The sequence below is a fragment of the Kiloniella antarctica genome (assembly GCF_042682825.1).
Classification (GTDB): domain Bacteria; phylum Pseudomonadota; class Alphaproteobacteria; order Kiloniellales; family Kiloniellaceae; genus Kiloniella; species Kiloniella antarctica.
Genome location: NZ_JBHUII010000004.1, coordinates 1,215,293 through 1,272,963, shown reverse-complemented (window position 1 = coordinate 1,272,963; position 57,671 = coordinate 1,215,293). Strand labels below are relative to the sequence as shown.

Annotated in this window: 53 protein-coding genes (2 of these 53 running past the window's edge); 27 read left to right on the top strand and 26 right to left on the bottom strand. The window is 46.3% G+C overall.

Annotation, left to right across the window (positions count from 1 at the left end; translation table 11 throughout):
* The 6 genes from ACFSKO_RS12940 to ACFSKO_RS12915 form a co-directional block, all read left to right on the top strand.
* Positions 1 to 263, top strand: partial view of a hypothetical protein gene (locus tag ACFSKO_RS12940; protein ID WP_380252195.1) — the 3' portion only. Its footprint begins 895 nt before the window's first position; the window shows 263 of its 1,158 coding nt (coding positions 896-1,158); its start codon lies beyond the left edge, outside the window; it ends in the stop codon at positions 261 to 263.
* Between the two features lie 11 nt (positions 264 to 274).
* Positions 275 to 826, top strand: a complete 552-nt coding sequence (locus ACFSKO_RS12935) for an RNA polymerase sigma factor (protein ID WP_380252193.1) — start codon at positions 275 to 277, stop codon at positions 824 to 826.
* A gap of 2 nt (positions 827 to 828) precedes the next feature.
* Positions 829 to 1,455: a hypothetical protein gene (locus ACFSKO_RS12930; RefSeq protein ID WP_380252191.1), complete on the top strand. Its 627-nt coding sequence runs from the start codon at positions 829 to 831 to the stop codon at positions 1,453 to 1,455.
* The gene (locus ACFSKO_RS12925) at positions 1,455 to 2,960 is read left to right on the top strand and encodes a S8 family serine peptidase (RefSeq protein WP_380252189.1); all 1,506 of its coding nucleotides are present in this window, start codon (positions 1,455 to 1,457) and stop codon (positions 2,958 to 2,960) included. The genes ACFSKO_RS12930 and ACFSKO_RS12925 overlap by 1 nt, the downstream gene beginning before the upstream one ends.
* A 150-nt stretch (positions 2,961 to 3,110) precedes the next feature.
* The gene (locus ACFSKO_RS12920) at positions 3,111 to 3,899 is read left to right on the top strand and encodes a hypothetical protein (protein WP_380252187.1); all 789 of its coding nucleotides are present in this window, start codon (positions 3,111 to 3,113) and stop codon (positions 3,897 to 3,899) included.
* 113 nt (positions 3,900 to 4,012) lie between these two features.
* Positions 4,013 to 5,272 (top strand): NAD(P)/FAD-dependent oxidoreductase, encoded by a 1,260-nt coding sequence (locus ACFSKO_RS12915; protein ID WP_380252185.1) that lies wholly within the window; start codon positions 4,013 to 4,015, stop codon positions 5,270 to 5,272.
* Positions 5,273 to 5,435: 163 nt separating this feature from the next.
* On the opposite strand, the gene iolB is transcribed toward ACFSKO_RS12915, so the two are convergent.
* Genes iolB through ACFSKO_RS12895 form a run of 4 tightly spaced genes read right to left on the bottom strand, consistent with a single transcriptional unit; the run spans position 5,436 to position 10,965 of the window.
* Positions 5,436 to 6,242 (bottom strand): 5-deoxy-glucuronate isomerase, encoded by an 807-nt coding sequence (gene iolB, locus ACFSKO_RS12910; protein ID WP_380252183.1) that lies wholly within the window; start codon positions 6,240 to 6,242, stop codon positions 5,436 to 5,438.
* A gap of 19 nt (positions 6,243 to 6,261) precedes the next feature.
* On the bottom strand, positions 6,262 to 7,158 hold the full coding sequence (gene iolE / locus ACFSKO_RS12905; protein ID WP_380252181.1) for a myo-inosose-2 dehydratase: 897 nt from the start codon (positions 7,156 to 7,158) through the stop codon (positions 6,262 to 6,264).
* A gap of 4 nt (positions 7,159 to 7,162) precedes the next feature.
* Complete coding sequence (iolD, locus tag ACFSKO_RS12900; protein WP_380252179.1) at positions 7,163 to 9,010, bottom strand: 3D-(3,5/4)-trihydroxycyclohexane-1,2-dione acylhydrolase (decyclizing); 1,848 nt, start codon at positions 9,008 to 9,010, stop codon at positions 7,163 to 7,165.
* A 20-nt stretch (positions 9,011 to 9,030) separates the two neighbouring features.
* Complete coding sequence (locus ACFSKO_RS12895; RefSeq protein WP_380252177.1) at positions 9,031 to 10,965, bottom strand: bifunctional 5-dehydro-2-deoxygluconokinase/5-dehydro-2-deoxyphosphogluconate aldolase; 1,935 nt, start codon at positions 10,963 to 10,965, stop codon at positions 9,031 to 9,033.
* A 217-nt stretch (positions 10,966 to 11,182) separates the two neighbouring features.
* On the opposite strand from ACFSKO_RS12895, the gene iolG reads away from it, so the two are divergent.
* Positions 11,183 to 12,172, top strand: a complete 990-nt coding sequence (iolG, locus tag ACFSKO_RS12890) for an inositol 2-dehydrogenase (RefSeq protein ID WP_380252175.1) — start codon at positions 11,183 to 11,185, stop codon at positions 12,170 to 12,172.
* A gap of 175 nt (positions 12,173 to 12,347) precedes the next feature.
* Here iolG and ACFSKO_RS12885 read toward each other — a convergent pair whose 3' ends face one another.
* The 5 genes from ACFSKO_RS12885 to ACFSKO_RS12865 all read right to left on the bottom strand — a co-directional run bounded on the left by ACFSKO_RS12885 (position 12,348) and on the right by ACFSKO_RS12865 (position 18,811).
* Positions 12,348 to 13,169, bottom strand: coding sequence for an inositol monophosphatase family protein (locus tag ACFSKO_RS12885; RefSeq protein WP_380252173.1), 822 nt, complete (start codon positions 13,167 to 13,169; stop codon positions 12,348 to 12,350).
* A gap of 21 nt (positions 13,170 to 13,190) precedes the next feature.
* On the bottom strand, positions 13,191 to 14,261 hold the full coding sequence (locus ACFSKO_RS12880) for an ABC transporter ATP-binding protein (RefSeq protein ID WP_380252171.1): 1,071 nt from the start codon (positions 14,259 to 14,261) through the stop codon (positions 13,191 to 13,193).
* Complete coding sequence (locus tag ACFSKO_RS12875; protein WP_380252169.1) at positions 14,258 to 16,492, bottom strand: ABC transporter permease; 2,235 nt, start codon at positions 16,490 to 16,492, stop codon at positions 14,258 to 14,260. The genes ACFSKO_RS12880 and ACFSKO_RS12875 overlap by 4 nt, the downstream gene beginning before the upstream one ends.
* 38 nt (positions 16,493 to 16,530) lie before the next feature.
* The gene (locus tag ACFSKO_RS12870) at positions 16,531 to 17,562 is read right to left on the bottom strand and encodes an ABC transporter substrate-binding protein (RefSeq protein WP_380252167.1); all 1,032 of its coding nucleotides are present in this window, start codon (positions 17,560 to 17,562) and stop codon (positions 16,531 to 16,533) included.
* A 229-nt stretch (positions 17,563 to 17,791) separates the two neighbouring features.
* Entirely contained in the window at positions 17,792 to 18,811 is a 1,020-nt protein-coding gene (locus tag ACFSKO_RS12865; RefSeq protein ID WP_380252165.1) for a LacI family DNA-binding transcriptional regulator, read from the bottom strand.
* A 231-nt stretch (positions 18,812 to 19,042) separates the two neighbouring features.
* Here ACFSKO_RS12865 and ACFSKO_RS12860 point away from each other — a divergent pair, with 231 nt between their 5' ends.
* Positions 19,043 to 19,864, top strand: a complete 822-nt coding sequence (locus tag ACFSKO_RS12860) for a MurR/RpiR family transcriptional regulator (RefSeq protein ID WP_380252163.1) — start codon at positions 19,043 to 19,045, stop codon at positions 19,862 to 19,864.
* 231 nt (positions 19,865 to 20,095) lie between these two features.
* Here ACFSKO_RS12860 and ACFSKO_RS12855 read toward each other — a convergent pair whose 3' ends face one another.
* From ACFSKO_RS12855 to pspA, 3 genes are all read right to left on the bottom strand, one after another.
* Positions 20,096 to 20,581: a hypothetical protein gene (locus ACFSKO_RS12855; protein WP_380252161.1), complete on the bottom strand. Its 486-nt coding sequence runs from the start codon at positions 20,579 to 20,581 to the stop codon at positions 20,096 to 20,098.
* A gap of 29 nt (positions 20,582 to 20,610) precedes the next feature.
* A complete protein-coding gene (locus ACFSKO_RS12850) occupies positions 20,611 to 20,838 on the bottom strand; it encodes an envelope stress response membrane protein PspB (protein WP_380252159.1) in 228 nt (75 codons plus the stop codon).
* Positions 20,839 to 20,919: 81 nt separating this feature from the next.
* Positions 20,920 to 21,588, bottom strand: coding sequence for a phage shock protein PspA (gene pspA / locus ACFSKO_RS12845; protein ID WP_380252157.1), 669 nt, complete (start codon positions 21,586 to 21,588; stop codon positions 20,920 to 20,922).
* A gap of 166 nt (positions 21,589 to 21,754) precedes the next feature.
* Here pspA and pspF point away from each other — a divergent pair, with 166 nt between their 5' ends.
* Positions 21,755 to 22,753 carry a phage shock protein operon transcriptional activator gene (pspF, locus tag ACFSKO_RS12840; protein WP_380252155.1) on the top strand — a complete coding sequence of 333 codons (999 nt, stop codon included), beginning with the start codon at positions 21,755 to 21,757 and terminating at the stop codon, positions 22,751 to 22,753.
* Between the two features lie 73 nt (positions 22,754 to 22,826).
* Here pspF and ACFSKO_RS12835 read toward each other — a convergent pair whose 3' ends face one another.
* The 5 genes from ACFSKO_RS12835 to ACFSKO_RS12815 all read right to left on the bottom strand — a co-directional run bounded on the left by ACFSKO_RS12835 (position 22,827) and on the right by ACFSKO_RS12815 (position 27,630).
* On the bottom strand, positions 22,827 to 23,804 hold the full coding sequence (locus ACFSKO_RS12835; protein ID WP_380252154.1) for a helix-turn-helix domain-containing protein: 978 nt from the start codon (positions 23,802 to 23,804) through the stop codon (positions 22,827 to 22,829).
* Positions 23,805 to 24,062: 258 nt separating this feature from the next.
* Positions 24,063 to 24,641 (bottom strand): winged helix DNA-binding protein, encoded by a 579-nt coding sequence (locus ACFSKO_RS12830; protein WP_380252152.1) that lies wholly within the window; start codon positions 24,639 to 24,641, stop codon positions 24,063 to 24,065.
* Between the two features lie 8 nt (positions 24,642 to 24,649).
* A complete protein-coding gene (locus ACFSKO_RS12825) occupies positions 24,650 to 25,945 on the bottom strand; it encodes a TRAP transporter large permease (protein WP_380252150.1) in 1,296 nt (431 codons plus the stop codon).
* Positions 25,946 to 25,956: 11 nt separating this feature from the next.
* Positions 25,957 to 26,529 (bottom strand): TRAP transporter small permease, encoded by a 573-nt coding sequence (locus ACFSKO_RS12820; protein WP_380252148.1) that lies wholly within the window; start codon positions 26,527 to 26,529, stop codon positions 25,957 to 25,959.
* Positions 26,530 to 26,652: 123 nt separating this feature from the next.
* Entirely contained in the window at positions 26,653 to 27,630 is a 978-nt protein-coding gene (locus ACFSKO_RS12815) for a TRAP transporter substrate-binding protein (protein ID WP_380252146.1), read from the bottom strand.
* Positions 27,631 to 27,902: 272 nt separating this feature from the next.
* Here ACFSKO_RS12815 and pxpB point away from each other — a divergent pair, with 272 nt between their 5' ends.
* Genes pxpB through ACFSKO_RS12800 form a run of 3 tightly spaced genes read left to right on the top strand, consistent with a single transcriptional unit; the run spans position 27,903 to position 30,500 of the window.
* A complete protein-coding gene (gene pxpB / locus ACFSKO_RS12810; RefSeq protein ID WP_380252144.1) occupies positions 27,903 to 28,649 on the top strand; it encodes a 5-oxoprolinase subunit PxpB in 747 nt (248 codons plus the stop codon).
* A complete protein-coding gene (locus ACFSKO_RS12805) occupies positions 28,649 to 29,725 on the top strand; it encodes a 5-oxoprolinase subunit C family protein (RefSeq protein WP_380252142.1) in 1,077 nt (358 codons plus the stop codon). Before pxpB ends, ACFSKO_RS12805 begins: the two co-directional genes overlap by 1 nt.
* A gap of 1 nt (position 29,726) precedes the next feature.
* Entirely contained in the window at positions 29,727 to 30,500 is a 774-nt protein-coding gene (locus ACFSKO_RS12800) for a LamB/YcsF family protein (RefSeq protein ID WP_380252140.1), read from the top strand.
* Between the two features lie 111 nt (positions 30,501 to 30,611).
* Here the strand turns inward: ACFSKO_RS12800 and ACFSKO_RS12795 are convergent, their stop codons facing one another.
* On the bottom strand, positions 30,612 to 31,670 hold the full coding sequence (locus tag ACFSKO_RS12795) for a D-TA family PLP-dependent enzyme (protein WP_380252138.1): 1,059 nt from the start codon (positions 31,668 to 31,670) through the stop codon (positions 30,612 to 30,614).
* A gap of 56 nt (positions 31,671 to 31,726) precedes the next feature.
* On the bottom strand, positions 31,727 to 32,605 hold the full coding sequence (locus ACFSKO_RS12790; RefSeq protein ID WP_380252136.1) for a MurR/RpiR family transcriptional regulator: 879 nt from the start codon (positions 32,603 to 32,605) through the stop codon (positions 31,727 to 31,729).
* A gap of 232 nt (positions 32,606 to 32,837) precedes the next feature.
* On the opposite strand from ACFSKO_RS12790, the gene ACFSKO_RS12785 reads away from it, so the two are divergent.
* The 4 genes from ACFSKO_RS12785 (at position 32,838) to ACFSKO_RS12770 (ending at position 37,323) form a co-directional block, all read left to right on the top strand.
* Positions 32,838 to 33,344 (top strand): TRAP transporter small permease, encoded by a 507-nt coding sequence (locus tag ACFSKO_RS12785; protein ID WP_380252134.1) that lies wholly within the window; start codon positions 32,838 to 32,840, stop codon positions 33,342 to 33,344.
* A complete protein-coding gene (locus ACFSKO_RS12780; protein ID WP_380252132.1) occupies positions 33,341 to 34,621 on the top strand; it encodes a TRAP transporter large permease in 1,281 nt (426 codons plus the stop codon). The genes ACFSKO_RS12785 and ACFSKO_RS12780 overlap by 4 nt, the downstream gene beginning before the upstream one ends.
* A gap of 118 nt (positions 34,622 to 34,739) precedes the next feature.
* Positions 34,740 to 35,795: a TRAP transporter substrate-binding protein gene (locus tag ACFSKO_RS12775; protein ID WP_380252130.1), complete on the top strand. Its 1,056-nt coding sequence runs from the start codon at positions 34,740 to 34,742 to the stop codon at positions 35,793 to 35,795.
* Positions 35,796 to 35,880: 85 nt separating this feature from the next.
* Entirely contained in the window at positions 35,881 to 37,323 is a 1,443-nt protein-coding gene (locus ACFSKO_RS12770) for a M81 family metallopeptidase (RefSeq protein ID WP_380252128.1), read from the top strand.
* Between the two features lie 7 nt (positions 37,324 to 37,330).
* Here ACFSKO_RS12770 and ACFSKO_RS12765 read toward each other — a convergent pair whose 3' ends face one another.
* The gene (locus tag ACFSKO_RS12765; protein WP_380252126.1) at positions 37,331 to 38,716 is read right to left on the bottom strand and encodes a M20 family metallopeptidase; all 1,386 of its coding nucleotides are present in this window, start codon (positions 38,714 to 38,716) and stop codon (positions 37,331 to 37,333) included.
* Positions 38,713 to 40,296, bottom strand: coding sequence for a gamma-glutamyltransferase family protein (locus ACFSKO_RS12760; RefSeq protein ID WP_380252124.1), 1,584 nt, complete (start codon positions 40,294 to 40,296; stop codon positions 38,713 to 38,715). Before ACFSKO_RS12760 ends, ACFSKO_RS12765 begins: the two co-directional genes overlap by 4 nt.
* A gap of 290 nt (positions 40,297 to 40,586) precedes the next feature.
* Here ACFSKO_RS12760 and ACFSKO_RS12755 point away from each other — a divergent pair, with 290 nt between their 5' ends.
* Both ACFSKO_RS12755 and ACFSKO_RS12750 read left to right on the top strand, forming a co-directional pair.
* Entirely contained in the window at positions 40,587 to 42,263 is a 1,677-nt protein-coding gene (locus tag ACFSKO_RS12755) for a monovalent cation:proton antiporter-2 (CPA2) family protein (RefSeq protein WP_380252122.1), read from the top strand.
* Between the two features lie 21 nt (positions 42,264 to 42,284).
* Complete coding sequence (locus ACFSKO_RS12750) at positions 42,285 to 42,509, top strand: hypothetical protein (RefSeq protein WP_380252120.1); 225 nt, start codon at positions 42,285 to 42,287, stop codon at positions 42,507 to 42,509.
* On the opposite strand, the gene ACFSKO_RS12745 is transcribed toward ACFSKO_RS12750, so the two are convergent.
* Complete coding sequence (locus ACFSKO_RS12745; protein ID WP_380252118.1) at positions 42,474 to 43,424, bottom strand: LysR family transcriptional regulator; 951 nt, start codon at positions 43,422 to 43,424, stop codon at positions 42,474 to 42,476. The genes ACFSKO_RS12750 and ACFSKO_RS12745 overlap by 36 nt on opposite strands.
* A gap of 146 nt (positions 43,425 to 43,570) precedes the next feature.
* Here ACFSKO_RS12745 and ACFSKO_RS12740 point away from each other — a divergent pair, with 146 nt between their 5' ends.
* From ACFSKO_RS12740 to ACFSKO_RS12715, 6 genes are all read left to right on the top strand, one after another.
* Positions 43,571 to 43,930 carry a cupin domain-containing protein gene (locus tag ACFSKO_RS12740; protein ID WP_380252116.1) on the top strand — a complete coding sequence of 120 codons (360 nt, stop codon included), beginning with the start codon at positions 43,571 to 43,573 and terminating at the stop codon, positions 43,928 to 43,930.
* A 44-nt stretch (positions 43,931 to 43,974) separates the two neighbouring features.
* Positions 43,975 to 45,726, top strand: coding sequence for a choline dehydrogenase (gene betA, locus ACFSKO_RS12735; RefSeq protein ID WP_380252114.1), 1,752 nt, complete (start codon positions 43,975 to 43,977; stop codon positions 45,724 to 45,726).
* 22 nt (positions 45,727 to 45,748) lie between these two features.
* Entirely contained in the window at positions 45,749 to 46,693 is a 945-nt protein-coding gene (locus ACFSKO_RS12730) for an ABC transporter substrate-binding protein (protein WP_380252112.1), read from the top strand.
* A gap of 220 nt (positions 46,694 to 46,913) precedes the next feature.
* Positions 46,914 to 47,867, top strand: coding sequence for an ATP-binding cassette domain-containing protein (locus tag ACFSKO_RS12725; protein WP_380252110.1), 954 nt, complete (start codon positions 46,914 to 46,916; stop codon positions 47,865 to 47,867).
* A gap of 187 nt (positions 47,868 to 48,054) precedes the next feature.
* Positions 48,055 to 49,974, top strand: a complete 1,920-nt coding sequence (locus tag ACFSKO_RS12720) for an ABC transporter permease (protein ID WP_380252108.1) — start codon at positions 48,055 to 48,057, stop codon at positions 49,972 to 49,974.
* Positions 49,975 to 49,978: 4 nt separating this feature from the next.
* Positions 49,979 to 51,013, top strand: a complete 1,035-nt coding sequence (locus tag ACFSKO_RS12715; RefSeq protein ID WP_380252106.1) for a histone deacetylase family protein — start codon at positions 49,979 to 49,981, stop codon at positions 51,011 to 51,013.
* Positions 51,014 to 51,042: 29 nt separating this feature from the next.
* On the opposite strand, the gene arfB is transcribed toward ACFSKO_RS12715, so the two are convergent.
* From arfB to ACFSKO_RS12700, 3 genes are all read right to left on the bottom strand, one after another.
* Positions 51,043 to 51,468 carry an alternative ribosome rescue aminoacyl-tRNA hydrolase ArfB gene (gene arfB, locus ACFSKO_RS12710; protein ID WP_380252103.1) on the bottom strand — a complete coding sequence of 142 codons (426 nt, stop codon included), beginning with the start codon at positions 51,466 to 51,468 and terminating at the stop codon, positions 51,043 to 51,045.
* A 140-nt stretch (positions 51,469 to 51,608) separates the two neighbouring features.
* Positions 51,609 to 52,232 carry a TetR/AcrR family transcriptional regulator gene (locus tag ACFSKO_RS12705; protein ID WP_380252101.1) on the bottom strand — a complete coding sequence of 208 codons (624 nt, stop codon included), beginning with the start codon at positions 52,230 to 52,232 and terminating at the stop codon, positions 51,609 to 51,611.
* A 58-nt stretch (positions 52,233 to 52,290) separates the two neighbouring features.
* Positions 52,291 to 52,950, bottom strand: a complete 660-nt coding sequence (locus ACFSKO_RS12700) for a glutathione S-transferase (RefSeq protein ID WP_380252099.1) — start codon at positions 52,948 to 52,950, stop codon at positions 52,291 to 52,293.
* 248 nt (positions 52,951 to 53,198) lie between these two features.
* Between ACFSKO_RS12700 and ACFSKO_RS12695 the strand changes: the two genes are divergently transcribed.
* Complete coding sequence (locus ACFSKO_RS12695; protein ID WP_380252097.1) at positions 53,199 to 53,672, top strand: PAS domain-containing protein; 474 nt, start codon at positions 53,199 to 53,201, stop codon at positions 53,670 to 53,672.
* 85 nt (positions 53,673 to 53,757) lie between these two features.
* On the opposite strand, the gene ACFSKO_RS12690 is transcribed toward ACFSKO_RS12695, so the two are convergent.
* On the bottom strand, positions 53,758 to 55,107 hold the full coding sequence (locus ACFSKO_RS12690; RefSeq protein WP_380252095.1) for a DEAD/DEAH box helicase: 1,350 nt from the start codon (positions 55,105 to 55,107) through the stop codon (positions 53,758 to 53,760).
* Between the two features lie 518 nt (positions 55,108 to 55,625).
* Here ACFSKO_RS12690 and ACFSKO_RS12685 point away from each other — a divergent pair.
* Together ACFSKO_RS12685 and ACFSKO_RS12680 are read left to right on the top strand one after the other, a co-directional pair.
* Positions 55,626 to 56,813 carry an ABC transporter substrate-binding protein gene (locus tag ACFSKO_RS12685; protein WP_380252093.1) on the top strand — a complete coding sequence of 396 codons (1,188 nt, stop codon included), beginning with the start codon at positions 55,626 to 55,628 and terminating at the stop codon, positions 56,811 to 56,813.
* A gap of 113 nt (positions 56,814 to 56,926) precedes the next feature.
* On the top strand, positions 56,927 to 57,671 hold the 5' portion of the coding sequence (locus ACFSKO_RS12680) for a branched-chain amino acid ABC transporter permease (protein WP_465262314.1). It continues 182 nt past the right edge of the window; only the first 745 of its 927 coding nucleotides appear in the window; the start codon lies at positions 56,927 to 56,929; its stop codon lies beyond the right edge, outside the window.

The window sequence follows — 57,671 nt, the reverse complement described above, 5'->3', positions numbered from 1 at the left end:
GTGCGCGAATTACGGCTAACACAATTTTCTCGTGGGAAAATATTCCCGGTGCTTTGGCATATCAAGTTGAGATATTCCAACCCGGAGGCACAAAAATTATATCTGGAAAAGTTGTTCCTGGTAACGAACTAAAACTTCAGCTTTCAGAGTTCTCCTTAAGTAATCTGGCCTCTGGAGAAAGTTATGACTGGAGATTACGTGCATTTGATAAAAAGGGACACGTCATAGGTTCTTCCCCCCGTCAATTGATATACAAGCCATAAAGGCAATTTTTATGACTGAAAACGATACAGCATTTTCGCAGTTAAAACTTATCAGCAAGGGCGATGAAACCGCTTTTGCTGATTTTTATCATCTTTTTGAAAAGCGCCTGTATCGTTTTATTAAATCAAAATTGAACGATTCATTCGAAGCAGCCGACATACTAAATGAGACCTTTTTGGAGGTTTGGCGTAAAGCCGAAACTTTTGAAGGGCGCTCCAAAGTATCAACCTGGCTATTTGGAATAGCGTATTACAAGACGGTGGATCGGATGCGTAAAAGAACAGATATACCAATGGATAGCGATAATTTTCCCGAAACAGTGGATGATAGTCCGGATGCAATGGCATGTCTTTTAACTGCTGAAAAGAGTGATCATATCAAATTTTGTCTTGATACTCTTAAAGCCGTTCAGCGCGCAGTAATGCAATTGGCATTTTTTGAGGATCTTCCTTATTCAGAGATCGCATTAATTGTTGATTGCCCGGAAAACACTGTAAAAACGCGTATGTTCCATGCCAAACAGGCAATGAAACGTTGCCTGTCTACGCGTATGGGAGGCTGAACATGAGTAGAAACATTGAAGAGCTCTTACCATTTTATGTGAATGGTAGCTTAGAGGGTGAGGATCTTGAGATTGTAAAAAAGGCACTTTCTGAAGACAAAACCTTACAAGATGAATGTATTTTTTTACAAGGTCTTAGAGAAGAAGTCTATAATCAGGGTGTTGAAAATTCACCCGGTGAATTCGGACTGAAGAGATTACAACGAGATATTTCTAGAGAGAAAGTAGCTAAAACAAAGTTCGTTCCAAAGAACAATACTGTTGTTACTTTTGGAACGCGTGGTTGGCGCTTAGCGGCTATCGCTGCATGTATTGTGCTTTTGTTTCAAACTGTTTATGTGCTGCCTCAATGGCAAAATGATGATGATCTGATTGCTGCAAGCGGAGGAAGTATCCATCAAGCGCGTGGCCCAGTTGTTTCAATTACATTTGTTCCTGAAGCACAAGAAGAGAACATTCGAGAATTGCTACTTGCTGTTGACGCCAGAATTGTTGATGGCCCTTCTGCTCTGGGTGTATATAAACTTGTCCTTACAAAAGATCCTGAAACCATTATATCTAAACTTCTTGCACATAAAAATTTGGTTGAGACAGTGCAGCGTGAAGGTGGGGAAAGTGGTGGGCAGTAATGTTGCGTTCTTCATTCATATTTTTACTGTTATCTGTGATGCTTGGTACATCAGGCATAACCTTTGCCCAAACATCAAGTGACCCAAGCCGGATACCTTTACCGGCAGGGCTCGATAGTAAAGGTGATGTGAGATCAAAAGGGCGGCCTGACATTGTTTTTTCTGGTCTTCGTGCAAGTTGTGTCCGTCCAGGTAGTATTATAACAATTAAGGGAAAAAACTTTGATCAGCTGGATAGAAAAAATCTGGCTCTTGATGATAATGGGAATTTGATTGAGCTTGATGTTTTAAGTAAGAACAATACTCAAATTTCAAGCTATCTCCCTAAGGATAAAATTAATCTTAATAGAACTTATGATATTGTTTTTTATAGTAAACGCAACTTTGAAGCAGCAGAAAAAACAGGATTAAGTGTTCGTATATGTCCTGCGAATGGTGAAATGTCGAAAGATATTGCAAGGGTCCAAGATGTTCTGATTTTGGTTGATGGTGCCCAGAAAAATGCAATTTTAGGTGAATTACAACGTCGTCGTTTGCCTGTTGTCCAGATATTCACTTTGAATGCGCTTCAGTCCGTCTTGGTTCAGACTCGGACAAGTAATGCAAAAATCGTTATTCAAGAGCTAAGAAATAGTTTTCCGCAAGCCGAGATTGATTTCAATAATGATCTGACATCCTCTTCTAACCCTAGACTGTACGCAAAAAAAGCAATTGGCTGGGATGACAAGAGCGGATGTCATTATTCACAATTGGAGTTTCCAATTGGTTTGTTAGACGGGGCGATTGATAAACAGCATTCAGCATTTCTTGATCAGAATATCATTTCACGTGAGTTTATTGATGATGAAATTGCTGATAAAACTCATGCGACCTCAATAGGATCTATTTTAATAGGTAACTCTGCTCAGCAGGGGTATTCGGGGTTAGTTCCTGGGACGACACTTTACAATGCAGTTGTTCTTCGGGTGTCTGAAACTCGGGAGCAATTGGCAAGTACAATTGCGGTGATACAGGGATTGGACTGGCTCTTGAGCAATAAGGTGCGGTTGATAAATGTATCTTTGAGTTCAGAAATAGCAAATAGAGTACTGATCAAAGGGTTTGTTATATCTCTTGAGCAAGGTGCAATCGTGTTCTCGAGTGCTGGTAATCAAGGCGCAGATGCGCCTCAAAGCTATCCTGCTGCAATAGAGGGGATCTTTAGTATTACAGCGATTGATTCGCTTGGTAAGATTTATCAAATGGCCAACCAGGGACGTTTCATAGATTTTGCGGCCCCTGGTGTGGATATCTGGGCGGCTGTACCCGGAAATAAAGGCGCTTATGTTTCCGGTACGTCTTTTGCGTCTCCTCATGCTTTGGCAATAGCCTCTCTCACCTTGAAAAATAATCCTCTGGTCTCAAGAGAGGTTTTGTTAAAAGCCCTCACTTTTTCATTGGTAGATCTTGGTGTGCCCGGACGCGATCCGGTATTTGGCGCTGGATTACTTAAAAGTGTGTGTTGATTTTATTTCGAGATATTTGAAAATATAGTAAAAATAATACTTAAATATTTTTTTTGAACCTTTTCTCTCATTGGCACGGCTTATTCCTGGACACAATATTTGGTGTCGAAATATCCACATAAATGTGGGTAGCGAAAGGGAACAACGATGTTGAAGAACTTCAAACCGACTTGTTTAGCGTTTGTCACAATTGGATCAATAGGAATGTTAAACATGCCTGCTCATGCCTGTAATGAAATTACGACAGTCGCAATTCAGGGAAGTGATGGTGCGGAACTGAATGTAAAAGTAAATGATGTTACTCTCATTAATCATAAAGGATCACATTTTAATATCATTCCAGCCGACTTACTGCTTGAAGGTGAAAACGACTTTAAGATAGAGCTGATGACTGATGATCAAAATGCTACTGGGCGAGCAGAAATTTTTGTTGCTTGTGCGGGTGATTTTCCAAATGAACCTGGTGAAAATTCGAACGTTTTAGCCGAATTGAAACAAAAAGGATCTGGTAAACAGGAAACTGTTTTCCAAGTAAAAGACTTGCCGAAGTACGGCTACCTATCAGCATCATCAAGCTCTGACGATGGGTTGTTGGAAGCAATCGATATGATGCGTCAGGCGGCAATTTCTGGTGATAAAGTTGGATATCTCGATTTCCTTGAACCAATGATGAAAGATATGGCTGTAATGGTTGACGCTCCGCCTGCTCAATTTATTGAAGGTATGGTTACTGAGTTATTAAGCGGTACTTATGAAATATCTGAAACAGAAGATATTGAAGTCACCAAAATTTTAGGTGGTCGTGCGTATCAGGTGGTAAATCAGAAAGGTGATGGGCCAATCAAATTTGAACAAAAAGAGGATACAAGCCACACAGTATTAACTCAGGCCGCATTCTGGATGAAAACATCTGATGGTTGGAAGGTCTTTCGACAATAAATGTGACTCACTAATTCTATGTTTTAAATAGTGCTTTCTCCTGAACGATATTGAATTGCCACCATAATTGAAATAGATCTGATTAAGCTTGTTTTTGAATGGTGAGATTTTGTATGACCGATGGGAAAAGCGTGGTTAAATATGATGTCGTTGTGGTAGGTGCTGGGATGGTTGGGATCTCTTGTGCTTTGTGGCTACAAAAAAGCGGGCTCTCGGTTTGCTTGATTGACCGCCAGCCTCCTGGTGCAAGTACAGCTAGCGGCAGTGCATGTACCTTTGCTGACTATGCTTGCATACCGATCAATTCGCCTTCCTTGCCCCTTAACATTCCAGCGATGGTTTTGAAAAAAGACAGCCCGCTGGCAATCAAGTGGAACTATATCCATCGGATGTTGCCTTGGCTGGGGCAGTTTTTATCGAACTGTCGACCTCATCGTGTGACTCATATTATTGATGGGTTGGCGGGTATTTTATCTCATGCCGAGAGCGGCCTGATGCCGTTAATTGAAGAGGCAGGGGCAACTGATCTCATTCAGCACCGTGGATGTCTTTATTTATATAACAGTGTTAAGGGTTTTGATGCCGCGGGAGCTGATATCCTTGCCAGAAGAGAGCGTGGCGTGTCGCTTCGTGAAATCTCTGCTTCTGAAGTACAAGATTTGGAGCCAGCCCTTGAACACATTTTTCATAAGGGCGTGTTTTTTAACAAGGCGTTTCAATTTCTCTTTCCAGGGAAATTGATCGAACGGTTTACAGAACACTTTGTTCGACAGGGTGGGGTTTTTCTATCGGAAAATGTAAGGGCGATAGAAAACACGGGTACGAAGGGTGTTTCTATTCAGTGCGATCAAACGCAAATTCTGACGGAAAAAGCCGTTGTTGCGGCAGGGGCGCATGCCTTGGCACTGCTTCCTGCACTTGCCTGGAAAATGCCCTTGGAGACAGAGCGCGGCTATCACATCATGCTAAAGGCAAATAATGTGGAGCTTAACCGCCCGGTCGGGTGGGCCGAAAAAGGTTTTTACATGACGCCTTTAGAGGACCAGATACGGATTGCAGGAACGGTTGAGCTTGGTGGGTTACAAACCAACTATACGGACCGTCTTTTGAATTATATGGAAGCCACGGCAAAGGAAGTGTTGCCTGGATTGGGTGCGAGAGAGAGCTCATGGCTTGGCTTTCGGCCATCAATGCCGGATGCCTTGCCTGTTATCGGACCTTCGCCACAGGATAAAAATATTATCCTTGCCTTTGGTCACCAGCATGTTGGACTGACTTTAGGAGGTATAACAGGGAAGATTGTTTCCTCAATTGTTGAGGGGAAAGATATTGCCTTTGATATTTCTCCTTATAGCCCACAACGTTTTCAATAGCCTGCACGTTGTCTATCATTTGGGTTCAAGGAGCGAAGCCACGGGCCCCCGAACATCTAAAATATCATGGATAATTTCGCGCCATTGGGGGGGGCGTATATCTCGCCCATCCAATGACACTGTGATAGGCATTCTCTTACATGCTGCCCTTATGAATGTAACGCTATTTCAGCATCCACTCATGGGCAGGGTCATTGTGGAACTTCCAAATGCGTTTTGGGCCAGCCATGACGTTGAGGTAATAGAGATCATATCCGTGCGGCGCACCGCAGGGGTGGTAGCCTTCGGGGACGAGGACAACATTGCCATCTTCGACGGTGATGGTCTCGTCCAGAGATCGGTCGTCGGTATAAACGCGCTGGAAGGCAAAACCCTGAGAGGGGTTGAGGCGGTGGTAATAGGTCTCTTCCAGTAGAGATTCATCCGGCAAGGCATCACGGTCGTGTTTGTGTGGCGGATAAGAAGACCAGTGTCCGCCGGGGGTGATAACCTCGACAACAAGCAGGCTGTGGGCGGGCTCTGTCTCGGGTAAAATGTTGGCGACGTGCCGGACATTGGTGCCTTCACCTCGAGTTTCTTTACCAGCTTGATCGGGGCCAATGACACGGGCCTTTAATCTGGTCTCTTCCATGTCACTGGGCGCTGAGCAAATCGCGAGTTCGACTTCGGTTGTCGCCTCTATTGACCAAAGGCTTCCCGCAGGAATGTAAACCGACCAGGGTTTGCCTTCGAACGGAGACATGCGTTCGCCAAGGATGCCGAAGTCTTGATCATCAACCTTAACGCGGCCTTTGCCGGAGACAAATACCAGACAAACTTCTCTGTCATTAGTTTGCTGTGAGAGTTTTTGGCTTTGGGTAAGTTTATGAACGTTAAAGCCAACATAGGTCCAACCCGCACTCTCCGGGGTGACTTCGATCACACGGCCGGTGGAGGTTGGCTCAGTCGGTTTGACGAGAAGTTTGCTCATGATTCTATCCTGTCGGTATTTAGGCGGCTTGTTCAATCAAACCCGCTTGGGTCAGGTAATTTGTGAGGTTCTTGTGGCCTAGTTTGGCAAAGGCCAGTGCGGATATCTGATCTGAATATTGCTCGGCCTCTACGATAACCCAGCCGCTGTAGCCTTTAAGCTCTTTCAAGGTGGCGACAAAATCGATCAAGCCGTCGCCGGGGACAGTATAGACACCCTTGATGATGGCATTGAGAAAGCTCAAGTCTTCGGCGGCAGATAACTCCATGATATCTTTGCGCACATCTTTTGTATGTACGTGGCTGATCCGGTTGAGATATTGCCGTGCTAAGGCCGCTGGATCTGCTCCCGCCCAGGTGGCGTGACCGGTATCAAGCAAGAGATGAACAGAAGGTCCGGTTGCAGCCATAAAGGCGTGAATGTCTTCTTCTGACTGGACGATGGTGCCCATATGATGATGGTAAACCAAACGAACGCCTTCAGCCAAAACCGCATCGCCGACTTCGGTAATCTTGCGCCCGAACTCTGCCCAATCGCCATGGTCCATAACCGGACGTTGGGACAACGGGATATTTATATCGCCGTGGATCGCATTGGATGTTTCGGCAAAAACCAGAACGTTAGAACCACAGGCCTTCAGTAAATTCAGGTGAGGGCGAAGATTCTCCAACTCATCTTGTATGGAGCGAACTAGGAGTTCAGACGAATACCAACCAGAGACAAGGTCCTGTCCATGTTTGGACAAGACTGATTTTAGCGCATTGGCTTCACGGGGGAACTTGTTGCCAAGCTCCATGCCGACAAACCCGGCTTCACGGGCTTCGCTCAGGCACTGTTCAAGTGTAATGTGTCCGCCAAGTTCAGTCATGTCGTCGTTTGACCAGCCAATAGGATTGGCACCGATACGAATGGCCATAGGGTTAGTCTCCGATACGTTGTTGCTTTAGGGCGTCGAGATATTTTTCTCGCGCCGCGTTTACGTCGTTTTGCTGTGATATTTCTGGAACCGCGACATCCCACCAGTGCCCACCAGCTTCGGTTGAGGCAAGGGGATCTGTATCGATTACGATGACGGTGGTTCGATCATTTCCTTTGGCTGAGATCATTGCCGCTTCAAGTTCCGTGATGTTGGAAACCTTGGTCGCAATTGCACCCAAACTTTCTGCATGAGCGCGAAAATCTATGTCGGGTAAGGACTGGTGATGGGTGTGTTGCAGAAGGTTATTAAAGGATGGGCTTCCTGTGCCGCGCTGGAGCCGATTGATACAGCCGTATCCTCTATTGTCGAGCAGTACAATTGTTATGCGATGCCCCAGAAGAACAGAGGTTGCGATTTCTGAGTTCATCATCAGGTAAGATCCATCACCGACCATGACAACGACTTCGCGGCTCGGATCTGCCATCTTTACGCCCAGACCGCCTGCGATTTCATAACCCATGCAGGAAAAACCGTACTCGACGTGATAGCCGCCTGTTCTGCCTGCCTGCCAGAGCTTGTGCAGTTCACCGGGGAGACCGCCAGCAGCACAGACGACAACGGTATCTTCATCAGTCGTGCGTTGAACACCGCCAATGACCTGCGCATCTGTTGGATGAGACTGATTGTTTGGGGCCGTCACGGCGTTGGCGTCTTCGAGCCATTTTTGATATTCGGTGACCCCTGTTTCAGACCAGCTGTGGTCCGCGTGCCAACCCTTAAGGTGTTGGCTGAGTTGTTTAAGGGTCACATCGGCGTCCCCAACCAAAGGGAGAGAGCGGTGTTTGGTGGCATCAAAGGGCTGGATGTTTACTCCAAGGAACTTACGGTCCGGGTTCTTAAATAACGCCCACGACCCTGTGGTGAAATCTTGTAATCTTGTCCCAACGGCAATGAGTAAGTCAGCCTGTTCTGCCAGCGCATTGGCGGCAGATGTGCCCGTTACACCGAGTGCACCCATGTTGAGCGGGTGATGGTGAGGTAATGCCGATTTTCCGGCTTGGGTTTCTGTCACGGGAATGTTGTGTTCTTGCGCAAACTTTAACAGGGTTTCAGTGGCTTGGGAGTAATGCACGCCACCGCCCGCGATGATCACAGGCTTGGTAGCTGCTTTTATGGCGGCAACGGCATTTTCTAGCTCATGAAGATCCGGCATGGGGCGGCGAATGCGCCAAACTTTTTCTTCAAAGAAACTTTCGGGGTAGTCATAGGCTTCGGCTTGGGTGTCTTGGCACAAGGCCAGAGTAACCGGGCCGCAATCTGCGGGATCTGTTAATACCGCCATTGCTCTATTTAGCGCAGGGATGATCTGTTCTGGTCGGCTGATGCGATCAAAATATTTGGATACTGGTTTGAAACAGTCGTTGGCGGATATTGTTCCATCGCCAAAATCTTCGATCTGTTGCAGTACCGGGTCAGGGGCTCTGTTTGCGAAGACATCGCCGGGAAGAAGCAGGAGCGGGATTCGATTAACATGGGCGAGGGCGGCAGCCGTTACCATATTGGTAGCACCTGGGCCGATAGAAGTCGTGCAGACCATCACCCGGCGGCGTTTGGAGGCTTTGGCAAAAGCAATGGCAGCATGTGCCATACCTTGCTCGTTATGAGCGCGATAGGTCGGGAGGTCCTCTTGAACGAGATAGAGCGCTTCGCCTAGGCCTGCGACGTTGCCGTGGCCAAAAATAGCCCAGACACCGCCAAAGATGGGCAGGATTTCTCCGTCGATTACTGTTTTTTGAGCAGCCAGGAACCGAGCGACGGCCTGAGCCATTGTTAATCTAGTCGTCTTCATTGTGTATTTTCCAATCCGGCCTAAGAAGCCAATCGGGTGGTATTTTGGACTTCGAGCCAGGCATCGGTCAATCGGCGGAAACGGTTTGCCATATCGGTAATGGCTTCCTCGTCGCTGATTTCCCCTTTTAGCCAGGCTTCGGCTGCTGTTGCAAAGATTGTACGCCCAACCGCGAAGCCTTTGACATGTGGAGATGTTATTGCAGAGGCAAAGGCTTCTTTTAGTTCTTCTTCAGGAGCCTCTAACCCAAGGAGGACAATACCCCGGCAATAGGGATCATTGCTTTCAATGATATTCCCGATGTTTTTCCAAGCGATTTTACTGGTTTGTGGCTCCAGTTTCCACCAATCGGGTTTAATGCCGAGATCATAGAAGCGCTGCATCGCTGTTGAAATTGTCTCATCATCAAGAGGGCCATTTTTGCCAGCAATGATTTCAATCAAGAGCTCTCTGCCCACGTTTCTTGCTGCTTCGTATAAACGAAGTAGGGACGTTTCCTGTTGTGCCTTCAACTCATCAGAATCACCCGGATGATAGAAACACAGGCATTTAATCACATGATCAACCGGCCATTCGTTCAGGTGCGATCCCAAGTCCTTGATCTTATCAAAATCTAGGGGTCTTGAGCCAGGCAGTTCAACGGGGCGACCAATCCATAAGGGGTGTTTCGACGCATCATAAAGCGCTTTTACGCCATAAGTGCTGTCGAGCAGCATGCCATAGTTTGGACGCCCGTTGGCAACTTGTGCTGCGGCTTTGACAGCGAGGCGCTTTACCTCTGGAATACGGTCATAGGAGACACCCGCACGATCGGCCATTTCCTCAAGTTGAGATCTGTGGTCGATGGCAAAGGCCATCAAGGTATCATCGGCTGGCCTACGGGTGGTTGCCCAGTGGACATGGTTGATATCGGTGTCCTTACGAAGAGATTTGTGCTCACTGCCTTTTTCAAGGAAATACTGGAGTTCATCCCAGGTGGGAATTTCCGGCGAACAAAGAAGTCTGGAAACAGCAAAAGCTCCACAGGCATTTGCCCATTTGGCGCAGGTTTCAAAAGGTTCATCCCGGAGCCATCCGCGCAAGAAGCCCGACATAAAGGAATCTCCGGCGCCAAGGACGTTATAGACTTCAATTGGAAAGCCCGGTCCTTTAATGCCGTCGTCGATGCTTTGGGGAATATCTTTGGGATAGATGACACAGCCCATAGGGCCGCGCTTTAGAACAATGACGGCAGCACTGAGAGACCTGATTGTATTCAAAGCTTCTAAAGTATCTTCCGATCCACCCGCAATGTGAACCTCTTCCTCGGTACCGACGATCAAATCGCAATCTTGAAGGATGGACTGGAGGTGTGCCGTCACAATTTCTGATTTGATGAAACGTTTTTCTCCAGCTTCGTGACCAGCAAGACCCCAAAGGTTGGGGCGGTAATCAATATCCAGAATAATTTTTTTCTTTTCAGCCTTTGCGATTGCCATCGCCTTACTACTGGCAGCCGCGACAGTTGGGGTCGAGAAGTGCGTTCCGCTGATTAAGACTGATTTGGATTTCTTAATAAATTCAGGATCAATGTCGTCTTCGCAAAGAGCCATATCGGCGCAGTTTTCGCGGTAAAAAATCAGAGGAAATGTTTCATCGTCACTTACGCCGAGAAGCACAAGTGCTGTGAGACGATCCTTGTCGGTTACCAAGCCTTCGACAGCTACGGACTCCCGCAGCATTTGCTCGCGGATGTAGCGCCCCATTTGCTCGTCGCCGACACGAGAGATAAAGCCGGATTTCAAACCTAGCCGAGAGGTGCCAATGGCGATATTGGCTGGACAGCCCCCGACAGACTTGGCAAAACTCGCCATGTCCTCCAAGCGTCCGCCGATTTGCTGGCCATAGAGGTCAACAGAGCAGCGGCCTATGGTAATTACATCTAGTTCATGTGCCAGATCATGTTTTTGTGTCATGTCTAATATCGTCTCTGTTGCTAAACTCTAACTATTATAGTGTCTTAATTTTTATCTGTTTCGAGGACCGTTTTTGTACCGGGTGATTTTTGATCGTTGGTATTCAGTTGTGTCTTAAGAATCGTAAAACGGTCATTTTGCGTATCTTGTTCTTGTGAATATGAAACACATATTCTATATTGAAGTCAATTCAGAATATGTATTCCTTTTGGAGGTTGTGTTGATAGGTTTTGGATTGATAGGTGCGGGCCGCATTGGTCAGCTTCATGCTGATAATATTGTGGCAAATCCCCGCGCAAAATTGGTAACCGTGTCGGATGCTTTTGCTGAACCAGCAGAAGCGCTTGCGGCAAAAACAGGTGCGGAAGTTTCCTCGGTAGAAGAAATGCTTCGTCGGGATGATGTTCAGGCGGTTTTTGTGGCGTCTTCGACGGACACACATGCTGATTTTATCGAAGCAGGCGCGCGTGCTGGCAAAGCAGTTTTCTGTGAAAAGCCCGTTGATATGGATGCGGAGCGTATTCGTTCTTGCCTGAAAGTCGTCGAAGAATTTGGTCAGCCCTTGATGATTGGCTTCAATCGCAGGTTCGATCCAAACTTTGCTGCCTTGCAAAGACGTTTGTCTGAGGGAGAAATTGGGGAGGTTGAGATCGTAACGATCCAGTCTCGCGATCCTTCTCCGCCCCCGGTTTCCTATATCGAACGCTCTGGTGGACTGTTCCGGGATATGATGATCCACGATCTCGATATGGCGCGCTTTCTGTTGGGCGAAGAACCCGTTTCGATTTATGCCACAGGTTCTGCGTTGGTTGATCCTGCCATTGGTGAGGCCGGGGATGTTGATACCGCCATTGCCGTATTGAAAACAGCCAGCGGTAAGGTTTGCCAGATCTCGAATTCTCGGCGTGCGACCTATGGCTACGATCAACGGATCGAAGTTCATGGCTCCAAGGGCATGTTGCGTGCTGGAAATATCCATGAAACCACGGTTGAGGTTGCGACTTCGGCGGGTTTTAGGGCTGATCCGGTTCAACATTTCTTCCTTGAACGCTATATGAATGCCTATCGAGATGAACTTAACGCCTTTATAGATGTTGTCGAAAAGGGCGTTGTACCTGCCCCGAACGGATATGATGGTCTTATGGCTCAGGCTCTTGCCGATGCTGCGACTGAATCTCTTAAAACTGGTGTTCCTGTTCATCTTTGAGTCTGACCCAGTTTTGTAATGTATTTGGGTGAGGAGTATTGGTGCTGTTCCTCATTTTAGGGCCATCCATTGTGTGATGGTACTCCGATGTGCACCGTGTCCTCCTTTGCACTTGAACGCGCCGCTCTGGCGCGTTCTTTTTTGTGCTTGGCCGAGGCTTTAATTATGGCTTCTTTTAAGTAAGATTGGCCATTTGCCGGAGATTTTGCGCGACCCCACTGGCCGTTGCCAGTATTGGGTTGCCCTTATTAAGTCCATCTTGATCGAGAAAGGGGGATGACCAGCCACCCGCTTCGGTAATTAATATGATGCCTGCAAGACAATCCCAGGAGTTTATGTGTGGCTCAAAATAACCAATAAGGCGCCCTGCAGCGACGTAGGACATCATCAAAGCGCAGGACCCGTTGCGAATGAACATGCCGCCTGCGGATAACAATTTATCCAAAAAGGGCAGGAGTTCGGATGGTGGGATGCGATGAGATGTTCCGATCCCCATAACACCTTCGGTGACGGACTTGATATCGTATGTCTGGATGGTTTTACCGTTTAGTTGGGCGCCCTGTCCTGCAAGTGCTGTGAAAAGCTCATCGGTATTTGGATCATAAACAAAACCAGCGGCAATTTTACCGCCCTTCATAAGCGCAATCGAAATACACCACGACCGCATACCTGTGAGAAAGCAGGCGGTGCCATCTATGGGGTCAATAACCCACAAATAATCGTTTGAACCACTTTCTTGTCCATGTTCTTCACCGAGATAGCCGTCACCCGGAAAAATGTCGCGTGTAAGGTTTCGAATAATCTCTTCAACATTTTTATCAGCAATGCTGACGACATCTTGGGGATCAGTTTTGGTTTCGATAATAAGCTCGTCCCGGCGATTAAAATAATCCAAAGCGGTTTCGCCAGCTTGTTTGATCATTGCCTTGCCGTGAAGAAAGCGACGATCGATCTCAATTTTTGTTTCCGGGCTTATTTCTTGAGGATCAAGAATCACGCTGTTAATCCTTTAATAAAATTATGATGCGATCAGGGACATGCCTTTTGTCGCGAAAGTAATGGAGATGTCACTGCCGGCGGCAATGGCATTGTCGATGCGGTAATCAACAACGAAAAGTTCACCCAATGAACTATCAACAGAGTAGTGGATCTGATTTCCCAGATAAGAAGCATGCGTAACGTTGCCCTTGATCCCGTTGATTTCTGGGTTGTTCTGTTCTAGCAGGATTGAGTCAGGGCGGATTGCAACCTTGGTTGGGCCATTGCTAAAGCCGCGATGAGGGAGTTTGCATTGGAGGGTGTCGATGCGCACATTTGCATTGGTGTCATCTTGATCCAGAATTTCACCCTCAACCAGATTTGCATCGCCGATAAAGTCAGCAATAAAAGATGACGCTGGTGTTTCGTAGAGTTCCCGAGGGGTGCCTTCCTGGGCAATAACAGACCTGTTCATCACAATGATACGATCCGATACCGCAAGGGCTTCTTCTTGGTCGTGGGTAACGTAAACCGCAGTTAGGCCCAGCTTTTGTTGTAGGTCCCGAATTTCTTCACGGACCTTGCGGCGAAGCTTGGCATCAAGGTTTGATAGGGGCTCGTCGAGTAACAGAACTTCTGGTTCAAGAACCAATGCTCTTGCAACAGCGACCCTTTGCTGTTGTCCGCCAGAGAGTTCACTTGGCAAACGGGTTTCGTAACCTTCAAGACCAACGAGAGAGAGGCCTTCTTTGGCACGCTCTGCGGCTTCTTTTTTTGACAAGCCACTTACAGAAAGGCCGTAAGCGACATTTTCACCAACTGTCATATGGGGGAAGAGGGCGTAGGACTGGAATACCATACTGACATCACGGTCGGTCGCGGGTAAATTTGTTACGTCTTTGCCACCGATTAATATACGGCCTGATGTTGGGTGTTCTAATCCGGCAATCATGCGCAAGGTTGTGGTTTTGCCACAGCCGCTGGGGCCGAGAAGGGTGACAAGGTTGCCAGGTTCGATGGTAAAAGAGACATCGTTAATTGCTGTTACGGCACCATATTTTTTTGTGACGTTTTCGAATACAACGGACCCGGGTTTAAGGTGCAGGCTCATGCTTGTTTCTCCCTTGGAGACGATGACGTAAGGGGCGTTGATTGGTGTGAGGTATTTTCGACACGGTTTCGACGGCGAAGTTTTCTCTCTCCAATGACCTTCTGCACCAAAATAATGGCCAGCAGCATGACCACAATCAGAACAGAAGAGTACGCAATGGCAATGCCATATTCACCGTTTTCAACCAGCCCAATGATATAGGACGTCGCCATATTATGGTCGGCACTGACCAGAAATATAACCGCGCTCACCGAGGTAATTGCGCGGACGAAACTATAAACCAAAGCTGCGACGATTGCGGGGCGGAGGAGCGGCAGTATAACCCTTCGAAGGGTGGTAAGACTGTTGGCGCCGAGTGTGAGAGATGCCTCATCCAGACTTTTATCCAGCTGGCTCATGGCGGCGATCCCGCCGCGCACACCAACGGGCATGTTTCGAAACATAAAACAAAGCACAAGTATTGCTGCGGTGCCTGTTAGCTCAAAGGGGGGGACGTTAAAGGCGAGGATATAACTGACACCAATGACAGTTCCGGGAATGGCAAAACTCAACATGGTGCCAAACTCAAACAGACTTTTACCTTTGAACCTCTGTCGTACCAAAAGGTAACTTGTAAGCAAGCCTAGCCCTGCGGTGAGCGGCGCTGCTATTGCTGAGATGGTGATGGTGGTCCAAAAAGAGTCCCAGGCCGTGCCGTCCCAACTCAAGCCACTTTCTCCCCAGCCAACAGAAAACCCTTCGGCGTAGTGCATCAACGTGAAGCTATTGTCTCGTCCCCAGTTCACGACAAAACCACCGAAAAGTACGGTTGCATAAATGACGATGGTAAAGGCTGCCCAAGGGATGGTTACACCGAGGCAAACCCATCGCAGAAGCGGGTTCATTCCTGCGTGTGCCCCTGATTCAGCTTTGCCGACAACAGTGGTATAAGATTTTTTGCCAAGCCATATTCTTTGGGCGAAGAAGGCACTCAAGGTAAAGGTCAGCAGGACAATGGCAAGGACAGCAGCACGGGATTGATCGTTTTGAGCGCCAACGATGGCAAAGAAAATTTCTGTCGAGAGCACGTCGTAGTTTCCGCCGAGTACCATGGGGTTCCCAAAATCAGCCATGCTTTCGATAAAACCAATAAGAAAGGCGTTGGCCAGACCCGGGCGCATTAAGGGTAGCGATACATTTTTAAAGGTCTGCCACCGACTGGCACCAAGGGTTTGAGAGGCTTCTTCCATCGACGGGCTTACCCCTTCAACGACACCGATCAAAACCAAGAAGGCGATGGGGGTGAAGGATAGCGTTTGCGCGAGCCAGACCCCCGGTAATCCATAGAGCCAACGACCAGGTTCAATATTCAGAATTTCCGATACAAACTGGGTAATTGATCCGGCGCGACCTAGAAGTAATATCAAGGCGAGGCCAATCACAAATGGCGGTGTAATAATCGGTAGTATGGTTAAAACTCGAAGTGATTTTTTCCAACGAAAGTCAGTTCTGGTGGCAACCAAAGCAAAAGCTAGGCCGAGAAGAGTGGTCGCTGTCCCGGTCATGATTGCAAGGAAAAGAGAGTTCAAACCTACGCCGCAAGAAACCGTTGAGGTGAGGCATCCCAGACCCCAGATTTTTTTGTTGAAAAAGTTATCGCTAAAAGCACTGAGCGCATAGAGGCCGTTTTCATCAACAAAGGCTGAGAACAGAATTTTTCCAACGGGGAGGAAAACAAACGTCGCGACTAGCGCAATGACAATACCAATGGCGGATGTAACAAAAACATCCCCGCGTAAATAGCCTGTTGCAGCCAAACCTGTTGTCAGCAGTATTAAATACGCTCCTGCAGTCAGGAGGGCGCCATACCCCATACCGTACTGGCGGGTTTCCAAAGCCCCGAAAGTGTTTTCCAGGACACCAAACTCCCAGCCGCCGATACCGAGGATGAAGCCTTGTCCTAGAAGATACAGGAGGCCAAAACCGCCAGAAATAATGAGAGTTTGTGCGTAAACCGGATCGCTTTTGATCCGCTTTACAATAAAAAGGGGGGCCAGAAGAGGGAAAATAAGCGGCAGTAACCACTCTTTCCCTAATGTAATTTGAACCAGAGCGGACGCATAATCACTATCAAACGGATAGCCATCCAGGACCCATTCGAATGCCCAAAACCCATCTTCGATGACGTACCATGGGAGGATCGCAAAGCCAATCCACCCCATAGCCAGCCATGGAAAGAAAGAAGTACGCACGATATTTCCTCCTTCTGTCCCCATTATCCCTACTTACCTTAACGCGGTAGGGATTTGATTTCGTCATCCCAACGCTTCAGCAGACGCTTGCGGGTGTCGCTGGAGCCATAGGTGGCGAAATCATAATTGATGAGTTTGATCTCAGTAAGTTTTGGTGCGCCTTCAGGAACGGTTGATCCTGAATTGGATGGAACCTGGTAAGCTTTAGCTTGTTCAGCCATGGATTGAATGTCAGGACGAAGGGCGAACTCCGCAAATTTTTGAGCATTTTCCAGATTGCGTGCTCCTTTGATAATGCTCATGGAGCCAACTTCATAACCTGTGCCTTCACACGGGGCGACGACTTTAATCGGGAAGCCTTTTTTGACCTGTTTTACCATGTCATGCATGAAGGTGATAGCTAGTGTGGTCTCGCCGCGCGCGGAGGCCTTGATCGGCGCAGAGCCAGATTTTGTATATTGGTTGATGTTGGCGTGTAGGCCGGCGAGGAATTCAAAGCCCTTTTCTTCGCCAAAAAGCTGAACCACAGTTGCCAGAGCGGTATAGGCTGTTCCAGAAGAGTTCGGATTGGCCATCTGTATTTCGCCCTTGTAGACGGGATCGGTTAGATCAGCCCAGCATTTAGGAGCTGGCAGGCCTTTCGATTTTAGGAGTTCTTCGTTATAGCCAATACCAAGGGCACCTGCATAGATACCAACAGTTTTGTAATCGCCTTCTTTTGCCTGGTTTTGGGCCCACTCAAGAAGGTTATCAATTTGTTTGGACTTATATTCAGTGGTAAGTTCTTCAGCGGCAGCTTGTAAGTGCGGATCGCCTGTGCCGCCCCACCAGATATCAACTTTTGGGTTGCGTGCTTCTGCTTTGATGTGTGCGAATATCTCGCCAGAGCTTTTACGTACCATTGAGACATCTACCCCGGACTCTTTCTCAAAGGTAGATTTCATGAGATTGCACCATTCTTCGTCCGCGGCGCAAAGTACGTTTAGTTTTTCTTTTGCCTGTGCTGGTAGTGCTGAAATAGCGCAAGCTGCGGCTAATGCAAAACCAAGTACGATATTTTTTTTTGTCATGCCCTTTTGGCCTCCCGTGTCGGTCTGTTTAACGAGGTTGTTTCCTCGTTTGAAATAATATTGTGCAAACGTGTGCACAAAAAGTGCAAAAAAACTCACCCAATACTATCGAGTTTTAAAGATGATAAGGGGATAAAATAATAAATGAAAGAAGTATTTCAATTAAAATATTAATAGAATGAATTTTCTATTTAGTTGATGGGAGGTGAAGGGGCAGAAAGTATAATGTTTATGAGTTTTTTACACGGGAAACCGTGCCGCGGGGGATAAGCTTTACGGGGATGGTTGTGCGTTTGGGTTTTGTTAGAATGCCAATGGATTGGATGCAGTCAGCTGTGGCTCTTGCGATGTCTTTGGGGCATTGGCGGATTGTTGTCAGGTTGTAAGAGGCGCGCGCAGAAAGGGGTAGGTCATCAAAGCCAATAATGGAAAAATCTTCAGGGATTTTCTTACCCATCTCGTATCGGGCCGCATCCATAAAGCCAAAGGCAACATTGTCTGTTGCGCAGTAAAAACCAGTGGGGTGATCGGTGTTTTTTAGAAGCTTTAAGGCGGCTTCATACCCCCCTTCATACCCGGCAACGTCGGTCTGGATCTGGCGTAAGCGAACGTCACCGGATTCAATTTGAAGGCTGAGCGCTTGTTCGAAATATTCACCGCGTTTTCTGCCGCTATAGGTACTGCTTTTACTGTTGATAAAGGCCAGGTTGGTATGGCCTGCTTCTCGAAAGATTTTTGCCGCTAGAGTGCTACCGGTTTTGTTGTCACAATTAACCAGATTTGCTTGATCCAGTTGCCCTGCACGGTTGAGGAGGACGACGGGAATGTTGAGGCTCACAAATTGGGCGCCAATGGCAGATGAGGGGCTGCCAGAGGTGATGATAATGCTTTTAACCTGATACTGTGCCAATTTTTTGATGGATATTTCGAGCTGTGCTTCATTGGACGCATCAAGCAGTATGGGGTGTAAGCCCATTTTCTGGAGTGTTGTGATCAATTCGTCGATTAATACCACAGCAAAGGGATCGTGTAGTCCAGAGGACACAACCCCGACCAGATCACTCTCTCGCGTGATCATGGAGCGTGCAATTTTGTTGACTTGATAGCCAACCTGATCTGCGATTTCGATGACCCTTTTTCGGGTTTCGTCAGAGATCCTGCTGTCTGCTTTGAAGCACCGGGACACGGTTGAGCGTGAGACGCCAGCTAATCGGGCGACATCTGCAGAGGTAATGTTTTTTGATTTCATTGCTTAACCTGTGGGCTTCATTTTAAAGCAATATTGCATTTAGAGTAATGTTTGTGCAATCGTTTGCATGATTCTACGATAGAATTTTTAACAGACACTTCGAGCTGCGAAGCCAAGCGGGGTGTTCGGGAGGCAATAATTACTAAAAAATATTTATTCTCTATGTAGAATTTTTATTCCATTTTTGCAGATTTCTGGTATCAAGAATCAGAAAACGAGGAAGAGGTACCGATGACGGCTCCGGATACATACGAAGATTTGCGCAATGAATTGGCATCCCGACACGAGGATTTAAGCAAGCGTCTCAAACAGATTGCGGAGTATGCGCTCGACAATCCAAATGATATGGCGCTGGAAACCGTTTCCGGTATTGCTGAACGGGCGGCAGTACAGCCATCGAGCCTGATCCGCTTTGCTAAGGCTTTCGGTTATAGTGGGTTCAGTGAAATGCAGCGCGTTTTCCGAACTCATCTTGTCGAAAGTGGTGCTAATTATAAAGAACGTATCCGATCCTTTGGGGGTGATGAAAAGGTAACGGCAGAGACACGTAACATCGTACTTGATGATTTTATTCAAGGAGGTATCGCGGCGCTGGATAATCTGCGAGAGGTCGTTGATCCGGATAAATTTGACGCGGCTGTCAGATACCTTAGTGATGCGGATGTTATTTATTTGGCTGCGCAGAGGCGCTCTTTTCCTGTTGCCAGTTATCTTGCCTATGCCTTTGCGCAGCTGGACAAGCGTTGTGTCCTTATCGATGGGAATGGGGGGATGTTCTGTGAGCAAGGGCGTTCGATCAGAGAAGGCGACGCGTTACTCGCGATTAGTTTTAAAAGTTATTCACCAGAAGTGATCCAGCTGGTGAAAGAAACCCGGGAAAAGGGCATTCCGGTGGTGTCCATCAGTGACGGGGTGCTCAGTCCTTTGGTCAAGAACTCTGATGTTTGTCTTGAGGTTGAGGACGTTGAAGTTCATGCCTTCCGCTCTCTTGCCGCAACAATGACCCTTGCCTTGACTTTGGTCGTGGCGCTGGGGCGCGTCTTGCAGAGGTAGTTCTATAGAGCCGTTAAGGTTTGCGGAGGTTGGAGAATAAATCTCCAGCCTCCGCAGCTCATATTAAGTGGCCGTTTTTGTTTTTTTACCACTCTCAATCATTTTTTTTTTTTTGCTTTTTCAATCAAGCTATTGGAATTGGTGGTTTTGATTTATACAAAGGCCCCCGACAGATTTTATCTGTAGGTTCTGTCTTGGCTAGTCAAAGTGAGAATTAAAGAGAAGCCGCGACTACTCACCGTTTTTCTTCATTTCTCTGAACTCTTTGTTCAGCTTGTACTCTTCTGAAGAAACGTGTTTTTCCATTCCGGCTGTGCGATTTTCGAGATCGTCGAACTGACGACGGAGATCGGAGAAATCAAAATCGACATCTTGTGCAGGCTGCTTGGCCCGTCCAGCGGATGCCGCTGATCCGGCATAGGCGTATTGATTTTGATTAGAGTTTTTTGGGCTGGGTGCAGTCCACTCGCGCACCTTTGATGCGGCTTCGTTGAATTTACGCTCTACTTTTTCAGGATTATTGGTCCAGTAGAGGGCCAATAAGAAGACGATAAGTGTCAGTAAAAAGTTTACAAATACGCCGATGATAAACCCAGCCAGAATAATCTTTCGCGGGATGTTAAATTTATTGGCGAGGGCCTGGGTTACACGGTGAATTGGGCCGTGGTGTTCCGGGGCTTTGTAATTGTGATATTTGTTACTGTGATGATTTTGCATTTTATTGTCCCATCCGCTTCGTCTTGTCTTTATTCTTGCTCAAGAACTCGCTCGAGTGTTGCAACGCGGTCAGCTAGTTTGTTGGCAACGTCACGCAGCTTTAGTATTTCGTCTTTGGGGACGGCAATCATGCCGTTCCCAAGGTCCTGTTTTTTTATAGATTTCCACTTGGTTACATAATGGAAGATGATCCATAGCGGCGCTACGATTGACAAGAAGACAACCAGGGGGACGAATAAAACCACAGCGAAGCTCATTTGTACGTTCTCTTTCTTATGTTCTAAACTTGGCTTAGCCTAAATTCGAGCCGCGAGAGCCGCTCATAGCCGTTTGTCGCATTACTTTTTTGACTTGGCCATTTTTACTTTCAAAGAGGCCAGCTCGTCTGCAACTTCTGAATCAGCCTCAAGTTCTGAGAATTCATCACTTAAAGTTTTTTTACGACCAAGGTCGTAAGAATCAGCCTCGGCATCCAGCTCTGTAATTTTACGTTCCAAGTTGTCATAACGGGCGAGGGCATCATCTACGCGGCCATCATAAGTTGTTTTGCGTAGTTTAACCCGCTTCTCTGCTGTATTTAAACGAATTTCCATAGATTTTTTCTTGGCCTTGGCTTCGTCTAGTTTAGTCTGAAGCTTGGCGAGGTCATCGCCGGACTTGGCGAGGCTTTCATCTATGAAGGATAATTCGTTTTTCAAGGCTTGGGCCTGTTCTTCAATTCTTCTCTTTGCAACCAGAGCGCCTTTGGCAAGGTCATCTCTGTCCTTGCTCAGGGCGAATTCAGCTTTTTCTGCCCATTCTGTTTGCGAGGTTTCTAGGCTAATGAGTTTTTTCTCGATGTCCTTTTTGTCTGCAATGGCCTTAACGGAAGATGATCTAACTTCGATCAGAGTGTCTTCCATTTCCTGTATCATCAGACGGGCCATTTTTTCCGGGTCTTCCGCACGATCCAACAAGGAGTTGACGTTGGAATTAACGATGTCGGTGAGACGGGAAAAGATACTCATAACAATTTCCTTTCGAGGACTAAGTAATTTCTCTCTACTTTGCACAGTGCGTGCCAGTTACATGAAGTTATATAATTCAATGGGTTAATGAATTTTACATATAATTTTATTGTAAAATTAGACAATAAATGTCGATTTTCGCTAACGAATAGCGATATAATGAATCATGGAAACACTTGTAAACATCATTGGTGAAGATCCAATTTTTTTGGATGTCGTTGAGAAAACCTCTCGTCTGGCTCTGATTGATAAGCCCTGTCTGGTTGTGGGCGAGCGTGGTACGGGGAAGGAACTTTTTACATCCCGCCTGCACTATCTGTCAAAGCGTTGGGACGGGCCGTTGGTCAAGATTAACTGCGCGGCTCTGACGGACAGTTTGCTGGAAAGTGAACTTTTTGGTCACGAGCGCGGCGCCTTTACCGGGGCGCAGAAGACACATATTGGTCGGTTTGAGCGTGCGGATGGTGGAACGCTTATCCTGGATGAAATTGCAACAGCCTCACAAGCTGTTCAGGAAAAAGTCCTAAGGATTATTGAGTACGGAGAATTTGAGAGGGTTGGTGGCAGCGAAACGCTCAGTGTTGATGTTCGGGTTATTGGGGCTGCTAATGTTGATCTGCCCGCGCTTGCCGAAAAGGGAGAGTTTCGTGCGGACCTTTTGGATCGGCTCGCTTTCGATGTTATTACTCTGCCCCCTTTGAGGGTGCGCCCGAAGGATATATTAACTCTGGCCCGACATTTTGCGATGGAGGTCACGCGAGAAGTTGGGCGGGATCATTTTCCCGGCTTTACCGGTGCGGCACAAAAACAATTATTGGAATATCGGTGGCCGGGTAATATCAGGGAGCTTCGCAATGCTGTTGAGCGAACGATTTGTCGGTTGCCTCCCTTGGATGAGGCAATTGATCACATATTTATTAACCCCTTTGATAGTCCGTGGCGCTTTGGGAATGAAGACGAGCGCTCAGGCGGCAGTGAAGTGCCTATTGTAAAGTCCTCTGATGACTTTGCGAAATCAGTAAGTGACTATGAGGTGCAATTGTTGACCGAGGCTTTAAGCAGATTTCAGTTTAATCAAACCGATGCCGCACTGGCGATGGGATTAAGCTATCATCAACTCAGGCGGTTGCTGAAAAAGCACGATGTATCAACACGGTCAGGTTAATGCGTGTAGATGACGGTTGTTGAAAAATAAATAAGAGCGAAATGAAGAGCCCGTTTACGGGTGAAATTTCAAGTTAGATTTCTAGGCCAAGGAACTTGATCTTCCGATGAAGTGTTGCCCGGCTGATCCCCATGGATGTTGCTGCTGCGGAAACGTTACCGTGTGTGTGTGCTAGGGCTTGAAGGATAACCCTTCTCTCCGCCAGTTCGTATTCCTTGGCGTGATTTATTTTTTTACCATAAAGATCAGATAACAGGAGTGGGGTCTTTAAGGCATCATTCTGTAACCCGTAAATCCGTCGTGCTCCACGAGTTGCACCAACAACGATGCCATCTTGGTCAATGGCCAGAAGAGAAGGACTATGATCGCTGGTAACGCCGCTTTGCCTGCTTGGAGAGGATGTTAATATAATATCTGCATCGGAAAAAGACTGTCGAAAGTGTTCTGATTCTATGTGGCGAGCGGCATCGACAACTGACATAGAGATGACCCTGGCGAACTCTGCGGTAAGATCTGCGCGACAAGATGAGACGTCTATTGCTGCCAAGAGCTTGCCTTCGTGGTCAAAAATCGGAGCTGCGCTACAGGAAAGGTTGGTGTTTTTGCTGTGGAAGTGTTGTTCTTTGTGGATAGTTAGGGCGCGTTTTTCAACGATACAGGTGCCAATTCCATTGGTGCCTTCGCTATTTTCACTCCAGAGTGATCCGGTCCACAATCCCCATTCGCGAAATGTTTTATCATCGGTTACGGCGCCTCGTCTGTCGACCGCGACGCCATTGGCATCGGCGAGAATAACGCAACAACCCACATTCCCAACAGCAAGATACAGTCTATCCAAACTGCTTTCGGCGGTGCTGACCAGAGAGCCAAGCTGTTCACGAGCTTCTTTTAATTCGCGAGAAGACATACGTTCTGGCGGACGCTTGTGATCGGGATGAAGTTGGTGAAGGAGTTTTGATCGCTGCCAAGAGGCGGCAATGGCGTGCTTGGCAGCACCATTTGCTTGCAAAGTACTTTCAACATGCACTGCGTGGTTAGTTGCGGATCCCATTTTTTCATCCCAGACGTAATAGACTGAAATACACAACCCAAATTCGGACTTGAATTTTTGGGGAGCGCAAGGGTCTATTTTTTTGTGGTGCAGCTCTTTTGGCTGCGGGGTGTGCCTGTTTTCACACCTCTTTTGCCTTGAGCGTAAAACAACTCAGAGCTTTGCGCAAACGTTCAAGGCTGCTCTATGGGGATTGTGGTTACTTGGCCGTAAGTGGCAATTGTTCAAATAGGGAGTTTGGGGCTTTATAATAAAGAGTTACAGGGAGGCAGCAGCCCTTGATGCTTGGTCGTAAAGGCCGGAGATACTACGTAGTACCTGAGCAGTGTGCGAGATTTCATCAGATTTTGAATCCGTGGAGACTGCAGGATCGATTAGACAGAGTTCTCGAATTTTACGGTACTCCGAGCAGGCTTCTTCACCTTGTTCTGTGGGGGAGTAGAAGATTTCTTTGCCTCGTTTTGTGCCTTTTACCAGCTTGGCTTTGATCAGCTTCTTTAAGGAGTAGTTGACTGTGTGAGGATCTTCGACATTGAGGACGAAACATATGTCGTTCAGGCGTTTTTCTCTGTTGCGGTGGTTCACATTGTGGAGCACGAGAACATCCAAAGGATTGAAATCCTGGTGGCCCGCCGCATTCATGCAGCGGACCATCCAGCGTGAAAAGCCGTTAAAGGCGATGATCAATCCGTATTCCAATTCACTCATCTGCCAACCGTGTTCACTCGCCAAGTGCTCCGAAGAAACAATCGGGCGGGGTGGTTTTGGCGTGTCGGTTGAATCAGACATAACGGACCTTTTTCGTGAGTGATTAAAACATTGCCTAAGGTGTGACATCATCCTGTCTACATGTTGTTGGGAAGATAAGTCACGATCTCTGGTACGGCAATGATAATAGCGAGTGCCAGAACCAGAAGACCAAAGAAAGGCAGGGCTGCTTTCGCGACTGTCAGTATGTTTCTTCCCGTTAGGGCCTGCAGGACAAAGAGGTTGAAGCCGACAGGCGGTGTGATTTGTGACATCTCAACCACGATGACGATATAGATACCAAACCAAAGTGGATCTATGCCTGCTTGTTCGACCAGTGGCATGATTACAGATGTGGTGAGGACAACGACACTAATACCGTCTAAGAAACAGCCCAGCACGACAAAGAAAACGGTAAGGGCTGCAAGAAGCCCGTAAGTGCTTAAGCCCAGGCCGCCAATCCATATCGCCAGTAATTTGGGGATGCCTGTAAAGCCCATGGCGACAGTCAAAAAGGCAGCTCCTGCCAAAATAAAGGCGATCATGCAGGACGTTTTGGTTGCTCCCATAAGCCCTTCCATAAAGGAGGCCTTGTTAAGGTCGCCTGTATACCACGATAGGAGAAGCGCGAGTGTGACGCCAACAGCGGCGGCATCTGTAGGGGATGCAATGCCAGAATAAATTGAGCCGATAACGCCGGAAATCAAAATGATGACCGGGAGCAAACTTTTGGCGCGTTTTAGTTTTTCAACAAAAGAAATTTGTTCGATGATATCCGGAAGTTGGTCTTTGTTCAGTAAGGCCCAAATGGCGACAAAGCCGACAAAAAGAGCGACCAGTAATAGTCCGGGTATTACGCCTGCGATAAAGAGACGGGCGATAGATTGCTCGGTAGCAACGCCATAAACAATTAGGATGATTGATGGTGGGATGAGAAGTCCGAGAGTTGCGGAACCCGCGAGAGTGCCGATCATCATGCTTTCGGGATATTTACGTTTGGATAGCTCGGGTATGGACATCTTACCAATGGTTGCTGCGGTTGCTGCGGAAGAACCGGATACCGCTGCAAAAATGGCGCAACCAAAAATATTCACATGTAAAAGTTTACCTGGGATCTTTCCCATCCAGGGGGATAGGCCGCTAAACATATCTTCGGATAGGCGGGAGCGGAATAGAATCTCGCCCATCCAGATAAATAACGGTAACGCAGCAAGAGCCCAGGAGTTACTCGCACCCCAAGCGGTGGTGGCGAGGACATCGCCAACGGGCGCATCGGTAAAGGCAACCATGCCAAAAAGGCCAACGCCAAAAAGGGAGAAGGCAACCCAGACACCAGATCCAAGTAGGGCGAAAAGGGTCAGTAACAAAAGAAGTGTGAGATAAATTTCAGACATTTTATGACCCCTTATTCCGCGTGAAGATCAGCATGATCTTGTTCTAGTAAGTTCTCACCTTTGCCTTCATAGCTCGGCTTGTGACCGCAGAGCACGCAGATCAACTCGTCGAGAAGGGCAAGGGATAAAATGGATAACCCGATGAGCATAGGCATCATGGGTATCCATATCGGTATGGCAACTATGCCGGGGGATAAATCGTTATAGATAAATGATTCATGAACCAGAAATCCGGTATAGACTGTGAAGTATAATGCCATTACTGCGGCTATGCCTAAGCACCAGATTTCGACAAAATTACGGATTTTGGGAGAGAAATGCTGCAAAAGTAAAGACACACGTATGTGGCTACCATCTCTTAGGGTGTAGGCAAGGGCCAAAAACGATGCGCCAGCAAGGAAAAATCCTGTAAAATCCGCGTAAGATGGAATTGTCAGTCCGATAGCTTCGCCAGTTATCATGCTGCTTAATCGGTCAGCTAAGTTGAGTGCGACCTGAGCCATGACGGTGAGACAGATTGCGACAATGAAAAACGCCGCTGCCCATCCACTGATGGTGTATATTTTATTGAGGAGCTGTCGCATGGTCGGGCTCACCTTTAGCTGACGATCATGTTATAAGAATATCTGTACGAATGAAGGCAGAGTATCCTTAATAAAGTATGGGCGGTCCTCTGTTTAAACAGAGAGACCGCCCATCAGGAAAAATTAGTTGCTGTAGGAGGACAGAATTTCTGCGCCTTCATTGCCAGCTGTATCTTTCCACTCAGTGAGCATACCGTTGCCGACCTCTTTCAAGCCTGTCATCAGCTTCTCTGCAGGTGGATTAACAATAATCACACCGTTGTCTTTCATGATTTTAATTTTGTTTTTTGTTTCGTCTTGGCTCATTGCCCAACCACGTTTTTCAGCTTTTTCAGCTGCAGCAAGAACAAGCTGTTGAGTGGTTTCGTCCAGTTTGCGCCAATACTTCTTGTTGATCACAACGATGTTTTTAGGAACCCAAGCCTGGATATGAGTATAGTGAGAAACGAAATCCCATGCTTTGCTGTTTGCGCCAGTAGAAGGAGACGTGATCATGGCTTCAACGCGTCCTGTAGCATAGGCTTGTGGAATGTCAGGGACTTCTACTTGTGTTGGTGCCGCACCCGTGAGAGAAGCGAACTTTTCCAGTGTTGCGTTATACGCCCGGAATTTCAATCCTTTGAGGTCATCAACGGAAGTGATCTCCTTCTTTGTATAAAGACCTTGTGGTGGCCAAGGAACAGAGAAAAGAGGCATCAGGCCTTGTTTGTCGAGCAACTTGCTGATTACGGGTTTTTGCGCGGACCACAATTTGCCAGCTTCATCGTAATTGGTTGCGAGGAAAGGAAGTGAGTCAGCGCCAAAAGCAGCATGTTCGTTGGACAAGCGGGAGAGGAAGAACTCACCAATAGGCACTTGTCCACTACGGACGGCATTTTTGATTTCTGGGTGTTTGAAAAGCGAGCCAGCTGAATGGACTTTGATTTTCAAGTCACCGTTTGTGGCGGCTTCAACATCTTTGGCAAATTCAATGATGTTGGCGGTGTGGAATGTTTTGTCGGGATAAGGTGTAGGCATATCCCAAGTATCTGCAGATGCGGTCGCAACGGTTCCCATAGCAAGAACTGCGACACCAGCGGTGAAGTTACGTAACATTTTCATTTTGAAAACCTCCCAGGGTTTCTGTAATTCGGCCTCTATTTATAATGGCCATCACGTTTTTATTGGCTCGTTCTTTCCTGAATTACACGAAGGGAAATACGAGTTTTTCTCTTTATTTCTGCGTGAAGAATGAGCCGAGTAACGTGTGTCATCATTTACGCATAATTCAACAATGACGTTTTGTTGACAAATAGTCAATAAAACAATAACGATTTGTTGTTGAAGTGTACCCGATGCTGTAGTTCAATATAAGAAAAACGAAGAGAGCTAACGTGGATATTCGAGTCCTTACATTGGGTGATAGCGCCTTTACGATTGAATTTCCGGCTCTAAAAGGGGCCTTGGGGGCGCGGCGCGTGCGTGCTTTGCGTGCCCGAGTACAAGACGAAACTGATGTGGGGGCATTGGTTGGTATTTTGGATGTAATATCCGCCAGCCGTTCTCTTACGGTATGTTTAGATCCCTATATCGCTGATTATGAGCTGGTGCGTGCACGTGTTGCTGCACTGGCACAAGAGTCTGCGAGTGAAGTGGAGAGAGCAGGGCCAATTTGGACACTCCCAGCTTGCTACAGCGGCGAATATGCCCCCGATTTGGATGATGTTGCGCAAAGAAGTGGTTTGAAATCCCAAGAGGTTGTTGATCTTCATAGCTCACTTATTTATGACGTTTTTCTCATCGGCTTTCTTCCGGGGTTTGCTTTTTTGGGAGAAATTGACGAAAGATTACGGTTCCCGAGGAGGATCAGTCCCCGTGTGAGAGTACCTGCTGGATCAGTTGGCATCGCTAATGAACAAACAGCCGTTTATCCTTGGGAAAGTCCGGGTGGCTGGCATCTACTTGCAAGGTGCCCGGTTCCTTTTTTTAATTCGGCATGGTCGCAGCCAAGTTTGTTATCTCCGGGTGGACGTGTTCGGTTTGATCCTATTTCTATCTCAGAGTATGAAAAATTACAGGGTGAGCTGAACAGCGGTCAGTTGAACCCACAATCTTTTCTTATGGAAAAGGGAGGGATTTGATGGGGGCGATCCTTAAAATAATTTCTCCAGGAATTGTGTCCTCCATTCAAGATCAAGGCCGACGAGGTTATGCAGGGTTTGGGGTACCGAGAAGCGGTGCTGCTGATTCTGTTGCCATGCAGATTGGAAATGCTTTAGTTGGTAATGATCCTTTTGTTCCTGCAATTGAATTCCGGTTTCTTGGCCCAAAAGTAGTTGCGGAAAAGGGGCGTCTTCGTCTCGGACTTGCCGGGAATATCACTGCTGAACTAACGTTGGCTGAAAATGGAGAAAAGCAGAGTCTTTCTTCTTGGCAAACGGTCAATCTCAACGAAGGAGATGTACTCTCAGTTTCTTCACTGGAATCTGGGGCAACAGGATATCTTACTGTTGAGGGAGGGATTGAACTCACGCCGATCCTTGAGAGTTATTCTACATATGCCAGAGCAAAACTCGGCGGTGTTAACGGGCTGCCGTTACAAGCTGGAGATAAGATTACAGCAAAGTTGGATGCATCGCGCGACGGTATGGAGAAAATCGTCAATCTTCCGCCAAACTTAGACGTGAAAAAAGTCCGCGTTATGCTGGGACCGCAAGAGGATTATTTCACGGAATCTGAAATTGGCAAGTTTTCAAACGAAGTCTATAAAGTGAGTCCTGATGTTGATCGTATGGGAATACGAATGGAGGGCGTTGAGCTTTTGCCGCGCCCCGAAAAAGGTAGCGATCTGATCTCTGATGGGCTTGTCCCAGGCTCTATCCAGATACCGGGAAGCGGACAACCGATCATACTCTTTGTCGACTGCCAGACTATTGGCGGATATCCCAAAATTGCGACGGTTATTACCGCAGACCTTCCTGTTTTAGGGCAACTTGTACCTGGTGATAACATTCGTTTTGAGTTGGTTAGTTTGTCTCAAGCTCAAGCCGCATTGCGCGAGCAGAGTTTAGTTATTCAAACGGCTATCGAATCAATCTCTGAATACTTTGGCGAAGGCGTGATGGATCTAAAGGCGCTCTACCAAGCCAACTTGATCGGGGGTGTTGTTGATGCAAACAAGTCCGGGCATTTCCCCGGCCACCTAGAGGGGAAATAAAATGAAATTAGTTAATTTGAATGCCGATATGGGCGAAGGTTTTGGAAAATACGGTATTGGTAATGATACGGCCATGTTGGAGGTTATTGGTTCTGCAAATATAGCTTGTGGATATCATGCAGGTGATCCTTTGGTGATGTCGACAACAACCCGAAAGGCCAAAGAAAAAGGCGTAAGTGTTGGGGCGCATCCGGCTTTCCCTGATCTACAAGGCTTTGGACGCCGGAAAATGATACTCCCGCTGCCGGAACTTGAAGCGATGATGGTGTATCAGATCGGCGCTTTGATGGCCGTTGCTAAAAGTCAAGGGACGAGTGTTACTCATGTGAAGCCTCATGGCGCCCTTAACAATATGGCAGCTGAAAACATAGAAATGTCGCGGGCAATCGCGCGGGCAATTAGCTCTATTGATCCGACCCTTATTCTTTTGGCAACAGCAGGGTCGTGTCTGTGTACTGCGGGTCTTGAGCTTGGCTTGCCAACAGCGGGTGAAATCTTTGCGGATCGGACGTATGATGAGAAGGGTAATTTAACACCGCGCTCTCAACCCAATGCGGTTATTCACGACCCAGAACAATCTGCTGATCAGATCCTATCTTTTCTTGATGAAGGTAAGATTATTACGCCATCTGGTAAGCGTATAGACACACCGATACATTCCATTTGTGTGCATGGTGATACGGCAGAGGCTGTTGCTATTGCGAATAGAGTTAAACAACGTCTTGAAAGTGCCGGATATACGTTGGTTACTTTGCCGGAGGTCATGAGTTCTTAGGGGATGTAGAACTGTAATAAGGTTACATGCTCCGTGGTCGTTCAAGTAGTTGATCAATAAGAGTTTCGATTGTAAAAATTCTGCGCGTAAAGCATCTTATTTTTAGAATAACTATGTAACTCTGCCTCGTGCAAGAACGGGCGTCTTTTCAATGCGATTCCCTTCAATTAAATAGACATGATCCACCATATTTGTGACGACACAGGCGTGGTTGGGAATTATGTGTATAAGTTCACCGACTTTTGGCTGCCAGGTGCTTTCTGAGAGATTTATGATCCCGTGCTCTTCACTCAGAGATACGAGTTGTGCATCCGGTGCTTCTACGATCAAGCCGAAACCCTTCATCCCAAGGAGGTCTGAGGTGAGCATCTTTGATCCTGCATCTATTATGGCGCGATCCGGTGTTGGAGTGCTGACAACAGTTGCGCGGACGCTAAGAGCACAATCGTTTCTGGTGCAGTGACCTGTATTTATAAGAGACCTGTCGTTATAAATATATGTACCAGAGCGATGCTCGTCAGCGATTGGAACCTCTTGGGATTTCCACATATTTGGCGTGCCGCCACTGCTTATCTTTGGGCAGGGAAGGTCGTTAGTGGCGAGGGCATCTTTTGCTTTCTTGAGCCAATTTTCCACCTGCTGAGATTTTCCCATCGGAGGGTAGGTCATCAGGCCACCTAAGGTTAATCCCTTTGACGAGTAAATAATTTTTGCGAGTTCAACAACTGCATCCGTCGTTTGAACGCCGCAGCGTCCCGCGCCAGTATCACATTCAATGAGAATTTCCAGAGATTTTTTTTCTTGAGAAAAAGTCTGACTCAAACCCTTAACGACAACCGCATTGTCTGCGACGACAGATAAGTTACACCGTCTCGCCAGCTTCGCGAGCCTAGCCAACTTGCTTGCTCCCAAAATATTGTAGGTAATGAGGATATCCAAAATTCCAGCATCCGCCATGACTTCTGCTTCGCCAATTTTTTGACAGGTTATGCCAACGGCGCCAGCGGCTATTTGAAGTTTCGCCATAGAGGGGAGTTTGTGAGTTTTTATATGAGGTCGTAGAGCGATGCTGTATTGGTCACAGTGTTCCTGAAAACGGGTGATATTTTTTTTTGCCACTTCAAGGTCAATAAGAACAGCGGGCGTTTCGATGATTTTCTCAGAACTCATTCTAAAGAATCTTTCAGTGCAAAGTGTGTAATAGAAGCGATGTACTAAAGAGAGGCTTAGTCACCAATTGGCTGGGGATCTGTGTTGCCGTGCAGCGCGGTTAAGCTGGCGCGAATACGCCGGAGAGTCTCTTTGGTTTTGTCCGGCATTTTTCGGGCAACGGAAGCTGCAAGAATGTCGATAATAGCGAGGAAAACCAAACGAGATGCCGTGGGTTTGTAAATGTCAGGATCTTCTGGAAGATCGATGCCGATTGTTAGAGCGCAAATCTCTGATAACTCAGAGTTCGGGCGGGTCAGGCAGATGGTTGTGGCGCCATATTGGTTGGCAATTTTTGCGGTATCAATTAGGGCCCTTGGCGTTCCTGTAGATGAAATAAAAAACATAAGATCTTCAGGGCCAAGTGTAGCGGCATGCATCCGTAACAGATAAGCGTCGTTCAATGATAGAGAGGTGATGCCAAGTCGAAAAAAACGATTGGCTGCGTCAAAAGCAACGGTTGTTGAGCCGCCGCCAACTCCGCAAAAAATTAATGTCTTTGCTTGGGTGATGGCATCAACGGCACTTGTAATCTCATCTGGGTTAAGTTGATTGTGCGCAAAATTTGTTGTGGAAACCAAGGCGTTCAATACTCGATCAATGGCACTGTACGCTCCTGTACTTGGATTTTCTGAACGCGATAGGTACTGAAGACTGACTGCAACATTTTGAGCCAGTTGGATCTTAAAGTCCTTAAAACCATCACATCCCAATTTTCGACAAAACCGAATGACGGTGGGTTCGCTAACTTCGCAAGCCTTGGCAAGATTGCTGACACTGGTTTGGCTGATCGTTTCAAGGTTTTCGAGGACATAGGTTGAAACCTGCTGTTCTCGTGCTTTGAAGCTACCATCCATTTTCCGTAGTTTTGTGATGAGATCAAAAGTGCCAATCAAATCTAATGTTCCTTGCGTGATTTTTTAATTCATTTTGTTATCTGTGATGTTGAATTTTAACAATACACTACGTAGTTTAATTACACAAATTGATGAAACTCTAAAAAAACAGCTCCAATTTATATAAATAATTTAGATATTGTTTAATTTATGAAGCTAAATTACGTAATTTGCCTTTACAAGGCACGATTCTTGTCATTATACGTAATTAAGCTACATTTTGGAGAGTTGGATGAAAAATTTTGCGACAAAGGCCAGTGAAAAATTAAACTGGATAGTAGAACGGTTTGTCGCATTACTCATGCTCTTACTCGTACTGGATGTTTGGTTAGGTGTGATGGATCGTTATATTTTCCATTGGCAGCTCCCTTGGCCAGAAGTATTGGCGAGATATTTAATGATATGGGCGGCGTTATTGGCTATCTCTGCGGGTATCGCCCGAAGAGAGCATATCGGTTTATCAATACTTCTTGACAGGGTGCCAAAGTTTTTACGGAGGACTTGCCTCTTCTCCGTTGATATTTTTACCTTTTGTCTTTTTGCTTTTTTGTGTTGGTACGGCATCGATTTTGCCAATGGTGGCAGCAGCCGTCAGGCGATGATCTTTGATATGACACTCGCCATGCCTTTTGCTGCAATTCCGGTTTCAGCTGCGATCGCAGCGCTTCAAGTCCTGTTCGTCGCTTTCAGAGATCAAGGGCAGGTAATGACACACACAAATGATGAGGTGATGCAATGATTGTTGGAATAGCATTTGTTGTCCTGGTCCTCATTGGGATGCCAATTGGTTTTGCGCTTGGTTTGGCCGGAGTGTTGGGACTGATTGATATGGGAGGCGGATCGTTTCTTGCGCTGGCGCCCAGCCGTATGTTCAACGGGTTAAACATTTTCCCATTTTTGGCGATGCCATTTTTTATCCTTGCTGGTGAGATCATGAATCATACGGGGATTACGCACCGTTTGGTTTCGCTCGCACAGACGCTGGTTGGTCATTTTAGAGGGGGCTTGGCCCACACGAACATGCTGGCATCTGTTTTCTTTGCGGGTCTTACCGGGGCTGCGACTGCCGATGCCGCGGCCTTTGGAAAAACCCTGGTTCCAGCAATGGTAAAGCGTGGCTACAGTCGTGATTATGCCTGCGCGGTTACCGCTGCAGGATCAATTATTGGGCCGACCATTCCGCCTTCTGGGTTGATGGTTGTTTATGGCTCACTGATGGGGGTATCAATCGGCGGGCTTTTTGCCGCGGGTATTCTGCCAGGACTGTTGATTTGCTTTGTCTGCATGGTGGTTATTGCAATCGGCGTTAAGGCAAACAACCTGCCCGAAGCAGATAAACGAGCCAGCTTTCGCGAATTTTTGACTATCTTTAAGTCGTCGATTTTAGCACTTTTTATGCCTGTCATTATTCTTGGCGGTATTCTCGGGGGGATCGTCACGCCGACGGAGGCCGCATCGATTGCCGTGGCCTATGCACTGTTTATTGGTGTTTTTGTATACCGCTCAATCTCGGTCCCTGATTTTATTGGGATGCTCATTCGAACTGCCCGGATTACAGGGGTGATCTTTGTTATTATCGCCTTTGCTGCAATTCTTGGCTGGTGGTTGAGCTTTAATCGCATTCCTCAAGAATTGGCACAGGCCATCGTTTCTATCTCAGATAACAAATACATCATCATTGCTCTGATTATAGGCATGTTACTGGCCGTTGGCATGGTGATGGATATTACGGCAATTTTGATCCTGCTTGCCCCTGTTTTAGTTCCTCTAACTGAGCAGGTTGGTTTAAACCCAATCCACGCCGGGATCATATTTGTTCTCGCGTTGAATATCTCCTTGATGACGCCGCCCGTAGGGGCTTGTCTCTTTGTACTGTCATCGGTCACGGGGGAAAAGCTTGAGAAAATTGCAGCAAAACTGTGGCCTTTCTTGATCGCAGAGGTAGCAATTTTATTCATTTTTGCTTTTTGGGAGGACCTTGCCTTGGCTCTTCCGCGCATGCTGGGGTTCGCTTAGATCTCAGATATTAGGGAGGGCGATTGCTCCCCGTCCTATTGGATGTATGTGATCAATAGGTCGAAACAGTCGCTAAGTTTGGGAAACAAAATCAAAAGAAATATTGGGAGACATAATAATGAAATTCATGAAAAAAGTAGCTTCGTCGGTCGCCGTTGCTGCCGTACTTTGTGCAAGTGTAAGTGGTGCTATGGCGGGACCAAAGGTCCTTAAGTTTGGCCATGATAATAAAATGGATCCGTTTGAAAACCCTGCTCATGCCTGTACAGCCGTATTTGCCAACATTGTTGAGGCAGATACCAACGGTTCAATCGAGGTTGAAGTCTATCCATCAAACCAGCTTGGTTCGGCAAAAGAACATGTTCAGCTTGTCCGCGATAATGTCATTCAGGCAACTCTGACATCAACGGGGGCGATCTCATCCTACTATCCACGTATTGATGTCTTGAATCTGGCTTTTGCTTTTGATCATAACGCGGCGACTTATGATGTATTTGATGGTCCTTTTGGTGCTGCGCTTTCCAAGGATATCGAAGAAACAGTGAGCGGTGTTAAAGTGCTTGGTTTCCCGGACACAGGCGGTTTTTTTGCGGTAACTAATTCCAAACACGCGATTAAAAACCTTGAAGATTTTAAGGGTATTCGTGTCCGTACCATGACGTTGCCCTCACACCAGAAAATCATTCAATCTCTTGGTGGAGAAGCTTACCCTCTCGCATGGGGCGAAGTTTATTCCGGTCTGCAGACAGGTGTCATTGATGGACAGATGAACCCGGTCCCGACCATTTCTTTTGCCAAATTTGCTGAAGTGCAAAAATATATGACGCTAACCAATCATCTTTTTGCGCCCTATACTTTCATGGTTTCTAAAGCATTTTGGGATGATTTGACGGCTGATGAACAACGGGTTTTGAACTATGCAGCGAACTCATGTGTTGTTGCGAGCCGTGGTCTGAGCCGCGTTATCGAAGCGTCTGACCGTGGGCTTGCGGGGCTAAAGGATAAAATCGAAGTTACAGCTCTTTCCGCTGAATCCCGTGATCAGTTCAAGGCAGCAGCTCAACCTGTTGTTCTTAAACACATCGAAGAAACACTCGGTGCTGAAGGGGTTGCGTTGTTGGGGATATTCCAAAAAGAATTGGGTAATGCCAATACACGGAGCTATTTAAAGTAAGCTTTGTACAGAAAGGGAGAGAGGGTTTTTCCTCTCCCTTTCACTTCAATACGTTTGGTTTCTAATATAATTGTGAGGCTTCCTTGTGCGGGTATTTTGCGCATCTATTGCGACAGAAACGAATACATTTTCTCCTTTAAGGGCAGATATAAGCGATTTTATGGAAAGCTTTTATGCTGCTCCCGGGGATCATCCTGAGACACCAACACTTTGCAGTGCCGTTTTCCCTGTGTGCCGTCGCCGATCACAAGCAGAAGGCTGGGAACTGGTAGAGGGAACAGCCACCTGGGCTGAACCCGGTGGTATTGTTAATGCGCAGACTTGGAACCGATTGCGAGAAGAGGTTCTTGAACAGCTAAAAGCCGCGATGCCTGTGGATGCTGTTATTTTAGGCTTGCACGGAGCCATGGTTTCGCAGAATTGTCAGGACTGCGAGGGACAGCTGCTTTCGAAAGTCCGCGATATCGTCGGGCCCAATACTATTATTGGGGCGACATTGGACCCACATAGTCACCTTTCTCAAAAAAGAACGGATGCTGCAGATATACTGGTGGCGTTTAAAGAATTTCCTCATACGGACTTTGTCGAGCGGGCCGAGGATTGTGTTGATCTGGTTTTGCGCGCGGTAAGAAGCGAGATCAAGCCCGTGATTCACGTTGCTGATTGCAATATGATTGAAGTATTGCCGACAAGCCGGGAGCCAATGCGCAGCTTTGTCGATAAATTACAGGAGCTAGAAGGGAAAGATGGCGTGCTTTCCTTGTCAGTTATTCATGGGTTTATGGCGGGTGATGTCCCTGACATGGGGACAAAGATCTTTGTTGTCGCAGAAGAGAACGCCGAGGAGCCTTACCAGTTGGTTAAGGACCTGAGCAAGGAGCTGTATTCATTCAGGGGCAAGACCCGACCTGAGTTTCTGCCACCTGATGACGCCGTTAAAAAAGCTATGTCTCTTGCTGATGGACCCGTTGTTATCGCTGATGTTTGGGATAATCCTGGGGGTGGGGTGCCGGGTGATTCCACAATTCTTCTCCGTACACTCGTTGAAAACAATGTACAGAACGCAGCCGTGGGAACCATCTGGGATCCAATGGCGGTGCGAACCTGTATATCTGCGGGTGAGGGCGCGACACTTAAACTTCGTTTTGGCAGTAAGATGTCTGATACGGCGGGTGCGCCGATTGACGCAGAAGTCAAAGTGCTAAAAATTGTCCGCGATGCTACTCAGGACTTTGGTAAATCAATTGTCCCGTTGGGGGATTCAGTTGCTATTGAATACCTTGGGATTACCGTTATTCTCAATTCAAACCGCAGCCAAAGTTTTGACCCCAGTTTGTTTAGCAATCTTGGCGTAGATCCCCGATCTCAAAAAATCCTGGCGATAAAATCGACTAATCATTTCTACGATGGCTTTAAACCTATTGCTGCAGATATTCTCTACGCAAGTGTCGATGGTCCCTATCCAAATGACCCGCGCACAACGAAATATCGATATGCGCGGTGCGACATTTGGCCAATGGTGAGTTGAGTTTAAGTTAAGTTTTGGTATGGCTCTTTTCTGAAATATCCCAAAACAACCCCGCCATATTTTTGAGGCCATCGCGAGATATGGATTTTAAAATGTGCTCGTCTGGAGCGTGTTGAGAACACCCCGCATAAGAGTGCGGCACCCAAACGGTTGGTAACTTTAGAATATCACTAAAGGTATCGTTTGGGAGAGATCCTGCAAGGTTGGGTAGAAGGTGCGGTATTTTCCCAGAGGTCTTGGTTATGGAATTAGCCACAAACTGTACCCAGGGATGATCGGGATCTAATCTGGTTGCATTAAAAAGAGCGTCATCCCCAGGAGTAATGTCAACGTTGGCAAAGCGGTTCTCATCAAGGTGCTTTCGCAGAGCGGGTAAGATCTGGTCGACGTCGGTACCAACGACAAATCGCAATTGACAGTGGGCCGTGGCGTGACCCGAAATCGCGTTTACGGGGGCTTCCGGGATACCACTTTTCATGGCGAGTATGGCAAACGAGTTCCAGCCGAAAGCACGTTCAGCAGGATCAAGATCAAGTTCACCCCAATCTTCATCAATGGTGGGACCTCCTCCAACAGGCAGACCTTTTAAGGCTTTGCGGATTTCTGGTGTCAGACTTGTTGGACGCCAAGCCTCGATTTTAATCTGGCCTCGTGCATCTGTGATCGTGGCAAGAGCATGGGCAAGTATGATTGCAGGGTCAGCAAGAAGCCCACCCCAATTACCCGAATGGTTGGCACTCTCTCTTAGGTTTACTTCTAAATCAAAGTTGATTGCTCCACGAGATCCCATAAAAAGAGTCGGTGTGTCTGGTTTCAGGCGAGGACCATCAGAGGCAATCAGGACGTCAGCTTTTAGGCGATCTTTATGTGATTTAAAAAAATCTGCAAGTCCTGCTGAGCCTGTTTCTTCCGAGGTTTCTATAACGATTTTTACATTGAATCCAAGGTTGCCACGGGCCTGAATAAGGCACGAAAGTGCAGCCAGATTAATCAGGTGTTGGCATTTGTTGTCCGCGGTGCCGCGACCATAAATTCTCTCACCTTCGACGACGACACTAAAAGGGTGGAGACCTGTGCGCCATTGATCTGTCTGTGAGCGAATAACATCGCCATGGCCGTACGTTAAAATAGTTTCAAATTGTGGGCTTTCAATACGTTCACCGATAAGTAACGGCCCTCCGCTTGGGTCGGGATTTACAAATATTTCGGTCTGAAAATCCATAGCCGTCAATAAGGGAGTTATCTCTTCTATAAGATAACGATAAAGCTCATCACGTTGATCTGGATTTTGACTTTCTGTTTCCACAGCGACCAACCGTGACAGATCTTTTAAAAAGGTACCATCGTCAAAATAAGTCTCTGCTTTTTGGATTGTGACTTCGCGAGTTGTCATGAGTTGACGCCTTTTTCGCTAACCGCATCACCCCAAGGAGACATGATTTCGGTACATCCCATGTTTAGATTTTTTTCTCTCAACACACCTGCCGGACAGGCAAAAGCGTAAGGGAAGACCGTACGTTTTGTGGTCGCAACCGTATTGTCGCGGGACAAGGCCTTAATGATCTCAGGAGAAAGATTTTCATCGGCAATAATAGCATCACCACCAGAGGCATCCATTCGGGGGTGGTGAAAGGCTTCTTCCAAGGGCATGTCATAATCGGTCATGAACGAAGATAGATGCATTACAGCAGGCATAATTTTACGTCCGCCCGATGCGCCGATGGCGAAGCGACGGTTACCCTTTTCTCCGATGACAGGACAGACATTCATGAGGCATTTTTTGTCTGGAGCTAAAGAATTGGGATGGCCTGGTTCAGGGTCAAACCACATGATTCCGTTGTTCATCAATAACCCAGTCGAGGGTGAAATAACACGTGATCCGAAAAGTGATAACAAGGTTTGGGTCATGGACACCATGTTGCCGTGACGATCAACAATGGAAAAGTGGGTCGTGCAAGAAGGAGAATGGGGTGCATCCTGGTCTCCCATGGTTGTCAGACGTTGTGTATAAGCAGCTTTGAGAGCGGCTGCGTAGGATTGGAAAGCTTCTGCATTTGGATTTTTTCCGCTTGGAGTGAACATGTTTTCCATCTGTCCAAGCGTATCTTTCAGTGTGGGGCCTGCGGTTAAGGTCGGTGTCGCAAGCAGGCGACTATCGCGGTAGGAAATTTCTAGGGGCGATTCAAAGTTAACAGAGTAGCTCGCGAGGTCTTCCATAGAAAGAAACCCGCCTTTGTCTTGTACATCCCTGACCATTGCCGCAGCGATATCACCCCGATAAAAATCTTGTGGCCCGGCTTCAGCCAACTGACTCAGAGTGTCTGCGAATTTGGAGAGGCTAATGCGTTTTTCGGATAAGGCTGTCCATCCCGCGATCGTAGGCCATTGACCGTCTTCTAAAAACAGCGCCGCTGCATCGGGATCGGCAGAAAGAGCCCGGGTTGCTGAAGCAATAACGAGTGCAGCGTACCAATCGACATGGAGACCCGCTTTTGCCTCTTTGATTGCCGGCTGTAATAAGTCATGCCATGACATCTTCCCAAAGGCTTGATGAGCTGTCGAGGCTCCCGCGACTGTACCGGGAACGGCGATAGAAAGAGGGCCTTGAACATTTTTGTCATCAACAACCGATTTCCAGGGGAAAAGGTCGGCAGCTTTCCCATCTTTTGCCAAGGGAAATGCTTTGGGGTCTAAAGCTTTTGGGGATTTCATACCATAGGTCAGTGCGTAACCTTTTTGCTCGTCTTCCCGCCATATCATCATAGCGCCACCACCGGCAGGGCCGCTCATCCAGGGTTCAAGAACACCCATGGCAAAAGAGACGGCAACTGCAGCGTCTACGGCATCGCCGCCGTCTTCGAGAACGGCGGCTCCAATTTCAGCAGCCTTCACATGCTGGGCAGCAACAACACCCCCGGTGGTAATAGAGACAGGCTTACGGATGGTTTGCGATCGGGAGAAATTATGGTTCACGGGAATAGTCTTTCGCTAGGAAGGATGAGCATGGATATTTTATACGCGGCCAGTTTGTCCTGCTTCTTTATCGAGGTCAAAGGGAGAGGCCGCGAAACTCATATAATTTTAATAAAACTGACAGATCCAAACAATAAAAAGCAACTTGATATGAATTTTTGAAATTTCTCGGTTAACCATATTTATTTATTAACAAGATGATTTTATCCTTAAAGGAATTCGAAGGGTGGAGTCCTGAGGTAATTGCACACGATGGACGACATAAATTAAATATTAGATAGGGGATAAGTATGCTTGAGATCGTATCGCTTCTGGCGGCATCCGTAGTGGCGGTTTTGTTGTTCAGTCGATTAGGTCTTGGCTCTGTCCTTGGATATCTTTTTGCTGGTGCGGTTATTGGGCCTGCAGGACTTGCGTTGGTAAATGATGCTAATTACATGCGTCATATTGGTGAGTTTGGCGTAATTTTTCTTCTTTTTCTTATTGGTATAGAGATTAAGCCCCAGCGTTTATGGGTGATGCGAAAACTGGTATTGGGGCTTGGCGGGTTACAGGTTGCAATATCAGGATTAGTCATCGCCGCGCTAGCCTATTTCGCGTTCGGTCTTGCAAAAGAAACTGCGTTGGTGATCGGGTTTGGTCTTGCGCTTTCTTCGACGGCTTTTGGAGTCCAAATTTTAGCAGACAAACAACAAACCACCAGTCATTGGGGACGAATTAGTTTTTCAATTTTACTTTTTCAAGATTTGGCCGTGGTGCCGCTCTTAATCCTATTACCGTTGTTAGCGCTGGGAGAAATGCGATTTTCTGTATCCATGGGATTTGCACTAATCCAGTCGATTGGGATTTTTATTTCTGTCCTGGTGGTTGGACGCTTTGCGATCAACCCGTTATTGCACACCATTGCTCATAGCAAGAACAGTGATGTCTTTGTCGCTATGGCGCTTCTTCTGGTTCTTGGCTTCGCGTGGATCATGGAACTGGTGGGGCTCTCCATGGCTATGGGCGCTTTTATTGCGGGCGTATTATTGTCTGAGTCTGAATACAAACAACAGATTGAGGCCGATATTATGCCTTTCCGTGGTTTGTTGTTAGGACTGTTTTTCATGAGTGTTGGCATGTCGTTTGTGCCTGCATCTTTGGTTGCTAATCTTGATCAGGTTGTTCTCGGCGCCATCGTTTTAATTGGTGTCAAAGCTTTGGTAATTATCGCTTTAGCAAAGTTTTGGAAAACCCCGCTTTCCATCGCAGTTCGGTGCGGATTTTTGTTGTCCCAAGCGGGTGAGTTCGGCTTTGTCCTGTTCACTCTTGGAGATAGCCTTGGTCTTTTGCCGGAAGGGATGATGGAAACTCTTATAGCTGTCATTGTCCTGAGTATGGCGCTGACACCCTTTATGGTGAAGGCGAGCGAAATCATTGCTCATAAACTTAAATCTGCAGCTTCCTATGCCATGGAAACTTCTGAGCCTGTGCCTGAACGCCCCGTAATTATAGCGGGTTTCGGTCGAGTTGGGGAGGTCGTCGCAGGTATGTTACGCAATGTTGATGTGAGCTGTATTGCTGTGGACATGGATGCAAAGAAAGTCGCTGAAGGCAGAAGACATGGGTATAATGTTTTGTTTGGTGATGCGAGCCGACCAGAGATCTTACGGGCTGTTGGCGCTGTACGGGCACGACTGATGGTTATTACGCTTGATGATTATAAGGCGGCAGAGAGTGTCGTGCGGACCATGAAACGTTTATATCCGGACGTTCCTTTGCATGTACGTGTGCGCGATTGGGAAGATGCGGATCATTTCACGAGATTGGGGGTCTCCCATGCCATACCCGAAACAGTTGAAGCGAGTTTGCGCTTAGGGGCTTCTACGCTTGAAGCCGCTGGGGTTGGTGAAGATGAACGACGTGACCTGTTTGAGTTCCTGCGCGAAGGCGATTATGAAAAACTCAGGGATTATCACAAACTTTAGCCAAGGTTATTTGAAGTGATAGTGACGCAGTACAAGTCACTTATAGCAGTTGATGGTAGGGACAGAATCAGATTTGGGTACGCCGTACTGGCCGATTTCTATTGCACCGTGTTGTTTCTTTTTGTCAGCACGGTTGGTGTTGGTGTTGGTGTTGGTGTTGGTGTTGGTTCGGCGAAGTATATTTTGTTAAATGGCATCGTCCTTAATGGTTCAAGATCGATCAATAATGGTAATGCCATTTTTTAAAAGGTATTGATCAACTTTATTCTGATAAATCGAAATTGTGCTGAATAACCAATTCTCGAAAATGTCTTCTTCGGTAGAATGTTTGACGTCTTTCTGGTGGTAGATTGAATAGGTTTCGACACTTTTTAATCCATAACGATAAGGCATGACTAAGTCCGCGGCTTGGATGGCGGATAGGGCTAAAAAGCTATCGCCAATGGTGATCCCCCCTCCTGCAATTGCGGCCGAAAGACATAATGTTGTTTCATTAAAGACAGTTCCAAAATCTGTTATTCCTGGGTTCTCGTATTCTGTATATTTAAACCAGTCATCCCAAGGGTTGTAATTTTTATCCAGTAGGAAGTGAGTGTTCTCACTAAAACCCTGTGAGGTAATATGAGTACGCGCATATTCAGGAGAGCAGAGCGGTAGGTCGATCCAGTGGCATAATTTTTTTTCTTGTAATGAATCGTTTTGGTAAGTTCCTTGCGGTCCATAGAAAATACGAAAATCAAAATCCTCTTGCATACGGAAGTGGCCATTTTTTTCAGCAGTGATTTCTACCGATATTCCAGGATATTGAAGTAAAAATTGTCCAATCTGGGTTGCAAGCCATGACGAGGCAAAGTCACGCTCCACCAGAATTTTGATTCCCTGCGATACCCTCGCTTGATTTGAAACTCGCTCCATTGTTGCTGAGATTAAGTCAAAGGCCTGTTGCAGTCCGACATAAAGCTCAATCCCGATCGGGGTAAGTTGTATGTTGTTACTCGACCGGTCAATGAGCGTACAGGACAACTCATTCTCGAGTAGCTTGATCTGCTTGCTCACTGCCGGGCGCGTAACAATTAATTCTTCAGCCGCAAGGGTGAAGCTGCGATTTCGTGCAACAGCTTCAAAGGCCCGGAGTGCCGTTAAGGATCTTCGTTTCCGCAATTTATTTAATCCTTATGGTAACTTTAATTCACCATAAGGGAATATATTTAATTCGGCAATCAACAGATTTATCTGTAGTGATTTTATGACATTTGATGTGTAGGTACATGTGTATCTGCTCTGGATAATTTTAAAAGAAGGCCGTAATGACGACACCAATCAAATTTTCATGCACTGGTCCTAAAGGATGGATAGAAACTCCTGATGGGCCGTTAGAGACTGCTAAATTAATTGAAGGCTCACCCGAAGGGTTAGACCATGTTTACTTTGAAAGATCCGAGAAAAAAATCACCTCGGGGATTTGGAGATCGTCACCTTACACCGAATATTATGAAAGCTATCCTTGTGATGAATTCATGTACGTTCTGGATGGACACGTCATTTTAAAAAATGATGATTTTGAAGAGAAATATGAAAAAGGTGATGCTTTTCTCTTGCCGAAAGGCTTCAAGGGATATTGGAAACAACCTGTCTCAATGTTGAAATATTACGTCATAATTGGGTGACTTAAAGTTTCGTTTCTTGAAAATGTTAGCGGATGTAAATGGCAATGAGCACTAATATTTTACAGTCAGAGGATGAGGGTGCCTATGACTTTATTATCATCGGAGCGGGATCAGCTGGATGTGTGTTAGCACATAGGCTTGGCGAAGATCCAAATGTTAAAATATTGGTTCTTGAGGCCGGGGGTAGTGATAAATCTCTGTTTGTGGCCATGCCCGCAGCCCTTTCCATTCCCATGAATTCAAAACGTTTTAATTGGGGAATGAAAACAGAGCCAGAACCGGGGTTAGATGGCCGCATCATGAACTTACCAAGAGGTAAAGGTCTTGGCGGGTCCTCATCAATTAACGGTATGTGCTATGTCCGTGGAAATCCTCTTGATTATGAATTGTGGAGTGCGCTTGGTGCCAAAGGGTGGCATTGGGAAAACGTTTTACCGTATTTTCAACGGGCAGAAACTGTAAATGGCGGAGGACCTCTTCGAGGTCAATCCGGACCGTTGCATGTGACCCGAGGAACGGAAAGAAACCCTCTTTATCATGCCTTCGTTAAAGCGGGTGAGCAGGCGGGCTATCCTATGAGTGCCAACATGAATGAGCGGCAACATGAAGGTTTTGGCCCAATGGAAATGTCGGTAGGAGGGGGGGCGAGATGCAGTGCTGCCACCGCTTACCTGAAACCAGCGTTAAAACGTGGCAACGTACGTGTGATTAGCCATGCCACGGTAGATCGGATTTTATTTGAAGGTACAAAAGCTGTTGGGGTGCAATTTGATCGAAAGGGTAAGGATTGTTTCGCGCGCGCACAAAAAGAGGTAATCCTCAGTGCGGGATCTATCATGTCCCCGACAATCTTAAAGCGTTCGGGGATAGGTCCAGCGGAAGAATTAAAACTCCATGACATAGATCTTGTCTGCGACAAGCCAAGTGTTGGTGAGAATTTGATGGACCATTTAGAGGTCTATTTACAACAAGAATGCTTACAGCCTGTATCCCTCTATAATTCAATGAATTTACTTGGTAAAGCGGCCATCGGCTTGCAGTGGATGTTGACCAAGACGGGGCTTGGCGCATCTAACCATTTTGAAAGTGGTGGTCATATTCGAAGCCGGGCTGGTGTTATTTATCCGGATATTCAATTTCACTTTCTTCCCTTGGCAATTTCGTATGATGGAAAAACCTTGGCGAACGGGCACGGGTTCCAAGTTCACGTTGGGACGAAGCGTTCAAAAAGCAGGGGTTGGGTAAGGCTGAGGGATAAAAGGTCTGAAAGCTTGCCGCGGGTCTGCTTTAATTACATGACGCATGAAGATGATTGGCTCGAGATGCGAGCTTGTATTCGCCTGACCCGCGAAATCTTCAAACAAGAAGCTTTTGCTCCCTATAAAGGAGTAGAACTCGCACCTGGAGACAACTGTATTTCAGACCAGGCCATTGATCAATTTATCAAAGATAAAACTGAAAGTGCCTACCACCCTTGTGGAACGTGCCGAATGGGAAGTGATGTATCTGCCGTGGTTGACGTTAATTGCCGTGTCAACGGTCTTCAAAATTTGCGAGTTGTGGATGCCTCCATCATGCCGCAAGCAACCGCAGGAGACTTGAATGCGCCAACCATCATGCTGGCAGAGCGTGCTTCCGATTTAATCCGAGGAAAAACATTACCACCGGCCGAGGATGCCCCGCTCCTTGCCGCGACAGATTGGGAAACCGCACAACGCTCGAAGCGCGTCTCTAGAGATTACGCGAACGATCGGGAAATGCTTATGAAATCATTATTAGAAACCAACCGAGCATAACAAAGTCGAACAGGAGATATCTATGAATTTTTCTTTTAAACGAAGCCTCATTGCCGCGACGATAGTCACGTCAGCGATGGTGGCTTCTCAAGTTACGATTGCTGACGTACCTGAATCTAAAGACCCAATTAAGATTGCCGTTAATGAGTGGACCGGACAACATCTATCTGCAAACATCACAGCAGAACTGCTTAAGAAAAAGGGTTATAATGTCGAATTGGTGACGGCTGGTGGTTTATCTCAGCTCACTGCAATCGCACAGGGTGAAATTCACCTTAATCCTGAGCTTTGGGATAACAGTATCACTGATGCCTACACAAATGCTGTGGCGTCAGGGGACATTCTTGTTAGGGGCTCTCTTGGGCTTAAACCACAAGAAGGTTGGATCTACCCAAAATATATGAAAGAGAAATGTCCTGGACTGCCAAATTATCAGGCGTTGTATGACTGTGCTCAATCCTTTGCAAATGCAGAGACTTACCCAAAGGGGCGGCTGATTACCTATCCAGCGGATTGGGGGACACGATCCAAGGATGTTGTTGCGTCAATTGATCTGCCATTTGTAGCGGTTGCTGGCGGTAGTGAAGGTGCCATGGTGGCTGAGTTGAAAAGTGCGCTTGCTGCGAAAGAACCTATTTTGATGATGTTTTGGCAACCGCATTGGCTGTTTGCTGAAATTGATGTCGATTGGGTAACGTGGAACCCGATAGAGGGCGAATGTGTTGAAGAGACACAAAACCGCAATACAGCTTGTGGGTTTGCTCAGGCTAATGCCGTCAAAATTGAGTCGAAAATGGTTGCGCAAAAATGGCCTGAAGCTTCTGAGTTATTCAAAAAAATTAAAATCTCTAACGAAGAACAAAACCGTATGATTCTCGCGGTTGATCAAAAAAAGCGCCCTTTGTCAGAGGTGGTTGATGAGTGGATGATTCAAAATAAGTCTAAATGGAGCGAGTGGGTTAAATAGGTTATTTGACGAAGAACGAAAGGCCGATACTCAGTTGAGGTTGGCTTTTCTTTTCCAGTAACCCTATGGGAGCAAAGTGACGGTGAAAACCTCAAGTGAAGTCAAATTATCTTGCCGGAATTTATGGAAAGTATACGGCCCGGACTCGAACGCTTATTTTAAATCACCCGAGTTTAAATCATTCGAAGATAATTTTGATTCGGAATCCTTAGCGCAAAGAATGCGTACTGAATCGCATATTCCGGCTGCTATTGATGTAAGCTTTGATGTTTATGATGGCGAAATATTCGTGATCATGGGGTTATCTGGTTCAGGAAAGTCGACTGTTGTTAGATGCTTGTCTCGATTGGTTGATGCGAGTTCTGGTGAGATTCTTTTGGATTCTGAAAATCTGCTTACAAAAAATAAGAAAGAACTCACTCATATTCGACGACATAAAATGGGGATGGTCTTTCAAAGTTTTGGGTTGCTTCCTCATCTAACTGTTTATGAAAATATTGCGTTTCCTTTGAAGCTCCAAGGGCTTCCTGCGCGTCAGTTGTGTGATCGTGTTGAACGTGTGATTAATCTGGTGGGACTTGAAGGGCGAGAAGGTAGCTTTCCTGAACATTTATCGGGTGGACAACAGCAACGTGTAGGGATCGCTCGATCCCTTGCCGTTGAACCCGAAATTTGGTTTCTAGATGAGCCGTTTAGTGCGCTAGACCCTCTTATTCGACGTCAAATGCAGGATGAGTTTTTACGTATTCAGCGTGTACTGCGTAAATCGATCGTTTTCATAACGCATGACTTCCTCGAGGCCCTAAGGATCGCTGATCGAATGGCAATTATGCGGGATGGTAAAATTATCCAAATTGGTACGCCTGAAGATCTTATTTTGAATCCTGCGGATGATTATATTGCTCAGTTCACACGCGAAGTGCCGCGTATAAAAATTCTACGTTCGGGGCAATGTCTTGATGAGACCAAAAAAAATATATCTGGCCTTGTCCGTGTTCATGATCAAACTCCTTTGGAAATTTTGATTCCCCTAATGGACCAAAATCCTAAAGGTATTGCTGTACATGGAGAAGACGGGCAAGACCTTGGCGTCGTCAGTCCGGCATCCATCATACGAACGCTTGCCAGCAATCAGAGGAATTCAGGCTTAAATGCGGAAGAGTTGAATGGTTAATATTTCCGATACAAGGCAATCATTTTTAAATAGAAATTTTAAACTCCTGGCACGGTTCTTATCTTTATATGGATTGTGGATTTTTCTCTTCTCGTTGGGGTGCGTTTTTTTACAAGATTACTTTCAAAATCTAAGTGCATTCCCCGCGACATATCAATTTCCGATCGTAGATCTGCTCAATGGGTTTATGGCTTGGTTTGTAGAAAATACGTCCGGTTTTTTCCGGCTGACAGCATGGCTTATGGATTTTCCTATGGGATGGGTCCGTGAACTGTTGCAATGGCTTCCTTGGACCGTTGTCGTCTTTGTATTTATGCTGGTATCTTACCGTGCGGGAAAAACGGCTCTTGTTATTTTTACGGGTAGCAGCTTTGCCTACATATTATTCGTAGGACTTTGGGTCGAAAGCATGAACTCCCTAGCTCTTGTAGCTATTTCAGTTCCGTTTGCTGTCCTTCTTGGGTTCTTTCTGGGGGTGATTGGATATTTATCTCATCGCGCAGAACGAATAATCGTTCCCATTTTAGATATAACCCAAACCATCCCTGCTTTTGCCTATCTGCTGCCAATTCTGTTGTTATTTGGGTTTGGACCTGTTGTGGGTCTCATCGCCAGTATTATCTTTGCTTTTCCTCCAATGGTTCGAAACACGATTGTTGGATTGCGAAATGTTCCGTTAGATATTATTGAATCTGGTCAAATGTCTGGTGCTACAGTTCTACAGTTGTTTTGGAGAGTAAGGTTTCCCAGCGCTTTGCAGCAAATTCTCCTTGGTGTGAACCAGACAACAATGGCCTCGTTAAGCATGATCATCATTGCTTCCATCATAGGAGGCTCGGCTGATATCGGGTGGGAGGTATTATCCACCATGCGCAAAGCTCAGTTTGGTGAAAGTCTTGTCGCCGGTGTAGTTATTGCCTTACTGGCAATGGTGCTTGACCGGATAACACGTGGGCTTGCTGTGCGTAAAGTCAATGAGTATGAGGTGCAAAATCAACGCCTTAAATATCTATTGATGGTCGGAAGCACTGGAATGGTCATTATCTTGCTTATTAGCGCCCAGCTAATTCCTGCCTTAAATACATGGCCTGATGCCTGGGTACTGGATCCATCAACACCATTGAATGAAATGATTAGTTGGTTTGTCCTTACTTTCAAACCAGTGCTGGATACCTTGAAAAACAGTTTTGTGTTTTTCTTTATGTTGCCCTTGAAGATTGGATTGAATACTGCCGTTAGCCCGTTTACGTGGGGGTTCTCTTTAACCATATGGCATACGGCCGCCTTCATGGTTATCGTTGCCTCTATTGCTGCTTATTTCCTTAAAGCCAAAAAACAGACAAAAGCAATAACGACTCTGTTGTTCGGTATGATTATTTTTATTGGGCTGACTGAAATGCCTTGGCCTGCAATGGTCGTAATTATTGTTGGTTTTGCCTATAGAGTGGGAGGAAGGTCTCTTGCCTTGGGAACTTCTGCAGCCATCGCATTTTTACTCTTGTCGGGCAGTTGGGAAAAAGCACTGCTTTCACTTTATCTGTGCTGTATTGCTGTTTCATTATCATTCCTGATTGGAACAACCTTAGGAATATTTGCGGCAAGTAATGATAGGTTCTCTCGCTTTATGCAGCCAATTAATGACACCTTACAGACAATGCCGCCTTTTGTTTTGTTGATACCTATTGTCATGATTTTTAAAATAGGGGAATTCACAGCAATACTTGCGATCATTTCTTATGCTTATGTACCGGCTTTTCGTTATACCGAGTATGGGCTGCGTAATGTTTCGGCTGAGGTTGTTGAGGCCGCGACATGTATGGGGTGTTCACCTTTGCAACTTCTTTTTAGGGTAAAGTTGCCCTTAGCAATGCCCAATATCATGTTGGGTTTAAATCAATCAATAATGTATGGCATTGCGATGTTGGTCATTGCGGCTTTAGTTGGCACTGACGGCCTGGGTCAACAAGTTTATATCGGCCTGAGTAAAGGTGATTTCGGGATTGGTTTTCTTGCGGGAATTGGTATGGCCATTATTGCGATTACGGCGGATCGGTTTTGCCTTGCTTGGCAAAAAAAATACGAAAATTCCAGAACATTAAGCGAGTAACGAGATGAAACTTATCTATTCGGATGATCACCGTGATCACGCTGGTGCAAAAGAAATGCGTTATGATGAGATGATCCCCATGTCGGAAAGTCCCGAACGCATGGATATGATCATGGAAGCATTGGTCAATGCGGGACACAACGATGTGGTTGTGCCAAAGTCATTTTCTTTAGAGGCTGTTTACAAGGTCCACGATCCCGCCTTTGTCAGCTTTCTGGAGCGTGCTTATCCTTTGTGGGAAGCAGAATTCGGTCCCGGGGGCTATGCGACAGCCTATACCTTTGGTATGAGAGGGATGGCACAGGCACCCAATCAATCTATTCATTCGATGTTATCTTGTTATACATTTGATGTTTGTGTCCCCATTGTTGAAGGGACATGGAAAGCAATTCGTTCTGCCGTCGATGTCGCCTTGACTGGTGTTGATATTATCCAAGGTGGAGAGAAGGCCGTATTTTCTCTCTGTCGTCCTCCAGGTCATCATGCTTCGGGTGACCTTGCTGGTGGATATTGTTACTTAAACAATGCTGCTATTGCCGCGCAGGCTCATCTTGATGGTGGCGCTCGACGGGTTGCTATTTTAGATATTGATTATCACCACGGCAATGGTAGCCAGCACATCTTCTATGAGCGAGAAGATGTTTTTTTTGCATCACTCCACGCACGACCAGAAGACGAGTATCCTTTTTTGATGGGCTATGCGACAGAAGTTGGAAAAGGGGATGGTAAAGGTTACAATCTTAATCTGCCGATGCCAAAGGGTACGGATTTCAGCTCTTATGTACTGGCTTTACAGGTGGCCCTCAGGCGAATTGAGCATTATGCCCCGGACGTACTCGTCATCTCTCTTGGGGTTGATACTTTCGTTGATGATCCTGTCGGAGGGTTTGAATTACAGAGCCCGGATTATTCTGTGATAGGACAAATGATTGCACAACTAAGCCTTCCAACTCATTTCATTATGGAGGGGGGGTATGCAATGGAGGCATTGGGAACCAATGTTGCCAACGTAATTTCGGGTTATTGCCAAGATGGATAATTCTTTATGATCTTACGCAAACCTATGCGCTAGTAGTCTGATTTGGAAACACTGCCACGGCCTTTTTTTATTGCACCTCGTTGTTTCTTTTTGTCGGTACGCTTGGTCTTAGCGGATCGGCTTGGTTTTGTGGGGCGGCGGCTCTTTTGCTGAATGGTGGCTTTTTTGATGAACTCGACGAGCCTGTCGCGGGCGTCCTGTCTATTACGATCTTGACTGCGATGACTGTTGGCGGTGATTATGATTTCACCATCCTGTGTCATTAGATGGCTGGCCAAAATTTGAAGGCGGTTGAAGACAAAAATTGATATGGCAGGGCTGGTTTTGGCATTAAACCGCAGTTGGACTGCCGTCGATACTTTATTCACATTTTGGCCACCAGAACCCGATGCGCGAATAAAGGTTTCCTCTAGCTCGTCGGGATCAATCTGTATTTGGTTGGTTACCCGGATCATGAGGGCATTCTTCTGTTTCTTTATTCAGATGGTGCTTTGATACCGATTAATATCATGACATGTACTTTTGTGCACCCGGATTAAAAAAAATCGAGAAAAGCTCTGTCTATAAAATTTATTTTTATGAATCATTTAAAAAATTAAATATTGGGACCAATTGGTCCTGTTTGTTTTCGTGCTTTTAAGCTCGAGAGGATAAACTGTACGAGTGTGTCTAATTTCTCTGAGCTGCTTTTGGCTTTTACCGAGGATCTAAGGCCAGATATGCTGCAAACCAGAAAGGCTGCCAAGTCTTTGGAATTACTTTCTTGCGGGATAGCGCCTTCTTTTTGGGCACGAATAATAGCCTGTTCAAACAGATTTTCGAATGTATAAAAGCGGTCAATAACGCGTTGTTGTATTTCCTGATTGTGGACACTCCATTCGTTGATGGAATTAATCAGAAGACATCCTCTGGGTGCAGCTGCGCGCTCCTTTTCATGGATAATAAATCGAAGAATATCTTCAATAAAAGCCCACCCCGAAGCTTTGGTTGCTAACCCCTTTGCCATAGAGGTATGAAGTTTTATTGAATAGCGGTCGATGGATTTCTCAAACAGTTCTTTTTTACTGCCAAACACTTTATAAAGGCTACTTTTGGATAGGCCAGTTGCTGAAAGCAGGTTGTGTAAAGACGTGCTTTCGTATCCCTGGGTCCAAAACAAATCCATGGCCTTATCAAGTGCAATATCAACATCGAATTCGCGGGGGCGACCTAATACCATGCTGTATTTAGGGACTTAGCGGTCTTTTTGTCAATACTATACAGATAAAACACAGTTGTCAGGGGGCGAGCGGGAAGAGAGTAACTGAATCGCCTTTTTGCCAAACCGGATATTTGTGCAAGATATTTTTAAAAGCCGGGCTGTTTAGAAATTCATTCAACCAGTCTTTTAAATACGGATAAGGCGTTTTATCAAACCAGACACGATCAACATTGGCGAATTGTCTGATGAAAGGGGCAATCGCCATATCTGCCAAGGATTTTTTTTCTCCAAATAAATAAGATGGGCCTGTTAGTTGCTGGTTGAGCTCTTGCAGGAACATTTCGGCTTTTTCTCTGTGCTCTAAGGAGTTGACGTTTTCATAACGTGGGGCATATTTGTACCGGTCCAAGTGGAACTTAAAATTGGTCTCGCATCGGTTAATTTGTGTAAGCATTGAATCTAGGTCGCCTCGCTCTGGCACAAGCCAACTTTCAGGATCATCGCGCTTTAACGCCCAAAGCATGATGTCGAGACTTTCCTCAATGACGATACCATCATTCAAAACGAGAACAGGCACTGTGCCTTTGGGAGAGGATTCTAACATGGGGGCAGGCTTGTTACGCAAGACGATCTCCCGAAGTTCACATTGTTGCTGGCTACTTTGTAAGCCTAGCCTTGCCCGCATTGCGTAGGGGCAACGGCGAAAACTGTATAAAACGGGAAGAAATTGTGTCATGAGAGCCGAAATTAACTTTAAGTGTGTCGGATGATACCAATGAAGCAGGAGTGCGCTCTTTAGGCAAGTCCTGTAGCGATTCTTTATATTTTATAGTACGTGATCAAATGGTATCAAACATAGAATTTGTAATGGGAAAATAATCTCTAGGTACTATTGCGAATAGATGACTACGCAATATGTAACTATATATTTACAATAGAGCTTAGGCGTGAAGAGGCAGTATTTTACGGAATGATTGTGACAAGATGATGCAGGAATACAAACGATCTACGGCATTGGATTTTTTGGATGATTGTCCAAAGAATATATTGTCGTTTTATAAATATTGGGATTCTAAGCGTCGCGGTCGAACTATGCCTTCCCGTGCTGATCTTGATCCGATTGAAATGAAACCTTTCCTGTCGAGCCTCATTCTTGTCGATGTCACACACGAGCCTTTGAACTTTACTTACAGACTGGTTGGGACAAAAGAAGTCAGTGCGCGAGGCTGTGATCCGACGGGTCATCAAGTTTACGAACACGCTTTTGGCACTACCACAGAGGAAGTTATGACCAATTACAAAATTGTCTCTGAAAAAAAATGCCCCGTCTTTGACCAAGAAGGCGTATCTTCGGAAGTTTCTTCCTTGCGCCAAGGGGATGCACTCTTACTTCCTCTTTCAGATGATGGGCAAACCGTAAACATGGTTGTTGCCTTTACTGATTATATAAATTTTTAAAATTAGAATTTTACACATAAAAAAAGACTGTTCGAAAATATTCGAACAGTCTTTTTTTATGTCTTAGAGGATAAACGCCTGGTTATTAAGCAGCTTGGCGTTTTGTAAATCTTTTTTGGCCTCTGTTCTCGCCGTTTGCATTCTGTGCAGGGCGACCACCAAATCCGGTACCGTTACGGGCCTTAGCTGGGCCACCACGTCCACGGCCACCTGCGGCTGGTTTCCCGCCACCGGGTTTGCCAAAGGAACGTCCGCGACGATTAGCCGGTTTTTGTGAGTAGGCATCACGGTTGCTGATTTCAACGTGGAAAGGGTGATCCTTTTCAACGGTGATATCTTGACGGATAGATTTTTCAATCCGTTTGAGTGTGCCAATTTCTTTTGGAGAACAGAATGAATAGGCATCACCTACGGCATCTGCACGACCTGTCCGCCCAATACGGTGAACGTAATTTTCAGGATCCGTTGGAAGGTCAATATTCACAACAACTTTAATGTCTTTTACGTCAATACCACGGGCAGCAACATCTGTCGCAACCAAAACATCAATGTCACCACGACGGAACTTATTCATGACCTTCGTACGAATACGTTGTTGCTTATCACCATGGATCGCATCAACACGACGACCATCTTCACGAAGAGCGTCACACCAGCGATCACACTCAGCTTTTGTTTGCATGAAAACAAGAACACGTTCGCCAGGGTGTTTATCCAGAACGTGACCAAGAAGGGCCTGTTTTTGGCCGCCATGGACATAAAATGCACGCTGAGTGACGTTTGCAGCAGTGGTGGATTCTTTGGCTGTTTCGATACGAACTGGGTTTGTCAGTAATTTACTGATCAAACGATCAACAGATTTAGGCATCGTTGCTGAGAAAAGAACAGTCTGGTGTGGTTTAGGCAGGCTGTTTGCGATTTCGGTTACTTCATCAGAAAAACCGAGATCAAGCATGCGATCTGCTTCGTCAAGGATAAGCGTTGTTGTGTGATCGAATTTAACTGAACCACGTTTTACATGATCAATTAGACGACCAGGCGTCGCAACCAAGATGTTCACACCGCGATTTAAATCACGGAACTGAGGGAACATCGGAGCGCCACCGGTAACAGTGGTATAATGCAAAGGAAGGAATTTTGTGAAGGCACGAAGAACCTGGCCAATTTGCAGGGCAATTTCACGTGTAGGGGCAAGGATCAGAGCTTGCGGGTGGTTAGGCTCATAGCGCTCTTTTTTCTCAGCCAGACGCTGGAGTAGGGGAAGTACAAAAGCAGCTGTCTTACCGCCACCAGTCTGAGACAGACCTATGACGTCTTTGCCAGCCATAAGAGCTGGGATAGCTTGAGATTGAATAGCTGTAGGAGCCGTGAAACCTTGTGCGTCGATTGCACGTTGAAGCGGCTCAATAATATTGAGCTCGGAAAACTGAGTCATGCAGGAAAGTCCTTTAAAAGCATGGTGAAGGCTATACCTGGATCAATCTAGCTCTTCGCCGCACTTTTGGAGACATAACGTCCAACACAAGGATTAAGCGCAATAGATCAAGGCGGGGTCTTTATTTAACCCCCTTTTCATAGCGTATAATATACAAGACAAGCCTATATATTTCCGCGAGTTGACGCAGCAATATAGGATTGACCTCAGTGGGTCAAGCCAAACCGGGGGTCATCTTTTGCATGGCGCCTATGCATCTGCAGGGAAAAGTTGCACAAAAGAGATTTGATACGGCTTGAACGTGATTAACACTTCAGTACTCATTTGAGATTTGTTTTTTATTTTTCAGTCGTAATACTTCTTTTTTTGTACTCCACTAACAGTGTGTTCAGGATAAAAAGTTGCCTGTACTCAAGGCTTAGACTACCGTATCTGCAAAATAATTGGGAGGTTCCCATGCTTAATAGTTGGGAACGTATCGGCCGCTCTACTCTGATCGGTTTCACAAGGGGATAAAAATGAAAAAAATAAAAAACATGTTACCAGTTATGTTGGCTGGCGCCTTGGGGTTGAGTGCAACTTTTGCTTCCCCTATAGCTCTAGCGGCTGATCCTGTGAAAATTGGCATGATCACGACCTTATCTGGAGGAGGGGCAGGCCTTGGGATTGATATTCGTGACGGCTTTATGCTGGGCGTGAAAATGAAAGACGGCAAACTTGGCGGTGCCGAAACTCAAGTCATCGAAATTGACGATGCGCGAAAAGTTGAGAATGCCAAACAAATTGCCTCACGCATGATTAAAAAAGATGATGTTGATATTGTAACGGGGATTGTCTGGTCCAACCTTGCAATGGCCGTCGTACCAAGCGTCACCCGTGCGGGTAAATTTTATATCAGCCCGAATGCCGGCCCTTCTGCCCTTGCAGGTAAAAAGTGTCATGAAAATTATTTCAATGTCGCATGGCAAAATGACAATCTGCACGAAGCTGCAGGCCAATACGTGACAGACAAAGGGCATAAAAAAGTATATCTCATGGCCCCCAATTACCCTGCTGGCAAAGATGCTATCGCTGGGTTTAAACGCTTCTATAAAGGTGATGTTGCGGGAGAGGTTTATACTAAGTTAGGTCAAGTGGATTACGCTGCGGAATTGGCAAATCTTCGTGCTGCGAAGCCGGATGCCGTTTATTTTTTCTTGCCAGGCGGAATGGGGATTAACTTTGTTAAACAGTATTCTCAAGCTGGATTGAGTGCGGATACTCCTTTGTTTGGACCAGCTTTCTCGTTTGATGAAGGTATTTTGAAGGCCGTTGGTGATGCAGCTTTGGGGGTTTACAACACATCCCAGTGGAACAAAGACATCGACAACCCCGCAAATATCGCGTTCGTAAAAGCATTCAAAGAGACTTACGGCCGTAATCCATCACTTTATGCCAGTCAGGGGTATGATGCTGCAATGTTAATTGATTCGGCAGTTTCTGCTGTCGATGGGGATCTTTCTGACAAAGACAAGTTCAGGGCAGCACTGCGCAAAGCTGAATTCAATTCTGTTCGTGGCGATTTTAAATTTGGTGCTAACCAACACCCTATACAGGATATTTATGTACGGATTGTTCATAAAGAAGGTGATGTTGTGACAAACAAAATTGTGGAGAAGGTTTTCTCTGCACATCAGGATGCTTACGCAGCTGACTGTAACCTGTAAGCTTATCGAGAGCCGGTTATTGCTCTGATACTCTGAGAACCGATAAAGTTCTATTGGTAATCAATGAGGGAGCGTTCAAATAACCGGCTCAGGTGTGTCTGGAATTTCTATAAATGTTGACGATAGAGCTCTTTCTTGAGCAATCCCTTAATGGGCTGCAACAGGGCGTGATGCTGTTTCTTATGGCTGCTGGCTTGACCCTTGTGTTCGGCATTATGTCTTTGATCAATCTTGCACATGGTTCTCTCTATATGGTGGGAGCCTATGTTGCCGCGAGTGTGACCCAAGCATCCGGCAGTTTTGTTTTAGGTATTCTTGCCGCACTTGGGGCGTCGGGAATAACTGGGATGCTGCTAGAGTATTCCGTGCTTCGCAGGCTTTATAATCGAGACCACCTTGATCAAGTTCTGGCAACTTTTGGTATGATCTTGTTCTTTAATGAGTTGGTGAAGATACTCTGGGGGCCACAAGCACTTTTCCTCTCAACGCCTGAATTCCTTTCCGGCACACTCGAGTTCATATCCGGTGCGCCTTATCCTTCTTATCGGTTATTTATTATCGCAGCTGGTTTGGCTGTTGCGCTGTTGCTACGACATCTTATCATCCATACCCGAATTGGCATGTTGATTAGAGCAGGCGCAACCCACCGGGAAATGGTTGGGGCTCTTGGCATTGATATTGACCGTCTCTTTACCATCGTCTTTGGTATCGGGGCGATGTTGGCTGGGTTGGCTGGCGCTCTCGCCGGACCCATGCTGGCTATTGAAGTGGGAATGGGTGAAAAAATACTTATCCTGACATTCGTTGTCATTATCATTGGTGGGATCGGTTCTATCCGTGGTGCTTTGGTTGGAGCAC

Coding starts and splice junctions, on each gene's coding strand:
- ACFSKO_RS12935 (WP_380252193.1), top strand. CDS start 275: ATGACTGAAAACGATACAGCATTTTCGCAGTTAAAACTTATCAGCAAG.
- ACFSKO_RS12930 (WP_380252191.1), top strand. CDS start 829: ATGAGTAGAAACATTGAAGAGCTCTTACCATTTTATGTGAATGGTAGC.
- ACFSKO_RS12925 (WP_380252189.1), top strand. CDS start 1,455: ATGTTGCGTTCTTCATTCATATTTTTACTGTTATCTGTGATGCTTGGT.
- ACFSKO_RS12915 (WP_380252185.1), top strand. CDS start 4,013: ATGACCGATGGGAAAAGCGTGGTTAAATATGATGTCGTTGTGGTAGGT.
- iolB (WP_380252183.1), bottom strand. CDS start 6,242: ATGAGCAAACTTCTCGTCAAACCGACTGAGCCAACCTCCACCGGCCGT.
- iolE (WP_380252181.1), bottom strand. CDS start 7,158: ATGGCCATTCGTATCGGTGCCAATCCTATTGGCTGGTCAAACGACGAC.
- iolD (WP_380252179.1), bottom strand. CDS start 9,010: ATGAAGACGACTAGATTAACAATGGCTCAGGCCGTCGCTCGGTTCCTG.
- ACFSKO_RS12895 (WP_380252177.1), bottom strand. CDS start 10,965: ATGACACAAAAACATGATCTGGCACATGAACTAGATGTAATTACCATA.
- ACFSKO_RS12880 (WP_380252171.1), bottom strand. CDS start 14,261: ATGAGCCTGCACCTTAAACCCGGGTCCGTTGTATTCGAAAACGTCACA.
- ACFSKO_RS12870 (WP_380252167.1), bottom strand. CDS start 17,562: ATGACAAAAAAAAATATCGTACTTGGTTTTGCATTAGCCGCAGCTTGC.
- ACFSKO_RS12865 (WP_380252165.1), bottom strand. CDS start 18,811: ATGAAATCAAAAAACATTACCTCTGCAGATGTCGCCCGATTAGCTGGC.
- ACFSKO_RS12860 (WP_380252163.1), top strand. CDS start 19,043: ATGACGGCTCCGGATACATACGAAGATTTGCGCAATGAATTGGCATCC.
- ACFSKO_RS12855 (WP_380252161.1), bottom strand. CDS start 20,581: ATGCAAAATCATCACAGTAACAAATATCACAATTACAAAGCCCCGGAA.
- ACFSKO_RS12850 (WP_380252159.1), bottom strand. CDS start 20,838: ATGAGCTTCGCTGTGGTTTTATTCGTCCCCCTGGTTGTCTTCTTGTCA.
- pspA (WP_380252157.1), bottom strand. CDS start 21,588: ATGAGTATCTTTTCCCGTCTCACCGACATCGTTAATTCCAACGTCAAC.
- pspF (WP_380252155.1), top strand. CDS start 21,755: ATGGAAACACTTGTAAACATCATTGGTGAAGATCCAATTTTTTTGGAT.
- ACFSKO_RS12835 (WP_380252154.1), bottom strand. CDS start 23,804: ATGGGATCCGCAACTAACCACGCAGTGCATGTTGAAAGTACTTTGCAA.
- ACFSKO_RS12830 (WP_380252152.1), bottom strand. CDS start 24,641: ATGTCACACCTTAGGCAATGTTTTAATCACTCACGAAAAAGGTCCGTT.
- ACFSKO_RS12825 (WP_380252150.1), bottom strand. CDS start 25,945: ATGTCTGAAATTTATCTCACACTTCTTTTGTTACTGACCCTTTTCGCC.
- ACFSKO_RS12820 (WP_380252148.1), bottom strand. CDS start 26,529: ATGCGACAGCTCCTCAATAAAATATACACCATCAGTGGATGGGCAGCG.
- ACFSKO_RS12815 (WP_380252146.1), bottom strand. CDS start 27,630: ATGAAAATGTTACGTAACTTCACCGCTGGTGTCGCAGTTCTTGCTATG.
- ACFSKO_RS12805 (WP_380252142.1), top strand. CDS start 28,649: ATGGGGGCGATCCTTAAAATAATTTCTCCAGGAATTGTGTCCTCCATT.
- ACFSKO_RS12800 (WP_380252140.1), top strand. CDS start 29,727: ATGAAATTAGTTAATTTGAATGCCGATATGGGCGAAGGTTTTGGAAAA.
- ACFSKO_RS12795 (WP_380252138.1), bottom strand. CDS start 31,670: ATGAGTTCTGAGAAAATCATCGAAACGCCCGCTGTTCTTATTGACCTT.
- ACFSKO_RS12785 (WP_380252134.1), top strand. CDS start 32,838: ATGAAAAATTTTGCGACAAAGGCCAGTGAAAAATTAAACTGGATAGTA.
- ACFSKO_RS12780 (WP_380252132.1), top strand. CDS start 33,341: ATGATTGTTGGAATAGCATTTGTTGTCCTGGTCCTCATTGGGATGCCA.
- ACFSKO_RS12775 (WP_380252130.1), top strand. CDS start 34,740: ATGAAATTCATGAAAAAAGTAGCTTCGTCGGTCGCCGTTGCTGCCGTA.
- ACFSKO_RS12765 (WP_380252126.1), bottom strand. CDS start 38,716: ATGACAACTCGCGAAGTCACAATCCAAAAAGCAGAGACTTATTTTGAC.
- ACFSKO_RS12755 (WP_380252122.1), top strand. CDS start 40,587: ATGCTTGAGATCGTATCGCTTCTGGCGGCATCCGTAGTGGCGGTTTTG.
- ACFSKO_RS12740 (WP_380252116.1), top strand. CDS start 43,571: ATGACGACACCAATCAAATTTTCATGCACTGGTCCTAAAGGATGGATA.
- betA (WP_380252114.1), top strand. CDS start 43,975: ATGAGCACTAATATTTTACAGTCAGAGGATGAGGGTGCCTATGACTTT.
- ACFSKO_RS12730 (WP_380252112.1), top strand. CDS start 45,749: ATGAATTTTTCTTTTAAACGAAGCCTCATTGCCGCGACGATAGTCACG.
- ACFSKO_RS12725 (WP_380252110.1), top strand. CDS start 46,914: ATGCGTACTGAATCGCATATTCCGGCTGCTATTGATGTAAGCTTTGAT.
- ACFSKO_RS12720 (WP_380252108.1), top strand. CDS start 48,055: ATGGCTTGGTTTGTAGAAAATACGTCCGGTTTTTTCCGGCTGACAGCA.
- ACFSKO_RS12715 (WP_380252106.1), top strand. CDS start 49,979: ATGAAACTTATCTATTCGGATGATCACCGTGATCACGCTGGTGCAAAA.
- arfB (WP_380252103.1), bottom strand. CDS start 51,468: ATGATCCGGGTAACCAACCAAATACAGATTGATCCCGACGAGCTAGAG.
- ACFSKO_RS12705 (WP_380252101.1), bottom strand. CDS start 52,232: ATGGTATTAGGTCGCCCCCGCGAATTCGATGTTGATATTGCACTTGAT.
- ACFSKO_RS12700 (WP_380252099.1), bottom strand. CDS start 52,950: ATGACACAATTTCTTCCCGTTTTATACAGTTTTCGCCGTTGCCCCTAC.
- ACFSKO_RS12695 (WP_380252097.1), top strand. CDS start 53,199: ATGATGCAGGAATACAAACGATCTACGGCATTGGATTTTTTGGATGAT.
- ACFSKO_RS12690 (WP_380252095.1), bottom strand. CDS start 55,107: ATGACTCAGTTTTCCGAGCTCAATATTATTGAGCCGCTTCAACGTGCA.
- ACFSKO_RS12685 (WP_380252093.1), top strand. CDS start 55,626: ATGAAAAAAATAAAAAACATGTTACCAGTTATGTTGGCTGGCGCCTTG.